At 68.7% G+C, this 40930-nt stretch carries 37 protein-coding genes and 3 tRNA genes (1 of these 40 running past the window's edge); 22 read left to right on the top strand and 18 right to left on the bottom strand.

What is annotated here, in order from left to right:
• Positions 1-37: 37 nt before the first annotated feature.
• Entirely contained in the window at positions 38-568 is a 531-nt protein-coding gene (locus JFB92_RS02030) for a hypothetical protein (RefSeq protein ID WP_199034364.1), read from the bottom strand.
• A 471-nt stretch (positions 569-1039) separates the two neighbouring features.
• Between JFB92_RS02030 and JFB92_RS02025 the strand changes: the two genes are divergently transcribed.
• Both JFB92_RS02025 and JFB92_RS26430 read left to right on the top strand, forming a co-directional pair.
• Positions 1040-1459 carry an NADPH-dependent FMN reductase gene (locus JFB92_RS02025; protein ID WP_233162141.1) on the top strand — a complete coding sequence of 140 codons (420 nt, stop codon included), beginning with the start codon at positions 1040-1042 and terminating at the stop codon, positions 1457-1459.
• Positions 1384-1581, top strand: a complete 198-nt coding sequence (locus JFB92_RS26430) for a response regulator transcription factor (protein WP_199034363.1) — start codon at positions 1384-1386, stop codon at positions 1579-1581. The genes JFB92_RS02025 and JFB92_RS26430 overlap by 76 nt, the downstream gene beginning before the upstream one ends.
• Here JFB92_RS26430 and JFB92_RS02015 read toward each other — a convergent pair.
• Positions 1571-4687 carry an AfsR/SARP family transcriptional regulator gene (locus tag JFB92_RS02015; protein ID WP_199034362.1) on the bottom strand — a complete coding sequence of 1039 codons (3117 nt, stop codon included), beginning with the start codon at positions 4685-4687 and terminating at the stop codon, positions 1571-1573. The two genes, JFB92_RS26430 and JFB92_RS02015, sit on opposite strands and share 11 nt — an antisense overlap.
• 258 nt (positions 4688-4945) lie before the next feature.
• Here JFB92_RS02015 and JFB92_RS25980 point away from each other — a divergent pair, with 258 nt between their 5' ends.
• From JFB92_RS25980 to JFB92_RS02000, 4 genes are all read left to right on the top strand, one after another.
• Positions 4946-5074, top strand: a complete 129-nt coding sequence (locus JFB92_RS25980; protein ID WP_269847742.1) for a hypothetical protein — start codon at positions 4946-4948, stop codon at positions 5072-5074.
• 33 nt (positions 5075-5107) lie between these two features.
• Positions 5108-6007, top strand: coding sequence for a questin oxidase family protein (locus JFB92_RS02010; RefSeq protein WP_199034361.1), 900 nt, complete (start codon positions 5108-5110; stop codon positions 6005-6007).
• 649 nt (positions 6008-6656) lie between these two features.
• Positions 6657-7580, top strand: a complete 924-nt coding sequence (locus JFB92_RS02005) for a hypothetical protein (RefSeq protein ID WP_199034358.1) — start codon at positions 6657-6659, stop codon at positions 7578-7580.
• A gap of 146 nt (positions 7581-7726) precedes the next feature.
• Positions 7727-9379, top strand: a complete 1653-nt coding sequence (locus JFB92_RS02000) for a DUF6119 family protein (RefSeq protein ID WP_199034357.1) — start codon at positions 7727-7729, stop codon at positions 9377-9379.
• A gap of 60 nt (positions 9380-9439) precedes the next feature.
• Here JFB92_RS02000 and JFB92_RS01995 read toward each other — a convergent pair whose 3' ends face one another.
• A complete protein-coding gene (locus tag JFB92_RS01995; protein ID WP_199034356.1) occupies positions 9440-9670 on the bottom strand; it encodes a hypothetical protein in 231 nt (76 codons plus the stop codon).
• 1 nt (position 9671) lies between these two features.
• Positions 9672-10001 carry a hypothetical protein gene (locus JFB92_RS01990; protein ID WP_199034354.1) on the bottom strand — a complete coding sequence of 110 codons (330 nt, stop codon included), beginning with the start codon at positions 9999-10001 and terminating at the stop codon, positions 9672-9674.
• Between the two features lie 243 nt (positions 10002-10244).
• On the opposite strand from JFB92_RS01990, the gene JFB92_RS01985 reads away from it, so the two are divergent.
• A complete protein-coding gene (locus JFB92_RS01985) occupies positions 10245-11051 on the top strand; it encodes a helix-turn-helix domain-containing protein (protein WP_199034352.1) in 807 nt (268 codons plus the stop codon).
• A complete protein-coding gene (locus JFB92_RS01980) occupies positions 11038-11217 on the top strand; it encodes a DUF397 domain-containing protein (protein ID WP_233162140.1) in 180 nt (59 codons plus the stop codon). The genes JFB92_RS01985 and JFB92_RS01980 overlap by 14 nt, the downstream gene beginning before the upstream one ends.
• 115 nt (positions 11218-11332) lie before the next feature.
• Here the strand turns inward: JFB92_RS01980 and JFB92_RS01975 are convergent, their stop codons facing one another.
• The 3 genes from JFB92_RS01975 to JFB92_RS01965 all read right to left on the bottom strand — a co-directional run bounded on the left by JFB92_RS01975 (position 11333) and on the right by JFB92_RS01965 (position 13738).
• On the bottom strand, positions 11333-12013 hold the full coding sequence (locus JFB92_RS01975; protein WP_199034350.1) for a hypothetical protein: 681 nt from the start codon (positions 12011-12013) through the stop codon (positions 11333-11335).
• A 364-nt stretch (positions 12014-12377) separates the two neighbouring features.
• On the bottom strand, positions 12378-13199 hold the full coding sequence (locus JFB92_RS01970; protein WP_199034373.1) for a MerR family transcriptional regulator: 822 nt from the start codon (positions 13197-13199) through the stop codon (positions 12378-12380).
• 47 nt (positions 13200-13246) lie between these two features.
• Entirely contained in the window at positions 13247-13738 is a 492-nt protein-coding gene (locus JFB92_RS01965) for a VOC family protein (protein ID WP_199034348.1), read from the bottom strand.
• Positions 13739-14259: 521 nt separating this feature from the next.
• Here JFB92_RS01965 and JFB92_RS01960 point away from each other — a divergent pair.
• The 3 genes from JFB92_RS01960 to JFB92_RS01950 are packed head-to-tail and all read left to right on the top strand — an operon-like array spanning position 14260 to position 18152.
• Positions 14260-16167, top strand: a complete 1908-nt coding sequence (locus JFB92_RS01960) for a serine hydrolase domain-containing protein (RefSeq protein ID WP_199034346.1) — start codon at positions 14260-14262, stop codon at positions 16165-16167.
• A gap of 36 nt (positions 16168-16203) precedes the next feature.
• Entirely contained in the window at positions 16204-17505 is a 1302-nt protein-coding gene (locus JFB92_RS01955) for a sensor histidine kinase (protein ID WP_199034344.1), read from the top strand.
• Positions 17493-18152, top strand: a complete 660-nt coding sequence (locus JFB92_RS01950; protein WP_199034342.1) for a response regulator transcription factor — start codon at positions 17493-17495, stop codon at positions 18150-18152. The genes JFB92_RS01955 and JFB92_RS01950 overlap by 13 nt, the downstream gene beginning before the upstream one ends.
• 403 nt (positions 18153-18555) lie before the next feature.
• Here the strand turns inward: JFB92_RS01950 and JFB92_RS01945 are convergent, their stop codons facing one another.
• From JFB92_RS01945 to JFB92_RS01935, 3 genes are all read right to left on the bottom strand, one after another.
• A complete protein-coding gene (locus JFB92_RS01945) occupies positions 18556-20301 on the bottom strand; it encodes an ATP-binding protein (RefSeq protein ID WP_199034340.1) in 1746 nt (581 codons plus the stop codon).
• Between the two features lie 610 nt (positions 20302-20911).
• Positions 20912-21001 (bottom strand) — tRNA-Ser (locus tag JFB92_RS01940).
• A gap of 72 nt (positions 21002-21073) precedes the next feature.
• Positions 21074-21853 carry a CPBP family intramembrane glutamic endopeptidase gene (locus JFB92_RS01935; RefSeq protein WP_199034338.1) on the bottom strand — a complete coding sequence of 260 codons (780 nt, stop codon included), beginning with the start codon at positions 21851-21853 and terminating at the stop codon, positions 21074-21076.
• 290 nt (positions 21854-22143) lie between these two features.
• Here JFB92_RS01935 and JFB92_RS01930 point away from each other — a divergent pair, with 290 nt between their 5' ends.
• The 3 genes from JFB92_RS01930 (at position 22144) to mshD (ending at position 24155) form a co-directional block, all read left to right on the top strand.
• Positions 22144-22980, top strand: a complete 837-nt coding sequence (locus JFB92_RS01930) for a (2Fe-2S)-binding protein (RefSeq protein WP_199034336.1) — start codon at positions 22144-22146, stop codon at positions 22978-22980.
• Positions 22981-23019: 39 nt separating this feature from the next.
• A tRNA-Ser gene (locus tag JFB92_RS01925) sits at positions 23020-23112 on the top strand.
• A gap of 101 nt (positions 23113-23213) precedes the next feature.
• On the top strand, positions 23214-24155 hold the full coding sequence (gene mshD, locus JFB92_RS01920; protein ID WP_199034334.1) for a mycothiol synthase: 942 nt from the start codon (positions 23214-23216) through the stop codon (positions 24153-24155).
• Here mshD and JFB92_RS01915 read toward each other — a convergent pair.
• From JFB92_RS01915 to JFB92_RS01895, 5 genes are all read right to left on the bottom strand, one after another.
• Positions 24152-24886, bottom strand: coding sequence for an NUDIX domain-containing protein (locus JFB92_RS01915; RefSeq protein WP_199034332.1), 735 nt, complete (start codon positions 24884-24886; stop codon positions 24152-24154). The two genes, mshD and JFB92_RS01915, sit on opposite strands and share 4 nt — an antisense overlap.
• Positions 24887-24936: 50 nt before the next feature.
• On the bottom strand, positions 24937-25941 hold the full coding sequence (locus JFB92_RS01910; RefSeq protein ID WP_199034330.1) for an inorganic phosphate transporter: 1005 nt from the start codon (positions 25939-25941) through the stop codon (positions 24937-24939).
• 1 nt (position 25942) lies between these two features.
• On the bottom strand, positions 25943-26572 hold the full coding sequence (locus JFB92_RS01905; RefSeq protein ID WP_199034329.1) for a DUF47 domain-containing protein: 630 nt from the start codon (positions 26570-26572) through the stop codon (positions 25943-25945).
• A 194-nt stretch (positions 26573-26766) separates the two neighbouring features.
• Complete coding sequence (locus JFB92_RS01900) at positions 26767-28797, bottom strand: ATP-dependent DNA helicase (protein WP_199034328.1); 2031 nt, start codon at positions 28795-28797, stop codon at positions 26767-26769.
• Positions 28794-30086 (bottom strand): AI-2E family transporter, encoded by a 1293-nt coding sequence (locus JFB92_RS01895; RefSeq protein WP_233162138.1) that lies wholly within the window; start codon positions 30084-30086, stop codon positions 28794-28796. Before JFB92_RS01895 ends, JFB92_RS01900 begins: the two co-directional genes overlap by 4 nt.
• A gap of 193 nt (positions 30087-30279) precedes the next feature.
• Here JFB92_RS01895 and JFB92_RS01890 point away from each other — a divergent pair, with 193 nt between their 5' ends.
• From JFB92_RS01890 to JFB92_RS01880, 3 genes are read left to right on the top strand one after another with little or no spacing between them, the layout of a single operon-like run.
• On the top strand, positions 30280-30618 hold the full coding sequence (locus JFB92_RS01890; protein WP_307788988.1) for a GroES family chaperonin: 339 nt from the start codon (positions 30280-30282) through the stop codon (positions 30616-30618).
• Complete coding sequence (locus tag JFB92_RS01885) at positions 30618-31559, top strand: prephenate dehydrogenase (RefSeq protein ID WP_199034326.1); 942 nt, start codon at positions 30618-30620, stop codon at positions 31557-31559. The genes JFB92_RS01890 and JFB92_RS01885 overlap by 1 nt, the downstream gene beginning before the upstream one ends.
• Positions 31556-33247, top strand: a complete 1692-nt coding sequence (locus JFB92_RS01880) for a DUF885 domain-containing protein (RefSeq protein WP_199034325.1) — start codon at positions 31556-31558, stop codon at positions 33245-33247. Before JFB92_RS01885 ends, JFB92_RS01880 begins: the two co-directional genes overlap by 4 nt.
• A gap of 96 nt (positions 33248-33343) precedes the next feature.
• Here the strand turns inward: JFB92_RS01880 and JFB92_RS01875 are convergent, their stop codons facing one another.
• Entirely contained in the window at positions 33344-34486 is a 1143-nt protein-coding gene (locus JFB92_RS01875) for a winged helix DNA-binding domain-containing protein (protein WP_199034324.1), read from the bottom strand.
• Positions 34487-34579: 93 nt separating this feature from the next.
• Between JFB92_RS01875 and JFB92_RS01870 the strand changes: the two genes are divergently transcribed.
• The 5 genes from JFB92_RS01870 to JFB92_RS01850 all read left to right on the top strand — a co-directional run bounded on the left by JFB92_RS01870 (position 34580) and on the right by JFB92_RS01850 (position 37815).
• Complete coding sequence (locus JFB92_RS01870; RefSeq protein WP_199034323.1) at positions 34580-35269, top strand: hypothetical protein; 690 nt, start codon at positions 34580-34582, stop codon at positions 35267-35269.
• A 92-nt stretch (positions 35270-35361) separates the two neighbouring features.
• A tRNA-Arg gene (locus tag JFB92_RS01865) sits at positions 35362-35437 on the top strand.
• A gap of 110 nt (positions 35438-35547) precedes the next feature.
• Positions 35548-36141, top strand: coding sequence for a 3'-5' exonuclease (locus JFB92_RS01860; RefSeq protein WP_199034322.1), 594 nt, complete (start codon positions 35548-35550; stop codon positions 36139-36141).
• 301 nt (positions 36142-36442) lie between these two features.
• Complete coding sequence (locus JFB92_RS01855) at positions 36443-37318, top strand: DUF4190 domain-containing protein (protein WP_199034321.1); 876 nt, start codon at positions 36443-36445, stop codon at positions 37316-37318.
• A gap of 158 nt (positions 37319-37476) precedes the next feature.
• A complete protein-coding gene (locus JFB92_RS01850) occupies positions 37477-37815 on the top strand; it encodes a DUF952 domain-containing protein (RefSeq protein WP_199034320.1) in 339 nt (112 codons plus the stop codon).
• A gap of 47 nt (positions 37816-37862) precedes the next feature.
• Here JFB92_RS01850 and JFB92_RS01845 read toward each other — a convergent pair whose 3' ends face one another.
• Positions 37863-38300, bottom strand: coding sequence for an Rv3235 family protein (locus tag JFB92_RS01845; RefSeq protein WP_199034318.1), 438 nt, complete (start codon positions 38298-38300; stop codon positions 37863-37865).
• A gap of 534 nt (positions 38301-38834) precedes the next feature.
• Positions 38835-40930: the 3' portion of a helix-turn-helix domain-containing protein gene (locus tag JFB92_RS01840; protein ID WP_199034316.1), read on the bottom strand. Its footprint extends 181 nt past the window's final position; the window shows 2096 of its 2277 coding nt (coding positions 182-2277); its start codon lies off the right edge, out of view; its stop codon occupies positions 38835-38837.

Genomic DNA, 40930 nt, shown 5'->3' with positions numbered 1-40930 from the left:
CCCCCCCCCCCCGCCCCTGTTCGCGTGGGCCGATCGGTCATGCGTAGGGGTCGTCGTCCTCGTTTCCAATTCCCCAGACGTCCTCGTCCTCGGTCAGCCAGGTCTCGCTGCTCTGGTCGTAGTCCGACATCGCCTGCTGCCGGGCCTGTTCGGGGTCCATCCCGCTCGCCACGTACTGCGACGCCCGCTGCTCGACCAGGTTCTCCACGGACTGGGTGAAGTCCTCGGGCAGTCCCAGGTTCTCCCAGCTCTCGCCCTCTCCTCGGTCCTTCGCGCAGTCGCCGCTGGCCCAGGCCGGGCGCACATGGATCTTGGAGTCGTTGATCATGCTGCTGCCGGCTCGCCAGACGTCCGGGGCGGGGAAGGGGACCTCCCCCGAGTCGCCGCCCTGGTCGGCGTAGAGCCGCTCCTCGAGGTACTCGAGCTCGGCTCTCGCGGCGTCGATCTCGTCGAGCGCCTCGATGAGGTTCGACCGCGCGACCTCGACCTGTTCGGCGAAGGCGTCGAAGTCGTCGCCTTCCCAGTGCCGGGAGAGCCGGGCGAGATTGCTCCCCAGTCGCTCTGGCACGTCGATCAGGTGCCCGTCGAGCAGTTCCTGCCATCCGCGTCGGATGTTCTCGATCGAATGGTCGGTGATGCCCTCCGGCCTGAGGGCTCCTCTGATTTCCTTGCGACATGAGAGTCTCCGATATCGGCAGAGCAGTCGGGGACGCCGGATCGGGATCGGGTGTTGGATCCGGCGCCCCCGGCTGCGGTTCGGTGGCCGTCAGGCCGGTGCGACCGCTCGAGCGGCGAAGCGACCGGCCGACGCGGACTTGCGGATTCGTTCTCCCATCGGGTGCTCCTTGCCCAGAGTCGATCTGCCGCAACCAGCCTGGACCAGACCTGCACGTCGATTGCATGTCCGCGGCATCTCCTCTGCACGCCCCGGGCGCGTCGGCGGTCGACCAGTCGCGTGACTGATGACCGGCCGGTCATACGGCCCATAGCGTCGGAACCGTTCACGACCATTCGCCTCGGAACCCTCGCAAGGAGCATCATGTTCGAGAAACTCAATCTCGCGGTCATCATCGGTTCGACCCGCGCGGGCCGGTGGGGGCCCGTTCCCGCGAAGTGGATCGCCGAGCAGGCTGTCGAACACGGCCGCTTCGAGGTCGACCTCATCGACCTGACCGAGCTCGACATGCCGCACTACCTGTCCGAGGACGACCAGTGGGCGACGCCGGGGACGCCGAGCGAAGCCGTCTCCGGACTCGGCGGGCGCCTCCACCACGCCGACGCCTTCGTGATCGTCACTCCCGAGTACAACCACTCGTATCCGGCCTCGCTCAAGCACGCCATCGACTTCTACATGAAGGAGAGGGCGGGGCAGCGGGACCGCTCGTGCGGTCGCTGGCCCATTCGGCCCAGTCCCAGTTCGCTCGCGGGCAGTACGGCGCCGCCGCGGCGGCGGGCCTGACCAACCGGGAGATCGGCGACCAGCTGTATCTGAGTCCGCGCACCGTCGGATACCACCTGTACAAGGCCTATCCGAAGCTCGGGGTGGCCTCCCGCACGGAACTGGGCCGCCTCAGGCTCTGACAGGACGGGCTCGACGTGGTCCCGGCGGCATACGCGCGTCATGCGCCCGGCACGTCGCGCCGTGGGTCCGGTCGATCTCCGCGCACCGCGGCGGCTTCAATCGCGGACGGTGCCCGATCCGGCGAGGTCCGCAGCGTCGGCCGAGTCGGGGGACCCCGATGTCGGTGAAGATGTCCAGCGCCCGTTGGGCGTGGGCACGCGCGGTCTCGGGAGCGCCGAGGGCGGCATGGGCGCGGGCGAGGGCCATCAGGCTCTGCCCGTGGCGCAGGGGGATATGTCGGGCCCCGAAGTTCTGACGGGCGCGTTCGGCGTACTCGACGGCGGCCATTGGAAGTCCGGCGTCCAAACTGATGTCGGCTGCGGCGAGCAAGGTTTCGCCGAGCACTCGGAAGTCCCGCGTTCCGTCGAGTTCGGACAGCAATGCCCTGATGTCCCGCAACGCACGAGCTGTGTCGCCCTCGTCGCCGCGCAAACTGGCCAGATGGCAGCGGGCTTCGAGTTCGTCCGATCGGAGATGGTACTGCCTCGCAAGGTCGAGCGCCTCGGTCAGGTCGGCCCGGGCTCGAGCGGCGTCGCCGGTACGTCGGCGAAGGTCGCCTCGCGCCAGCAGGGCGAGGATCTTCTTGCGGGGTGAGTCGGTGGCCTTCCGCATCGCGACCGCGAGTATCCGGTCGGTCTCGGCGAAGCGACCGGTGTCGAGGAAGACTCGGGCCAGCACGGCGTAGGAGCCGAAGTCCCGCCCTCGCTGCTCGGCCATTTCCGCGGCGCGCACCAGGCATCGTTCGGCCTGGTCGTACTTGCCGAGTTTGCGGCGGATCGCTCCGAGGTTCCCGCTGCGGACGATCACCGCCCTGGTGTCGCCCAGGTCTTCGGCGGCGGAGAGGGCCTCGCGCATGAGCGGCTCGGCGTCGGCCGGCCGGCCCAGATTGCTGAGGAGGGAGCCGTGCGAGGCGCGGATCATGCCGTCCTCGTCCCCGCAGCCGTGGTCTCGAATCAGACCTATCGCGATTTCGCCGTGCCGCACACCGGTTCTGAGATCGCCCATCACCGAAGCTATACCGCTGAGGAAGGTGTGCATGTGCGCGACGCCGGGCATGTCACCGTTGGACTCGGCCACCGACAGGGCACGCTCGGCGAGTTCCCGCAGCAGGACGAGACCGTACCCGGTGTTGAGCTGCGGACGTAGCGCGACGGTCAGCTGCCAGACCCTCGGATGATCCGACCATTGCCGGCAGGCGTCGACGACGTTGTCGAACTCGTCGACCAGTCGGGTGCGGCGGTGCCAGTCGATGAACCGTTCGATCGTGCGTTCGCGCTCCGTATCGGTCAGCAGTTCCTGCTGCCGTTGCCTGGCGTAGAGCCGCACGAGGTCGTGGAACCGGTAGCGACCGGGCCGGTGGTTCGCCAGCAGGTGGCCGTCGACCAGAGCCGACAGCGACCGCTCGTCGTCAGCCTCGGGTCCGGAGCCGATCGCCATCGCCATCTCGGCGGTGAAGTCCTCGCCGGGGAGCACCCCGAGTCGGCACAGCAGCGACTGCGGCCCGCGGTCCAGCGCCGCGAACGATCGGTCGAATGTCGCGGTCACGGCCACATTGGGATCGCCGTCCACCGAGAGCAGCTTGAGACGATCATTGTCCTCTGCCAGTTGCGCGGCGAATTCGGACACCGAATCATGGCTCCGGCTCGCCAGGTTCGCTCCCGCGACGCGCAGCGCCAGCGGATGGCCAGCGCACAGTTCGCCTATTCGCTGTGCCGCTTCAGGATCGGCACGCAGTCGTTCTTCACCCACCACCGATGCCAGCAGTTCGACCGCGTCGCGAGCGCCCAGCGGGTTCAACGTGATCGATCGCGCGCCGTGCATCGCGGTCAGTCCGCGCAGTCGCTCGCGGCTGGTCACGATCGTGACCGTGCCGCGCCCGCCCGGGAGCAGCGGGCTCACCTGCGCGACGGTGCGGGCATTGTCGAGGACCACCAGCACTTCGCGGTCCGCGAGCAGTGAGCGGTAGAGCGCGGCGGCCTCGTCCAGATCGGTGGGGATGGATTCACCGGGGTACCCGAGCGAGCGAAGCATCGATCCCAGTGCCTCGATCGGTGCCAGCGGTTCGGCCGTGTCGTAGCCGCGCAGGTTCACATACAGTTGACCGTCGGGGAAATCGTCGCGATGCCGGTGGCCCCAATGCACCGCCAGGGCCATCTTCCCGCCGCCGCCGACTCCGGTCGGGATCGCCGCCGCGGCCCGGTCCTGCTTGAGCAACATGTCGAGTTCGGCCAGTTCGCCTTCGCGACCGACGAACCCCGAGATATCGGCGGGCAGTTGCGCCGGAGTGGGAAGGTCCGGACGCGGCGGCGGGGGTTCAGCCGTCACCGCGGGGTTCGGCGCCTCGCCGCGAAGGATCTGCCCGTGCAGGCGCTGCAACGAGCCGTCCGGTGCCAGGCCGAGCTCGTCGGCGAGCCTGGCACGCAGATCGGAGTAGATCTGGAGGGATTCCTCGTTGCGTCCGGCGAGGTGCAGCGCCAGCATCAACTGGCCCGCGGTCTTCTGCCGGGAGGGATGGTTCGCGAGCAGGTCGCGGGCCCGCTCGATCGCGCTTCCGAAGCGGCCCAGGGCGAGTTCGGCATCGATGAGGTCCTCGTTCGCCGACAACCGGGCCTCGTCCATGCGGCGCGCGGCCGACTCGATCAGCTTCCCGGAGAGCCCAGCCAGGGCCGGGCCCTCCCACAGGTCCAGGGCCCGAAGCAGCAGTTGCTCGGCCTCGCTAGGCCGCCCCGCTGCGGCGCAGGTCTGGGCGCGAGCCACGTCGTGTTTGAAGTCCAGCCAATCCAGGTCGTCGGTGACCAGCCGGTAGCCGTCGCCGACGCGCTCGATGGGGTCTCCGCCGTTCGCGGCCATCTCCCTGCGCATGGAGGCGACGGCGTTCTGCACCTGCCGTCGGGAGGTCGCGGGCGGGTCCTCGTCCCAGAGAGCCGTGACCATGCGGTGCAGCGGAACCGTGTGGTTCGCCTCGGCCAGCAGCACCGCCAGCGCCTTCGACCGGGTCACACCCGCGATCCGAATCCGGTCGCCCGCGTTCCACACTTCCAGGGCGCCCAAGATCCGAAACCGCATGACCACTCCCTCAGTGCCCGGAATTCCTGCAGCGCACCGTCCATACCATACCGAAATTCCCCACAGGACGCGTACGAGTATGCAGTCCGGGAACGACCATACAAGCATGAGCGACATTGCGACGAAAGGAAACGGGCGACTCACGCGGAGTAGTCGGAGGTGGCGGTGATCGCGCGCGCATGCCCGGGACGTGCCGGAGGAGTGCGGGTCGACCCCAGACTGGCCGAGAAGCACTGCCGGTACCGAAGGGTGACCACGATGACCGATCGCGACCAGTCCCGACTCTACGAGGCGTGGGAACGCCTGCACCGAACCGGACCCGAATTCCAGGGCTGGCTGTCCACCCACGGCCCCATGGCCGTCGAATCCCTGGACAGGCACGGGTGAACCGAGTCGATCACCCCCTGGCTCGACCACTATGTGCGGCGGCTCGAACCGCCCCCGGGCCCCAGCGACCCGATCGACGCCCGGACCTGGTCCGAGGCTCTCGGCGATCCCAGGCGCCTCGGCGACTGGCCCGCCTGGTTTCGCCGCGAACTGGCCGAGGCTCCGTGGAAGTCGGTCCTGGCCGTGTGGTGGCCACGCCTGCTGCCGGGTATCGCTGCAGGCACGACCCACGGGGTCATCCGGGTCGGCCATGCCGTGCGGGTGCTGCGCGAACACGGCCCGAGTCCGATCGCGCTCGAGGAACTCGCGCAGGCGTTCGCCTACTGGGCGGCCCACTGGCAGCCCGTCCACGACCCGCGGCAGCCGATCGGTCAGAGCGGGGCGCTCGAAGCAATGTACGCCGTCTCTCCGATCGGCGACCGCAACCAGGGCATCACCCACCGGCTGGCCCAACTCGAGGGAACGGAGGCGTGGCAGGCCGACCAGCGGCGCGCCCGAGGCCCCAGAACACACGAAGAGGCGGAGCCGTTCCTGCGGGAACTGGTCGCCGCCGCCGTGGAGTACAACCGGACCCACGGAAACGGCAACCCGACGATGCTCGTCCACGCCGCCACCGCCCCGAACGCGGTACTGCGGGCGCTGCCCTCGCTACCGGAGGACATGCGCGTGCCCAGCGCCCAGGCGGCCTGGACGGCCGCGGCGGCACTGGTGTCGATCTACCGTCCAGATCAGGGACTTCCCGAGGACCGGCAACGGGCGTTCGCCGCCGAGACCGACGACATCGCAGAGGCGCAGGAAATGGCGCTGGCGACCGGCGACGAGCACGCCATCAAGTTCGCGGACACCGCCGACGACGTCCTGGCCTGGACCGGCGACGCGACCGCCGTCGCCGCGGTCACCACGACCAGCCGCCAACTCGCCACGGGCCGCTAGGCCGTGTCCGGTGCCTGCTCGTCACGGCGGTCGCGCAACCCGCAGAAACCGAAGCGGCCCCGGCGATCCTGTGCTCTTGCAGGTCGGCGGGGCCCTGTTGGCGGAGGATGGGGGATTCGAACCCCGACCGGGATCAACCGGAACCCGCTTAGGCAGGCGGTTCGATATTGACCGAGACATTGTCTTCTACCAGACCATACGCTGCCGCCGTCATCCATGGACCGAACTTTGGTCCGTATTTGGCACGGAGCGCAGTACACGCGGCGGGAGATGCGGCACGCGTCCAACTCTCACCGGAAGAGGAAGCCTCCGAAGTCACCGGAACCGAGGAGACATCGGATACGGAGTCCGATTCCGAGCCGGCCGAGACCGGAGCCGAGGCGTCCAACGAGGAGGAGAGCGAGACCGACTACTTCGTCTCGGCGTTTCCGAACTTCGACGCGGTCACCGAGTCCGGCTCGGGCGACAGCGTGATCAACCTACCCGCCGAGCAGGGCCTCATCACCGCCTCGCACCCGGGATCCTCGAACTTCGCCCTCACCGTCCTGGACGGCAGCAACGAAATGGCCGAGCTCCCGGTCAACACGATCGGCTCCTACGAGGGCACCACCGCATTCGGGCTTTCGGCCTCAGTGGCGAGTCCGTATCGTTGGAGGTCACCGCCGACGGAGCCTGGGAGATCACCATCACTCCGGTCGCGGACGCTCCCGAGCTCTCCGATCCGCAGGAGTCCACCGGCGACGCCGCCACTTGGGACGTCTCACACGACGGCGAGTCGAACTTCTCGATCGTCCAAGCCGGTGACGGCCTGATGGAATGGAACCTGCTGGTCAACGAGATCGGCGCCTACGAGGGATCAGTCCCCCGCCACCGCCGGACCGGCCATTGTGACCGTGAACGCCGACGGCCCCTGGACCATCGCCACCTCATGACCAAGTTCCGGTCCGACAGGCTTCGGCAGGCCGGATCGGGACACTTCGAAATCTTCCCGCGCTCCGCCGCACCGGAGCGATCCCTTCTCCGGAGGACCACCATGTCGTACCAACCTCACCAATCCGAGCCCTCTCCGATGCCGCCGACCGAACCGCAGGCACCGCCGCCCGAGGCCCCGAAAACCGCACCCCGACGACACACGACCTCCGTGCTCATCGTCGTGAGCGGAGCCTTCGCCGTCCTCTTCTTCTTCATCGGCTTCGCGACCGGCACCGAACTCGGCGGCGGCGATTCGGATTCGGCTTCGGATTCCGATTTGGCTTCCGATTCGCCCCAGTCCGAGTCCCCACTCGTCGAAGCCCAGGAAGCGTGTGCTCCAGGTTCGCCCGACGTCCGGATCGGCGACGACGGCGACACGCTCACCATCGACCGGGCATGGGCCGAAGAATCCCCCGGAGCCACCCAGCAAGACGTGCTGTGCATCTTCGACGAACTCGAAGTGCCGGACTCCGTGGTCTCCCGTATCGAATCCACACGGGCGCTCGACGGCACGCAAGAGGCCGAGTTCGGCGACTTCTCGGCCTTCTGGACGTTCCACCCGGACGACGGCCTGAACATGACCATCACGCTGGAGTCCTGAGACGCCGGTCCGGCCTCAGCTCCGGGGCCGGACCGGCACCACCAGGTGGGGGCTGTCCTTGATCCGACAGTCGATCGGCTTCCATCGATTAGTGATCATTGATTCACTGTTAGTGATCTCGATTTCTCGAGAAGGCGAGTTCCCCCATGATGTTCCGTCCCCCACCGTTAACGCGGCTCTCGACGCTCTACCGGCTCCTCGGCATCGAGCCGAACCTCGACGCGATCATCGACGCCTTCGAGCTGAAGCTGGAGAGGATCGACGCCGAAGGCGGCCACTTCGACGAGTTGGAGATAGCCGGCTGCCCGGCACTGGTGATCTACGGCGGCCAAGGCGGCCCTCCCGGGTGGAAGGCCGAAGCCGAGTCGATCACGCTGCGGAGCTTCGACTTCGTCAACCGGCGATGTTTCCTGCTCCTTGTCCTGGCCCTCGACGAGCACGTCTACGCACTCGGCTTCGGGGACGGCCACCGCTATATTCCGTCGCACTGCAAGGACGCGCGCTTCGGCCTGTCGCTGGCCGTGCGCGTAGCCGACACCGAACGCGTGAGGGACCTGGTACGCCGCAGGCCCGGTCAACGCGGCCGGATCGACTCGACACTGTCCGCGGACGGCCTGCCGTTCTGGATGATCCCGCTCGAGCAGCACCAGGAGATCGTCTCCCGGCTCGGATCGAGGACCGAAGAACTCAACCTCACCGCCGGAAGGAACGGCGAGCGGCGGGTGTTCGTCGACGGCGGGACCGGCCTCAAGACGCGATTCGGGAGCCGGCCCGAGTCCCTGGTGGGCGACATCCGCGAGATCGCGGCGACGCTCAGGGAGAAGGAACCCCTGCCCGGATTGGAGTTCATCGAGCACGTCGCGACCGTGCGGGACCCCGCCCTGATCCGGTCGCTCGAAGACCGGATCGACGAGATCCTGTCCGATCCCGAGGAGGCTCTGGGCCTGGTCGAGCTGGCGGTCCCGAACGAATGCCTCGAGGAATGGGACCGGGCCCGATTCGCCGACATCCGGATCGGCTCGACGACCATGCGCGTCGAGGAGGTGGAGCTCGACCCGATCCTGCGGCGGTCGGCGGTCCAGCCCGCGGGAAGTCGGCTCGAAGCGCTGCGGAAGGGGAAGATCCGCGTCTACAAGGACCACGGGCGGACCGAGGAGCTGGCCCACGCCTCCGCAGTGAAGTGGATCGAGGCCACGGTCTTCCACGGATCGCACCGCTACCACCTGATGGACGGCGTCTGGCTGGAGATCGACGCCGCCTACGCCGACAGCCACAACCCGCTCATCGAGGACCTGATGACCAAGCCGGGCGGCATCGAGCTCCCCGCCTGGAAGCACGGCTGGAAGGAACGCGGGTATCTGGAGTACGTCGCCCCGAGCACGCCGGGCACGGCGCTGCTCGACCAGAAGTTCGTCTTCCCGGACACCGGCGGCAGGCTGGAGCTATGCGACCTGCTCGGCCCCGACGACGAGCTCATCCATGTGAAGCAGGTCAAGGGCTCCGACTCCCTCAGCCACCTGTTCAAGCAGGCGTTGGTATCGGCTCGGGCGCTGCAGACCTCGGCGGAGATCCGAACGAAGTTCGTCGAGGTGGTCGAGCGGGAGTGCCAGGGCAGGACCCTGCCGCAATCTTTCGTGCCGAAGAAGGTGGTGTTCGCGATCAGGCACTACAGCGGCAGGCCGATCTCCGTCGAGTCGCTGTTCCCGTTCTCGAAGATCGCACTCGCCGACACCGCGACTCGACTGCAGGACATGGGCATCGAAGTTCAACTGATCTTCATCGACACCGTCCCCGATTGATCGGGGACCGGGGCCGGCCGCCCCACCGACCGACCGGCCCCTGGACCCGTATCGGAGCCGCTATGCGGCTCCGATGATCTTGCGGGCCTCGGTCTCGATCCAGGAGCACCACTGGTCGCCGTTCCAGGCGCCGTGCCAGTCCGACTTGACGCCGGGGCGATCGGTGAGGAGGCAGACAGGAGACGGCCCGTTGCCGTCATTGCATTCGACCCGGTAGGAGTCGCGGTCGAATAGAAAGACGGAGAAGACGGCCGGACCGCGCCGGAACTCACCGAGATAGGCGTCGAGCATGTCACCCATTGCAGTACCGGACCTGTTCGGGAGCCGGAAAGCTGGTGTCGTGCGCGCCGTAGAAGGCGAGGAATGCCTGGTCTTTGGCCCAGTTCTTCCAGGCGGCGCTGGCGGTGCGCCAGTCGTCGCCCCAGGTGGCGCGGAGGTGGCCGGTGTTGAGGCCGGAGACGACGAGGACGACGTCGGCCTGGTGTCCGTTGGCGAAGACTTGGAACGAGTCCGGGGCGACCGGCCCCGAGGCGCGGACGGTGAAAAAGCGCGGGCCGTCGCTGAAGTGTCCGCGGTCCAGGGAAGTGTCGCTCGGCTGTCGAGTTCGGCTTGGGTTGGTCACGTCGGTCTCCTCCCGAAGTGGAACGTGTACCGCTAGCTGAACACAACATACGGCCTGGTCAAGCCACCCCGAAACGGAAAGTTTCGCACGGTCCGGAGTGTGTGCGACGAAGCGGTGTCCCGCTGAGAGGCATCAAAATCGGGACGGCGGATCGTGACACCGAAAGTGGACTACTCACCTAGCGTGATGGTTTGTGATCATGGAGGAATGCCCACACCTTCACTGGCCCAATGGCGCGTCGGCATGATCCTGCGTGGGCTCCGAGAAGACCGCGGCCTGTCGATCCGCGCGGCGGCGAACATGCTCGGCACCAACAGCACCCGCCTCGACCGCATCGAGAAGGCCGGCAACCAGAAGGTCGATCCGGGCACCGTCACCGGTTGGGCCTTCGTCTACGGCGCTTCCGAGCAAGTCATCAACGAACTCAACGCCCTGGCGATGCGGACGCGAGAGACCGATGCCAACGGCTGGGAGAACGTCTTCACCACCACGCCAAAGTGGTTCCATGCCTTCCTGACCCTCGAGAAGGAAGCGATCGCCATCGACTGCTACGAAGCGGCGTTCATCCCGGGCCTACTCCAGATACAGCCCTACATGGAAGCGCTCTTCGATGCCGAGCCATCGTTGACCACCGCGGCCGCCGCCGAAGCCGTCCGCATGAAACGCATGCGTCAGGACTGGGTCTTCGACCGCCCTCACGGCAAGCTCGCGAGGATGCACTTCGTGCTCGACGAGGCCTGCCTGCTTCGCATCAGGAAGGCTCCGTACTACGAGGAGCAGCTTCATCGTCTCGAGGAGCTCGCCAAACTCGATGCGGTTGAGATCTCCGTACTCCCGATTGACCGGGGCGTGCATCCGTCGATGCCGGGTGCGTTCAAGCTGATGTCGTTCGACGGGCCCTATGCCCCAGAGCTGCTTTACCTGGAGTCGGTCTACGGCGGACGCTACATCGATGAGCGCCAGGGGGTCGCCCGCGCCCGCGAGGTATTCTCGGACACGCTGACCTACGTCATGTGCATCGAGGAGTACCTGAGCAATGTTGAGCCGTGAATGGAAAAAGTCAACTCGAAGCGCTGCCCAGACCGACTGCGTCGAGCTGCGCCAGCACGCCGACACGATTCAGGTGCGGGACTCCAAGCTCGGCGACGCCTCGCCGATCCTCGATTTGGACACGGCCACCTACACCGCCCTGCTCGCGGAACTCAAGCGCCACTAAGCGTCGGCGCTCTCCGCCGTCTCGGCGAACGATCCGGCCTCTTTCGTCCTCATAGCACGAAACCGGGGTTTCGCCACCTCCTGTAGCCCATGGCTAGGAGACATCGAAGTGGCGACTACGGAAGGTCGTCGTATCGGCAGTGACTGACGTTGGATTCCTGCTGCTGCGAGATGAGTTCGACCATCGAAGCATCCGAATCGGCCTCGTCCAGGAGGTACCCGATCGAGAGGATGTCCGTACTCACACGCGGATCCTGCTCGCGAACCGCCAAATCCTGGACCTGTTCGATCCCGGCTTCGTAGTCGCCGGGGTCCAACTCCAAAGCGAGCTCCACCGCCTCCTCGTAGTTCACGCAGAGCGCCGCCCCCTGGGATTCGACGGCCGAGTGGAGATCGTCGATCGAGACGCTGAGACTTTCCATCGGGTTCCCGGGCTCATTCTGCTCGTCCGGGGGAAGAATGGCTTTCAAGCCGGTTCCGATGCAGGTCGCCACTACGCCGAGTAGGAGCGCGGAGAACGTGAACTGCTTGGTGAACCGCCGCAGGACCCAGTGTCCGAGCTTCTTCGCATTCCCCGGCTCGGGCGGCGGAGGCCGCGCATCCGGGTCGTCGTAGACGAGCGGACCGCCGGGGAGCCATCGCCGGGACAGCTCGGGTTCACGGCCGCCATCGGACTCGGCCTCCTCGGCCGGTTCATTTTCGATTTCGGGCGAGTCGTCGTCTGGAGGGCTGCGATCCGGCTGCTGCTCGGTCATGCTCGCTCCCTGGTCCTGGGCCTGCGGATCACCATCAGCCATCGGATCCTCGGACGCGACCGCGACTTCCACCTGGGCGCCGAGATCGAGAACCGGCTGCTCATCCCGCCGTCCAAAACCTTGGTGGAGGTCACGACCGACGAGCGGGTCCCCTACTGGGCGCCCGACACCGTCACCTCGGCCGCGTCACCATCGGATCGAGGGCTGCATGCGTTCGATAGTACGGTTCGGAGGCCAACCGCGGACGACACCGGGGGAGCGGATCCTGATCACCGCGCCTGAGCGGGAAACCGGCAGCTCGCACCGCAGGTCTTCGGAGCAGTCAAGCGCGCAGTGGACACCGATCCGCGCCCCGGCCGGTTCCTCGTGCCCGGCTCGGTCCGACGCTCTCTTCGACCCCCGGCCCTCATTCCCACGTAGCTGTTTCCGGGTCCACCCCGTTGGCCGCGGCGTTGGCCGCGAGAACCTCCCCCAGCCAACGCGCCAGACCGCTCGCGAGGCCGTCGTAGTGGGCCGCGAATCCGGGATCCTCGACGAACATGCGGCCCATGCACACCTGCATCGAACGCGTGCAGTCGAAATACGTCGACATCAGAGCGCGATGACGTTCGGCCAATGCGTTCGCCTCGGCCGAGCCCGGTGCGATCCCCGAACGCTTCGCCGCGGCCAGGTCCGCCTCGAAGTCCGCGGTCTCGGCCGCCACCCGTTCCCAGTCGGTGGGCGTCAGCGCAGCGGCCCGGCGCGAATACTGCGCCCATTGGGCGGTCTCCCCCCAGCGCTGCCGGGCATCGTCCTCCCATTCCGGACGCCAGTCGTTGCCGAATATCTCGACCTGCTGTTCCGGACTGAGTCGGATCCCCGTCTCCGAGGCCGCCAACATCCGCTCCACCGCGCCCACCATCCGCTCCAACCGCTCGATGCGCGCCCGCAGCTCGACCCGCTGCCGGCGCAGTTGGTCGCGCTCCGCCGTCTCAGGGTCGTCGAGGATCTGGCCGATCCGCGTCAGATCGAGCCCCAGTTCCCGGTACACCAGCACTTTGTGGATGCGCGCCACGTCCTCGTGCGAATAGACCCGGTAGCCGGCGCCGGTTCGGCTGCCTGGGCGCACCAGGCCGATCGCGTCCCAATGGTGCAGGGTCCGAACGCTCACCCCGACCAGGGCGGCGGCCCGGCCGACCGTCAGTCCGTCGGCCGGGCCGGACTCGAAGCGCGCCGAGTCACCTTTCATCGTTCCAGTGTCGCCGAGCCGGTCGAGCCTCAGCAGCGGCGCCTCTGTCATGGTTTCGGAATCTGGAACCCCGCCTCGCGGAGCTCGTCGGCGAGCTCGCTTTCCGGGTCGATCGGCCGGGCCGCCGTCATCACCACCTTGGTGCGCTCCGGAGTGACGACGGTCAGCTCGACGGAGTTCCACGGCATCTCGCGGGGCCCTTGGGTGCATCCGGGCACCAGCTCCTCGCAGCGCTGGCGGATCTGCTCGATCTGATCGGGCACACACGCGAAGTTGACGCTCACCGCTGAAGCCTCCTCGGGCTGCTCACCCGGTACGAGGAGCACGTCCTGGAACGCCCACCGGCGCAAATGCGTCACCTGACCGGGAATCGTGAACAGATCGACGAATCCCAGGCCCTCGATCCAGAAGTCGCGTGACGCCTCCAGGTCGGCGGTCGGACTGAGCGTGAACATGGGCATTCCGTAGAACCCCCAGTAGATCTCGGGGGCCTCGGCGTGGAGATCCGGCAGTGGCACTGGGCTGTGGTATTCGGTCATGACCGAATAGTCGCCCCTCACGCCGCGTCAGGGTCAAGTCGAGGATGGCGCACCTCACTTCCACGGCCGCAGTCCGTGCCGGCAAAGGACCCCGACGGCCCTGGCGTTTCGGAGAACTCCGGCACCGGCGACCTCGGCCACACCGCTGACGATCCTGAATGGATCGACTGGGAGCAGATCGAGCCGCTCCCGACCGGGACCGCCGCGACCGACCACGGCTCCTCAAGCATGGGCGGCCCCGACGACATTCCGTACACGAAGTGCGGCTGGTGGTGGGTGCTCGACTGGCCCCTGACCGGCGGCACCGATAGCAGCACGCCTCGAGCCTCGATGTCCGCGCCGAGCCGACCTTCGGCGCGAGAAGCCGTCAGCAACTCGTCGGATATCCGTGGCCCGCAGTGTCCAAGTGCCGCTCGAGTGGGGAAACCTGGAAGGAAAAGACGCCAGCCAGCCCTATTCCTGCCTAGATGTCATATTTCTATCGTGGAAGTGTGCATTCCTCGATTAGGAAGTAGTCCCAGATGTCCAGGAGATTGAAGTTCGGCTTCCCGTTGGCAACCGCCGTCGGCGCGCTGGTCGTGACCGCCGTGGTCCCCGCTCCGGCGGGGGCGCAGGAGCCGGCCGAGGTCGAGCGGACCGTCGGCGAGTTGATGGAGCGGTACGAGATCCCGGGCGGTGCGGTGGCGGTCGTCGACGGCGACGGGGTCGCCGCCTACGGCCTGGGCTCGGCCGATGAGACCAGCGGCGCGGACGTCGATCCGGACCGGACGGTGTTCCCGATCGACTCGGTGACGAAGGCGTTCACCGCGACCGTGGTGATGAGCCTGGTCGACGAGGGCGTGCTCGACCTCGACGCGGACGTCAACGAGTACCTGGACCGGATCGAGGTCGAACAGACCTATCCGGACCGACCGGTCACGCTGCGGCATCTGCTCACGCACACCGCCGGTTTCGAAGAGCAGGTCGTCGGCATCCTCGGCGACGGCTCCGGCTCGGTCGAGGACCTCGAAGACCACCTGGCCGAACACCTCCCCGAACGGGTCCGCCCCCCTGGCGAGGTGTCCGCCTACTCCAACTACGGTCTGGCCCTGGCCGGGCAGGTGGCGGCGGACGCCGCCGACGTGCCATTCGACCGGTTGGCCTCGCAGCGCCTGCTCGAACCGCTCCAGATGCGAGCGACCAGCCTCAGTGCCGATCCGCCCGACGCGCTCGAACAGCAGGCCGCGACCCTCTACGGCTCCGACCTGAAGCCGCTCGAACGCCACGGTGATCTGCTGTACCCGGCCGGCGGAGCGATGTCGACCGCCGCCGACATGGGCCTTTTCATGCGGATGCACCTCGAAGGCGGTGCCCCCGTGCTCTCCGAGGAGGCCACAGGAGAACTCCACAGTGAGCAGTTCAGGTCCGATCCCCGTCTGCCCGGCCTGGCCCTGGCCTTCCACGAGGAGTACCGGGGCGAGACCAGGATGCTGACTCACGGCGGTGACGGGCCCGGATCGCACAGCCTGCTGACACTCGTCCCCGAGCGCGATCTGGGCATCTTCGTCGTCTTCAACGGCGACGGCCGCGACGGCGCGGCGGCCGCAGCCGCAGCGGTCGCCACCGACCGCCTCCTCGACCTGCTGCTCGGCCCCTCCGACTCGGCCGACGGCCCCGCCGGGCAGGCCGCGCCGGCCACCGCCGCCGAAGCGACCCCGGGAACCTACCGCACCACGCGCATGAACTACAGCGACTACACGAGCCTGTTCCTCGCCCTGGGATCGGACGTGGCCGTCACCGTCGGCGAAGACGGCCACGTCACCACCACCGGGATGAGCAACGACCTGGAAGTGACCGAGCAACGCTGGGAGCCGGCCGGCGACGGCCTCTACCGCGAGCAGGGAGGAACCCGCCTGATCGCCTTCGGCGAACATGACGGCCGCCTGATGCTCTACGACGGCGCCACCGCCTACGAACAGGTTCCCTGGTACCGCAATGCCACGCTGCTGCTCGGGGGCGCCGCCGCCGGACTGGTGATCCTGCTGAGCCTGCTCTGGTGGCCGGCGGCCCGGCTGCTGCGTCGCGTCCTCGGGCGCCGCGTTCGCCCCGCCGGTTCGGGCGAGCGCACCGCCTCGGCCAGCGCCGGAACCACCGCCGCCTTGATAGTCGCCTTCGTCGTCGCCATAGCGGCGTCGGCGGCCGACTCCGAGCAGTTCGAACTCGCCGTCCTACAGGGAACGCCGACCGTGGCGCTGGCGGCGATCCCGATCGCCCTGGCAGTGATCGGCACCGCGTCGATGGCCGTGTGCGCGGTGCTCGCGTGGCGGCGCCGGTGGTGGAGCGCCGGACGGCGGCTGCATTACACGCTCGCCGCGGCCGGAGCCGCCGCGTTCGTCGCGGTCGCGCACGCGTACCACTTCACCGTCGCGCCACTGACGCTGTTGGGATGAACCAGAATGAGACGGGATCCGACGAGGAGGAAGCCGATGACTGCCGATCGCGGCCCAGCACCGACCCGCGCCCGGTGGCGTGAGGCCGCGATGGGGCCGCTGCGACCGGTGACCTGGCGGCGGACGCTCCACGCGCTGCTCGATCTGCCGGTCGGACTGGCCGGGTGGCTCTACGCCACGGCATGCGCCTTCGCGGCCGTGCTGGTCCCGGTCGGCGTCGGGCTACCGCTGCTGGCCGCCGGGATCATCGGTGCCCGAGCCTGGGCCGGGCTCGAACGCGGTCGCGCCAGACGGCTTATCGGCGTGCGCGTCGACGGGCCCACGCCGCTGCGGCCCGAACCGCCGGGCCTGTTCGGATGGACCCGCGCCGCGCTCCGGGACGGCCCCGGGTGGCGTTCGCTCGGCTACCTGCTGCTGCTGGGCCTGTGGTCGGTCCCAGCCGCGGCGCTCGGTTTCGCCTGCGCGGTGGTGGGACTGGCGTTGCTGACCTATCCGGCGTGGTTCTGGCTGCTCGGGACGCTCAGTGATCAACCCGGGCTTGCCTTGGGGGGACCCGGCGGGTGGCGGTACCTCGATTCGCCCGCCGAAGTCGCGGCGGCCGCGGTGGTCGGGGCAGCACTGCTCCTGGCGCTGTCGCCGCTGACACGGGCCCTGACCGGCGTCGACCGGGCGCTGGTCCGCGGCCTGCTCGGCCCGGTCACGCTGGCTCAGCGAGCCGACGACCTCGCGGCCGGCCGCAGCAGCGCGGTCGCCTCGGCCGCCGAGGACCGACGCCGCATCGAACGTGACCTCCACGACGGCGCCCAGGCCCGGATGGTGGCCGTCGCCATGGACGTGGGCATGGCCCGCAGCAAACTCGACTCCGATCCAGCGAGCGCGGCCGACCTGCTCGCACTCGCGCACGACGAGTCCAAACGGGCCATCGCCGAACTGCGCGACCTCGCCCGCGGCATCCACCCGCCCGCGCTCACCGACCGCGGACTGGCCGGAGCGCTCCCCGCCCTCGCCTCACTCAGCCGCGTCCCGGTCGACCTCGAGATCGACATCGAACCGCGACCGTCGGCATCGGTGGAGACTGTCGCCTACTACTGCGCGGCCGAGCTGCTCACCAACGCCGGCAAACACGCCGGCGCCGACCGCGTCGTGATCGTCGCCGCTCGAGACGGCGACCGGCTCGCCCTCGAAATCCGCGACGACGGCGACGGCGGCGCCGACCCCCGGGGCCCCGGATTGCGCGGTGTCGCCCACCGGCTGCGTTCAGTCGATGGGACGATGCGCATCGACAGCCCGGCCGGAGGCCCGACGACGATCCGATTGGAGATCCCGTGCGCGTCGTGATCGCCGAAGACGCCGCCGTCATCCGCGAAGGGCTCATCCGCCTGCTCACCGACGCCGGCCACGAAGTGGCGGCCGCGGTCGGCGACGCCCCGACACTCCTCGACGCCGTCGCCGAGCACCGGCCCGAGCTCGCTGTGATCGACGTGCGAATGCCCCCCGACCACACCGATGACGGGCTCCGGGCCGCAGTGCGGCTGCGGCGGGAATACCCGCACACGGCCGTGTTGATCTTCTCTCAATACGTCGAGGAGCACTACGCTTCGGAGCTGCTCACCGCCTCCGGCGGCGTCGGCTATCTGCTCAAGGACCGGGTGGCCGACGTGACCGATTTCCTGGCCGCCGTCGATCGCGTGGCCGCGGGCGGCACCGCGCTCGACGGCGAGGTGGTCGCGCAGATCTTCACTTCTGTACGCCGACGAGCCGCGATCGCAAGTCTCACCGCGCGCGAACGGGAAGTGCTGGCGGCCATGAGCGAAGGCTGCTCGAACGCCGCGATCGCCGAGCGCCTCTCCATCTCCGTCGGCGCCGTCGAGAAGCACGCCTCGAACGTGTTCGACAAACTCGGGCTCCGACCGACACCGGCCGAGAACCGCCGCGTGCTCGCCGTCCTCGCCCACCTCGGCGCCATCCGACCGACCGGCGCCTGACACCGGCCACGCCGACGACCTAACGATCAGTCGTCCATGGTGCCACGGCCTCGTCTCGGTCAGCCGGGACGAGGGACGACGGCAGGCCGTGATCTCCGAGGCCGGACGTCACTACTTCGAGCACAGTGCCCACCCTTTTCTTCGCACGTATCGGCGGATGTTCAAGGGCCAGAAGAACACAAAGCAGTCCCGGCGATCCTGTGTTCATGCAGGTCGGCGGGGCTTTGTTGGCGGAGGATGGGGGATTCGAACCCCCGACCGGGATCAACCGGAACCCGCTTAGGGAGGCGGGTTACAAGTTCCTCGATCGAGACCCGCGTCTACCAGGCAATATACCGGTCGGGATCCGCCCGACGAGTAGAAGCAAGTCAGGGGTTCGGCTCCCTTTAACTCCACCAACACTTCAGCCCTCGAACAGAGGGTTCTGCGAGTTCCTGCGGTATCTGGCGTGCTTGCTCCTCGGGCTCGTGCCGACGAGGTCGACCATTCCTTCTTCGCGCATCCGGCCGAGCCAGTACCGCACCACCGGGTCCGAAAGTCCAGTCGCGGTTGCCAAATCGCTTCGCGACATGGTGCTGTCGCCCAGTGCGGCAAGGATCTCCGGACGACGATCGGCTCGTAGACGCGAAGGCTGTGGGGTCTCTCGTACCTTGTAGCGGGCCCAGCGCCTAGAACCGGTCTGCTCGAGCAGTTCCCGGGCTACCATGTCCTGGAGTTCGGCGGTCGCGATCCTGGAGTCGACGCGGGTAGCTTCGCGGTAGGCGCGGTTGTCGAATCCGGGCTCGTCTCTGAACAACACCAGTGCCAGGCGCTGAGAGTCGCTCAATCCGGTCTGGTTGAGGCTATCCAACCAGGCGATCGCCTCGTCGCTCAGCAGCGAGTGGTTGGGGAAGGTGACCGTGAAGGATGAGACGCGGTCGTCGAAGCGGGGCGGGTTCATGCCTGCCCTCCGCAACGCGTCCAGCATCGAGCGAATGCCCGATCCCCGGTTTTCGCAGACCGTGTGCGTCCGGTCGGGCAAGGTCACGTCCTCCAGCAATTTCAGCAAAGTGGCGTTGCGGGATGAAGAAAGCCCCTCTTCACCAAGCGTGTCGACGGTGACTGGTCCGAACAGTCCACCGGGGTTGCGGATCGCCAACCGGTCGGGGTACATCTCGATCTGCACCTGCGTTCCCAGCGCTGCGGTGGAGTAGTCCCGGTGGGCCAGGGCGTTCGTGATCGCCTCGCGCAGTGCGGTATCGGGATACTCCCAGAGGTCCTCCCTACCGATTCCGGTGATGACCGCTCGTCGCGACATGTTGCGCCGCAACACCGCGAGCGCGTCCTCGACGATGACCGGGATCGGGCCCTCGAAGACCGCGTTGTCGAGGAACCGCGTCCCGTCGCCGACCGGACCGGTGCTCGTGGGGTAGTGCACGAAGCTGACCATCAACTGCGGGAACCGCTCCTGGGGGTACGAGCCGAGGGCCAGCAGGCCCGCCAGGGAGACCTGGTCCTGGTCCACTAGGACTCTCGCCCGTCGCAGAACGTCCTCTTCGTCGAGGTGCGCGAATGCTCGCGGTCGCGCCTGGCGGAGGCGACCGGTCAGGGTCGCCACGCTTGCCGGGTCGAGATCGTCGACAGTAGTGCCCTCTACGGCCCGCTCGTCCTCTTTCGGCTGGCCGCGCGAGGACAGCATCATCTGCACTTCGTAGGAGGTGAGGCGGCGGTCGCCGTCCCCGACCCTAATGAAGCTGCCTTGACTGATCCCGGCCCCACGGTAGAAGCAGGGCCTGAGTGCCTGGTCGAGCGCGGGTATTTCCGCAACCACGACTTGTGCGCCCTCGAATACATGCGGAGTGATGAGGGGACGAAGGGGCGGGTCCATCTCCGTCGAGCACAGGCTCGCCAGGTCGGCGCTCATCTTGGCCGGGTCGGACACTCCGACCGCCCCGAACCCGGTCTTCTCGTCCAACCCGAGGATCAGCACCCCGCCGCGAGTATTCGCGAATGCCGACAAAGTCTCGCGAACCGTCTTCGGAAGTCCGCCGCTGGCGCGCTTCACCTCGATCTCGGCGAGGTCACCGCCGATCGCCCGCAAATTGGCCACGATCTCAGCGAGCTCCTCGTCAAGCACGGCCCGCGCCTCCATCATCATGTCAACTAACATGTTAATTGGCATGATACTGCGATCAACCCGCGGCAGATGCTCGCCCTACCGCGAGCGGAGAGTCAGTCAGCGCGCCTGGGCTCGAAGAGCGCTCCCGACGGATACGAAACTATAGGGTCGGACCGACACGATGTCGAGGTTCGCGGATGTCCCGAACGTCGCAACGATCACGTGAAGGAACAGGTAGATGGAGCGTTCAGGTCCATTGAACGAGCAGCAGCTCGAGACCCTTCGGCTGATCGGGGCCGGTGATGACCTCAGCAGCGAGCAGCATGTCAAGCGGCGGAACACCCCGCGGTACTACATCCACTCACCCACGACCTGCTTCCCATATATCGGGAATCTGGACCCAAAGTTCACTCCTTGGAATGAATCAACCTGAGCCACAGTCAAATTGGCACCGAAGCTTCGGCCGGTATTTGGCCGGAAGCTGGTTGGCGATAGCGGGACGGGACTGGACGCAATTGGCGACGGCAATCCAGGCAAGCGACGTAATCGCAGGTCAGTGGCACAGAACGGCTAGATTTCGCACAAAGTGGCGGATGTTCGAAGATCAGAAAACCAAGCAGCCCCGGCGATCCTGTGTTGTTGCAGGTCAGCGGGGCTCTGTTGGCGGAGGATGGGGGATTCGAACCCCCGACCGGGATCAACCGGAACCCGCTTAGCAGGCGGGCGCACTAGGCCACTATGCGAATCCTCCGTACGTGCTGGCACGTACCGAGAAACGAGCATACCGGCAATCGCTCCCGCCTGCTAAGCGGGTTGCCTCCGGTCAGAGCCAGCTCACGTGCGGGGCGACTACCAGGTAGCCGACGAAGGCGACGATGTCGAGGACGGCGTGGGCCACGACCAGGGGGCCGGTGCGTTTCCAGCGGAGGAAGGCCACGGCGAAGACCGCGCCCATGACGACGTTGCCGATGAAGCCGCCGAGCCCCTGGTAGAGGTGGTAGGTGCCGCGCAGGGCCGCGTGGGCGGTCACGATCGCGGCCGGGCTCCAGGCGAGCTGCTTGAGGCGGGTGATCAGGTAGCCGACGCCGACGATCTCCTCCAGCAGCGCGTTCTTGGCCGCCGAGAGCAGGAGGACCGGGACGGCCCACCAGACGTCGTTGAGGCTCGCCGCGGCGATGTCGACGTTGACGCCGAGTCCGCGGGCGGCGAGGTAGAGGCCCAGGCCGGGGATGCCGATGACCGCGGCCAGGGCCGCGCCCCGGGTCAGGTCGAAGACCGGGCGGCGGGCGTCGAGGCCGATGAGGCCGAACGGCCTGCCGCGGTCGAGCGCCAGCAGGTGCAGTGCCAGCGCGACCGGGGCGAGGGCCAGGGCGAGGCTGATCAGCTGCCGGCTCAGGTCGAGCCAGGGGCGTTCGGCCTCGGCGCGGGCGCTGTTCATGGCCACCGAGGCGTCTGAGAGCCCGCCGGGCTCGGTGAGGACGGCGAGGAAGCTGACCACGGACCAGATCGCCGAGGCGCCCAGCGACAGCGCCAGGACGATGAGGATCTCGCGGCGGATGGTCCGGGCGGGGAACGCGGGCCGGACCTCGGAGTGGTTCGCCATAGCGGTCTAGCCTGCCAGAGGCGGATCGGAAAACGCACCGCCGGTCGCACTTCGTGTGCGACGCTGCGTCGCGATTCGAGCGCAGAATCGATGCAGAGAAGGCGGGGTGCTGTGAAACCCATCCCACTCGGCGACGCTCACCAATCGCGGCACCTCGCTTTTTCACCCACTGTCGCCGCGCCCTGTCTGTCAGCTCCTTGACACTTCGCGATCCGATTCAGGTAAGGTTAGCCCAGCCTAACCTTGGAGGGGTCGCCGATGAGCGTCGCACGAGTGGAGGGCGCCACGTCGTGAGCGCCACCGCCGTCGATCTTCAGCGCCCTGACCTGCGCGCACACCCCGCATCAGCCTCTGATCCGCTCGCGCCGCTGCGGCGCGCGGCCGCCCGCATCGAGCGCGTCCACGGCCCGCACCCGCTGCGGGGCCTGCGCCACTGGCTCACCGGAGCGCCCTCCCCCGAGGGCATCCGTCTGCGCGGCTCGGAACTGGCCGACGGCTCCCGCACCGGCGAGCTCCTGGCCGACTCGGCGCAGCTGTGGGGCGGCTCCGAGCACGCCTCGTCCGCGCTGGCGTGGAAGACGTACTGCTATTGGGCGATCGTCCCGGCCGTGCTCGGCTACGTCGCGGCGCGGCGCGTCCCGGTCCTGGAGGCCGAGGACTTCCAGTTCACCATCGCCGCCGAGGGCGAGCCGATGTTCTCCGGCCGCGGGCTGCGGCCGCGCTTCCTGGTGCTGGGAGACGACCCCCTGGCCGGTTCCCCGGGCTTCGAGACGGTGCCCGGCGAGGCCGCGATGCTGGAGCGGACGCGCGAGTCGCTGTTCGACCGGCACCTGGACGGCGTCCTGGAGGCAGTGCGCGGCCGGGCCCGGGTGGGCCGCCGCACCCTGCTGGGATCGCTGGCCTCGGGGATCGCCTACGCGGTCGCCACCTGCTCGTGCGCGGGCCGCGACGCGCCAGAGGCCACCGCCAAGACCCTGCTGGAGGCGTTCGACGTCGCCGATCTGGTGGACGTCTCCACCGACGAGGACGGCCGCCTGGTCTACCGGCGGCACACCTGCTGTCTGGCGTTCACCATAGACGGATGCGGAACCTGCGCCACGTGCTGCGTGCAGAGCGCGCAGCACTGAGTGTCCGTTTGGTAGATTTGCTGTTGCCCTGCGGGGCACGGAGGGGTCGCATAGTGGACTAGTGCAGCGGTCTTGAAAACCGCCAGGCCGGTAGCCCCGGTCTCGTGGGTTCGAATCCCACCCTCTCCGCCACTTCGACCACCGGGAGTGGGGCGCGTCTGCGGCGCCCGCCCGGGAACGTAAAAGGACTCAGCACCCCGGCACGGTGCTGAGTCCAGGTATAGGTTAGCTGAATGTCGCAACATGCTTCACTTCCGGGTCGGGAAGTTCACAAAATCGTTACGCTGGCTCATCGATGCGCCGAGGCCGACGGCATCGGTCCGTTCAACGAGCAGACGACTCTCGCCCTCTCCAGACCCCCCGCCCCGGGAAGAACTCATTTCGTTGCGCGGCAAGAAGACAGCGACATGGACGTGGTCGGCTACGCCCAAGTGGAGGTGTCCGGTTCGACCGCTTCCGCGGAGTTGGCGGTCGACCCGGAGCACCGGCGGCGCGGTCTCGGCACCGGCCTGGTCCGCTCGGTGGTCGACTCGCTCGGGCCCAAGGTGTCCCGGCTTCTGGTCTGGGCGCACGGGGACCTGGACGCGGCCGCGGCACTGGCCGGGGCCGAGGGTTTCGAGCGCGACCGGGTGCTCTTCCAACTGAGCCGGGGCCTGGAGGGATTCGAATGGCCCCGGGCCTGGCCGGACGGTTTGCCGGGGAACTGGCCGACCGGGGACGGGCCGGCGGTGCGGCTGCCCGAAGGTGTCTCGTTGCGGCCCTTCGAGGTCGGGCGCGACGAGGACGAGTGGCTGCGGGTCAACTCCGCGGCCTTCGCCGACCACCCCGAGCAGGGCCGCTGGACCCTCGAGGACCTGGGGGACCGCATCGCCGAGCGGTGGTTCGACCCCGAGGGGCTGCTGGTCGCCCGCGACGAGGCGGGCATGCTCGGCTTCCACTGGACGAAGGTCGAAGGCGGCGTCGGGGAGGTCTACGTACTCGGCGTCGACCCGCGCGCCCAGGGGACCGGGCTCGGCAAGGCGCTCACGCTCGTCGGGCTGGCGCACATGGCCGCGCACGGCATCCGGCAGGTGGACCTGTACGCCGACGAGTCGAACGCCCGCGCGGTGGGCCTGTACCGATCACAGGGCTTCGAGATCGTCCGCTCCGACGTCCAGTGGGGCAAGCCGCTCTAGACGCGTTCGAGGGCCGCCGGCGGGTAGCCCTCCTCGTCCGGCAGCACCAGGCGGTCCCGCCCGCCGACCGAGACCAGCCGCGGCAGGATCGGGGTCATGTCGCGCTGCTCGGCGGCGGCGAAGACCTCCCCGACCGTGGAGTAGCGCGCCAGTTCGGCCAGGGTCGTAGCCTCCGGCACCGACATCTGGCCGCCGTACTGGCAGACGGCCTGCTCGGGACCGACCCAGGTGGCGTACTCCGGTTCGCGGACGCGGATGCGCGGCTGGAAGCCCTCGGCGAGGGTGGCCACGTAGACCCACGAGTCGAAGCGGACCGGCTCGTACTCGGGCGTGACCCAGCGGGACCAGGCCCGCTGGAGCGCCACCATCGCGCCGGTCTCCTCCTCGACCTCCCGCACGGCGGTCATCGCGACGTCGGGGTCGTCGGGCTTGTGCCGCCCGCCAGGGAAGCCGTACCGGCTCGGCCGGCCCTTCCGATCGGCCTCCGGCTCGGCGCCGGTCCAGTGCTCGGCGAGGCCGGGCGCCGGGCCGCCGTCCCCGACCCCGAAGGGCTCCTTGGCGGTGTGGCGCAGCAGGAACACCCGCAGCGGCGCCTCCCGCAGCAGGACCACGGCGGCGGCCCGCTCGGGCTCGGCGGGCGCGCCCTGGACCTTGAGCCGGGCGCGCGCCCGAGCGGCCGTGTCGTGGTCGACCGCCCGGAAGTCCCACTTCCCGTAGCGCTGGATGGACATAGTCCCACGCTATCCGAATCGCGAGGCCAGGCCCAGGGCAACGCGTGAATCTAGAAGATCCAGGTGATCGGGAAGTACAGGATCGCGCCCGCCAGCGCGGCGGTCGGGAAGGTCAGGATCCAGGCCATGACGATGTTCCGGGCCACGCCCCAGCGGACGGCCCGCTTCCCGCCGGTCGAGCCGACGCCCATGATCGCGGAGGTGATGATGTGCGTGGTCGAGATCGGCGCGCCGATGATGGTGTTGCCGAACAGCACCGCACTGGCCACGGTCTCGGCCGCGAAGCCCTGGGGCGGATGCAGGTCGATGATCCTGCGGCCCAGGGTCTTGATGATGCGCCAGCCGCCCTGGTAGGTGCCGAGGGCGAGCGCGAGGGCCGCGACGATGTAGACCCACCAGTCGATGTGCGTGGCCTCTTCCTGGTAGCCGCCGACGTAGAGGGCCAGCACGATGATGCCGATGGTCTTGGCCGCGTCCTGCATGCCGTGGCCGACGGCCATGGCCGCGGCCGAGACGGACTGGGCGTGGCGGAAGCCGCGGTTGAGCTTGTCGGGGCGTCCCTTGCGGAAGACCCAGTAGACGCCGAGCATCACCAGGAACCCGATGCCGAAGCCCACGAGCGGGGAGACGACGGTGGGGAGGGCGACCTTGGTGAGCAGGCCGGACCAGATGACGCCCGCGCTTCCGACACCGGCGAGGGTGGCGCCGACGACGCCGCCCAGGAGGGAGTGGGAGGCCGAGATGGGCCAGCCGAAGTACCAGGCGAGGTAGTTCCAGCCGATGGAACCCAGGACGCCGGCGAGCACCATGATGAGGCCGTCCTGGCTGACGGGGAGGTCGACCAGGCCCTTGGCGACCGTCGAGGCGACCTCGCCGCCGAGGTAGGCGCCGACGAAGTTGCCGATCGCGGCCATGGCCAGGGCGGTGCGGGGTTTGAGGGCCCGGGTGGAGATGGAGGTGGCGATCGCGTTCGCCGAGTCGTGGAACCCGTTGGTGAAGGCGAACAGCAGTGCCGCCGCGATCACCCCGATCGCGGCTATGAGGTTGGCGTCCACGTCAGGATTCCTTGACGTACACGGATTCGATGACGTTGCTGACGTGTTCGAAGGAGTCGCAGGCGGCCTCGAGCTCGTCGGCGACCTCCTTGAGCTTCATGACGGTGAGGGTCTCGTATTCGCCCGAGTAGAGGCGCACCAGGAGCATCCGGTAGGCGCGGTCGCCGTCGTTCTCGAGGCGGTTGCACTCGATCCAGAATTCCCGCATCTCGGCGTTGAGGCCCTGGAGCTTGGGCATGTACCGGTCCAGCAGCTCGGACTGGGACTGGAGCACGGTGATCTGCTCGATCATCTCGCGGGGGATGGCCGGCAGCTCGGAGAGGCCGTAGAGGTAGACGAGGTTGGCGGCGGCCTCGACGTGGTCGAGGACGTCGTCGAGTTTGCCTGCCAGCTCGTGCATGTCGCTGCGGTCCATCGGGGTGACGAAAGTGGAGTTGATCTTGTTGAACAGGCTGTGGGTCAGCTGGTCGTTGTCGTGCTCGACGTCGACCAGCCGCTCGGAGATCGACTGGAAGTCCGGTTTGTCGTCGCCGAGCTCGGCGAGGATCTCCACGCCGCGCTTGATGTTCCCTGCGGCCTCGGAGAAGAAGGCGTAGAAGGCGCCGTCTTGAGGTTTCAGCGAGAAACGCACTGGGTACCTCGGTCTTTCGGTTGGTCGGGCAGTCCTCACTGTACCGATTCGGGCGCGAGAAGACTGGAAATCGGTCACGCCGAAGGTAACACCCGGGTGAACGAGTCTCAAACCTCGGAAAGCCCCTGTGTGCCGATACACGTATCCGCTCTAAGCTGGGGTTCCGATTGAATTCAATATTTATTCACCTTCCGTTAACCTTCATTCGCCGCCAGACCCGCGAGCCATGAATTGGCGCTCTTGGCGACGTTTGCGAGCCGTAAATTGGCACCCTTGGCGACGCTTGCGAGCCATAAATTGGCAGAGTCGGCGAGCCTGCCGAGCGCCCCCACGGCCGAGTCGGACTTCGTCGTGTACCAGAAGGGCGGCAACGAATCTCGAAGAAAACGCCCGTAGGACCGGCTCGTCTCCAGGCGCGAGTCGAGGATCGCGACCACCCCGCGGTCGTCGACGCGGCGGATGAGCCGCCCGGCCCCCTGAGCGAGCCTGATCGCCGCCGCCGGGACCGAGACCTCGGTGAAGCCCGAGCGGCCGTCGTTGTCGGCCGCCTCGCTTCGGGCGGCCGTCAACGGCTCGGTCGGGCGCGGGAACGGGATGCGGTCGACCACGACCAGGCGGCAGGTGTCGCCGGGCACGTCGACCCCCTGCCACAGGCTCATGACCCCGAGCAGGCAGGTCGAATCCTCCTCCTTGAAGCGCTTGACGAGACTGCCGAGGGTCTCCTCGCCCTGCAGGAGGATGTCGAAGTCGCAGTGCTCGCGCAGCAGGACCGCGGCGGCCTCGGCGGCGCGCTTGGAGGAGAACAGCCCGAGCGTCGCGCCGCGGCTGGCCTCGACCAGGCGCAGCAGCTCCTTGCCGGTCTCCTCCGACAGGCCCGAGGCCGTGGGGCGGGGCAGCGCGGAGGCGACGTAGAGGATGCCCTGCTTGCGGTAGTCGAACGGCGAGCCGACATCTAGAGATTCCCAGTCGGCTTGGTCGTCGCCGAGCCCGATGCCGCGGGCGACGGTGTCGAACTTGCCGCCGAGCGTCAGCGTCGCCGAAGTCGCGATGACGGTGCGCTCGTCGTAGAGCCGCTCGGCGAGCATGTCGCCGACCGACAGCGGCGCCGCCACCAGCTGCGGGCCGTTCGGCTCGGCCCAGATCACGTCGTCAGGAGAGGGGGCCGCGCAGCGCCCGGCGGTCGCCTGGGTCTCGCTGATCCCGGCCTTGAGCTGCTGAGTGCTCAGCTGCTTCTTGGTCTCGTCGTCGAGGTTCTGGATCGGGGCGGTGGCCTTGGCGCACGCCGCGTTGATCAGGTGCAGCGCCTCGGTGAGCGGCGCCGGGAGCTCGTCGGGGAAGCGGCGCTCCCCGGCCATGCCGAGCGCGTTCTCGAGCGAGTCGGCGGCCTCGCGGAGCTCGTCGGCCACGTCGGCGTCGATCAGGCGGCGGCCGCGCTGAGCCAGCCAGCGCAGGCGCGCCGGGCTCAGCTCGTCGCGCGCGGCCGAGGTGACCCGGTCGACCAGTTCGTGGGCCTCGTCGACGATCAGCACCTCGTGCTCGGGCAGGACGGTGCGGCCGTGCATCATGTCGATCGACAGCAGCGCGTGGTTGGTGACGACGATGTCGGCCTCGCGGGCGCGGGCCCGCGCCAGTTCGGCGAAGCAGTCCGAGCCCTGCGCGCAGTTGTTCGCGCCGACGCACTCGGTGGCCGAGGTCGAACCCTGCCGCCAGGCCCGGTCGGACACCCCCGGGTCGAGGTCGTCGCGGTCGCCGGTGTCGGTCTCATTGGCCCAGGCGAAGAGCCGCTGCACCTGCCCCGCGTACGACTTCTGCTGTCCGGCCCACTTGAGCTCCTCGGTCCCGTCGAGGGCGCCGTCCTCTTCTTCCTCCTCGCCGGAGAGCTTGCGCTTGCAGATGTAGTTGTGGCGGCCCTTGAACAGCGCGAAGGTCGGCCTGCGGCCCAGGACGGGCTCGACGGACTCGACCAGGCGCGGCAGGTCGACCGCCACGAGCTGGTGCTGGAGGGCCAGGGTGGCGGTGGAGACCACCACGGTCTTGCCGGCCGCCAGGGCCGCGCACAGGTAGGCCAGCGACTTTCCCGTGCCGGTGCCGGCCTGGACCAGCAGGTGGCGGCCCTCGTCGATGGCCTCCTCGACCGCTTCGCACATCCGGCGCTGGCCCTCTCGGGCCTGGCCCCCGGGAGTGGCCCCCACCGCCGCGTCGAGGATCTCCAATGCACCGGTCATGTGGTCTGGATCGACTCCTCACCGAGGTCGGTGGGGTCTTCGTGCTCCCGGCCGGACGCGGCCTCGCGCTCGTCGGCCTCGCGTCTGGCCTCACGGTAGCGGTTGAGGGCGCGGACGGTGCCGTTGACGATCGCCAGCAGCGGCACGGCGATGAGCGCACCGACGATGCCGAAGACGAAGCCGCCGCCGGTGACGGCCAGGATGATGGCCAGGGGGTGGAGCTTGACCGCGCGGCTCATCAGGATCGGCTGGAGCAGGTTCGACTCCAGCTGCTGGACCAGCAGCACGATGCCTAGGACCAGCAGGGCGTTGACCAGGCCGTTGTCGGTGCCGACCAGGGCCACGATCACCGCGAACGCACCCGAGATGGTGGCTCCGACGATCGGGATGAAGGCGCCGAGGAAGATCAGCGTGGTCAGCGGCAGCGCGAGGGGGATGTTGAGCAGCCACAGCCCCAGGCCGATGAAGATGGCGTCGACGGCCGCCACGACGATGACCATGCGCATGTACTGGACCAGGGTGGTCCAGCCCGCGCCGCCGGCGTAGCGGACCGGCTCCTTGGCGGCCTTCGGGAGCATCCCGGTCAGGAAGTTCCAGATGCCGCGGCCGTCGCGCATGAAGAAGTAGGTGGTGAACAGGACCAGGAACAGGCCGGTGAAGAAGTAGCCGAGGCCGGTCGCGGTGGAACCGGCGATCGACAGGCCGTTGTCGATGAGCGTCTGCTGGTTGTCGCCGAGCCAGTCGGTGATGTTCGCCTGAGCGTTGTTCAGGATCTCGGCCATCTGGTCGCCGTCGAGGCCGTAGGGCCCGGACTCCAGCCAGTCCTGCAGGTCGGTCAGCCCGCCCTCGATCTGCTCCCAGAACTCGGGGATGCCGTCGATGAACTGCTGCACGACGAACGTCAGCACCAGGCCCACCACACCGAGCCCGGCGATGAGCACCAGGATGGAGGCCAGGGACTTGTTCCAGCCGTGCTTGATGAGGACACCGGCGACCGGCTGGAGCATGGCCGCCAGCAGGAAGGAGATCGCCAACGGGATCATCACGACGGTGACCTGGTTCATCAGCCAGAACACCACGGCGATGGCGGCGCCGATGATGAGCATCCGCCACGACCAGGCGGCGGCGATCGCCAGCCCCGTGGGAACGTAGCGCCGCTCCGGCGATTCACCGTTGCCGTCGCCGGCCTCATCGGAGATCTCTTCGGTCTCGGCCGGTGGCGCGGGCAGCGCGGCCGGGTCCTCGGCCTCGCCGCGGGCGGCCGAGAACCGTTCGACAGACGGACTCATGCGCATGCCGATCCACAGTCTCTTCGCTCTGTCTGCGGTGCGGCGGAATCGGCTCACGGTGTCTCCAAACGACGTAAGAGTGACGTCAACACGTACGGTACCGGTCGCGTGCGACCGACGACCGGCTGGTGGAGCGTGAGAAGCGACGCTCGCTTTGGATCGCCGCAGGCCCCGAGCGGTAGGCTCGGGCGCTGTGACCGATACACCGTTGGAATCCGACACCGGGCTGCCGATCCGCCTGCTCCACGACCGCCTGCTGGTGCGCGAGGACCCCGAGGCCGAGCGACGCTCCTCCGGGGGGATCGTGATACCGGCCACCGCCACGATGGGCAAGCGGCTGCGCTGGGCCGAGGCGGTCGCGGTCGGCCCGCTGGTCCGCTCGGTGCAGGCCGGCGACCACGTCCTGTTCGACCCCGAGGAGCGCTCCGAGGTCGAGCTGCAGGGCCGCTCCTACATCCTCCTGCGCGAGCGCGACGTCCACGCGGTCGCGGCCAAGCGCGTCGACTCCGACGGCACCGGGCTGTACCTCTGATGCGCGTCGCTGTCATGGGGCTGGGCCTCATCGGCGGCTCCGTGGCACTGGCTCTGGCCGAGGCCGGGCACGACGTGGTCGGCTACGACACCGATCCGGCGACCCGGAGCGCCGCCGCGGAGCGCTTCGCGGTGGCCGAGGACCCGCGGGCGCTGCGCGAGAGCGACCTCGCCGTGGTCGCGGTGCCGCTCCGGCTGACCGGACGGTCCGTGCGGGAGACGTTCGCGCCGGGCGAGTACTCCGGGATCGTCACCGACGTGGCGTCGGTGAAGCAGGAGGTCCTGCGCCAGTCCGGCGCCCACCCGCGGTTCGTGGCCGGACACCCCATGGCGGGAAAGGAGACGGCCGGCTTCGCCGCCGCCGAGGCCGGACTGTTCGCCGGCCGGACCTGGGTGCTGTGCCTGGAGGAGGACACCGACCTGGACGCCTGGGCGACGACGGCGCGGCTGTGGACCTCGCTGGGAGCCAGGGTGGTGCCGACGACCGCGGCGGCCCATGACGCGGCGGTCGCGCGGGTCTCCCACGTCGAGCACCTCGTGGCCGCGGCGCTGACGCTGAACGCCGCCGACCCCCTCGCCAGGACTCTGGGGTCCGGTTCGTTCCGGGACGGCACCCGCGTGGCCGCGAGCCCCGCCTCGCTCGTCGAGGGCATGGCCGAGGGCAACCGGGACGGGATCATCGCCGCGCTCGAGGGTCTCGCGCGGGAGCTGGAGGCGGCGTTCGAGGCCGTCGCCGACGGGCCCGGCGCGGGCCTCGGCGAGTGGTGGGAGCGGGCCCGAGAACTGCGCTCGACCTGGCCCGACGAACCCGCCGAGCGGGAATCAATTCAGTTGAACCGCGAGAACCTGCTGGACCTGGGCGCGGCCGGCGGATGGGTGGAGTCCATGGAGGTCAATGAGGTCGCCACGGTCTGTCGCCCTCGCGTAAAGTCCACTCCATGAGAGAAATCGATCGGATAGCGGACAAGTACGTCGAGGACGTGCTGGCGCACAGCCCCATGACCGCCACCTACATGGGCGTCCCGGGATCGGACCATCTGCTCGACGACCTCTCCCCCGCGGGCATCGCGGCAGAGGTCGAGCTGGCACGGAACGCGATCGCCGCGGCCGAGGCCGCCGAGCCGGCCGACGAGCGGGAGCGCGTCGCCAAGGAGGCGATGCTCGAGCGCCTCAAGCTCGCGGTCGAGCGCTACGACGCGGGCGACACCTTCCTGGGCCTCAACGTCATCACCTCCGGTGTCCACGACGTGCGGCAGATTTTCGACCTGATGCCGCACGAGGGCCGGGAGGCGGCCGAGAACGTCGCCGCCCGCCTGGCGGCGGTCCCTGACGCGTTCAAGCAGTACACCGAGACGCTGCGGGCTGAGGCCGCGGCCGGACGGGTGGCCTCCGAGCGGCAGGTCCTCGAGGTGGCCCGGCACTGCGACAACTGGAACGGCGCCAATGGCGACGACTTCTGGGCCGGTCTGATCGGGCGCATCACGGTCGACGGCGAGCCGATCACCAGCGGGAAACTGAAGATCGGCCTCGGCAACGGCGCCGCCTGGGCGCGGGCGGCGACGACGAAGTTCGCGAACTTCCTGCGCGACGAGCTGGCGCCGCAGGCGCCTACGACGGACGCGGTCGGGCGGGACCGCTACTCCCGGGCGTCGCGGTACTTCATCGGGGCCGAGATCGACCTCGAGGAGACCTACCAGTGGGGCTGGAACGAGCTGGCGCGGATCAAGGCCGACATGGAGGCGACGGCCGGGAAGATCAAGCCGGGCGCGACGCTGGCCGAGACGGTCGAGGCGCTCGACTCCGACCCCGACCAGAACATGACCGACAAGGACGCGTTCCGCGACTGGATGCAGGCGCTGGCCGACGAGACCGTCGCGGACCTGGCCGGCACCCACTTCGACATCCCCGACCAGGTCCGGCGCATCGACTGCAAGATCGCCCCCACCGAGGACGGGGCCATCTACTACACCGGTCCCAGCGAGGACTTCACCCGGCCGGGCGCGATGTGGTGGTCGGTCCCCGGCGACCAGACCAGCTTCTCCAAGTGGCGCGAGAAGTCCACTGTCTACCATGAGGGCGTGCCGGGCCACCACCTCCAGATCGGGCAGGCCGCGACCCGCTCCGAACTGCTCAACCGCTTCCAGCGGAACCTGCTCATGTCCTCCGGGCACGCCGAGGGCTGGGCGCTCTACTCCGAGCGGCTCATGGACGAACTGGGCTACTACGACGACGACCCGGCCGGACGCCTGGGCATGCTCGACGCGCAGGCCATGCGGGCCGCCCGCGTCGTGGTCGACATCGGCCTGCACTGCGAGTTCGAGATCCCGGCCGACAACCCGTTCGGGTGGCGCCCGGGCGAGCAGTGGGACGGCGAGAAGATGTGGGAGTTCATGCGCGCCCACATCTACACTGTCGAGGACGCCATGCTCACCTTCGAACGCAACCGCTACCTCGGCTGGCCGGGCCAGGCGCCGTCCTACAAGGTCGGCGAGCGCCTGTGGATGCAGGCCCGCGAGGACTACCGCGAACGCAAGGGCGCCGGCTTCAGCCTCAAGGACTTCCACACCGACGCGCTGAACCTCGGCCCGATGGGCCTGGGTCCATTCGCCGACGCGCTCGAGCGCCTGTAGCACCGCGAAACTGCCGGGGCGGCGGGGACTCCCGCCGCCCCTTTCCGTCCCCACGGCCGCCGGAATCCCGGTCGACGTCGCGGGCCGGACCCGGCCTCAGGCGTGGTCGAGGCCGAGGTCCATCTCCTCGCGCTGGTACCAGGCCCGCAGGCGGTCGGCTCCGCGGCGCATGGCGGCGATCTCGGCGGCGGTGAAGCCGCGCAGCCGATAGGTCGCGATCTCGACCCTCTGCTTGGTCAGCGTCGCCTTCCAGTGCCCGATCAGCTGGCCGTCGAGCAGGATCGCCGAGTTGAAGCGCGGCCGGTCCGGGAAGTCGGCGCGCGGGACCGAGGGATGCAGGACCCAGTCCTTGGAGTCGGTGTAGGAGCACAGCATCTCGTCCCAGCCCTGCACGAAGTCGACCCGCGGGCCGCCCTCGCGCGGCCCGGGCGGCTCGGACTCGAAGTAGCAGACCCGCCCGTCGATCAGCGCCGCCCGCAGGTCCAGGTCGGCGATGGCCTTCTTGGCGTCGGCGACCTTCAGGCTCCCCCAGCGGGTGAAATCCTTGAGCGTCGCCGGGCCGCGCGAGACGAAGAAGCGGCGGGCCAGCTCGCGGAGGGCGTCTTCGCGCTCGATGTTCCCGGCCGGGACGCGCTCGTCGAAGTTCGCGTACGTCTGCTGCCTGCCCCGCGGGGTCCCCGAGCAGATCGCCGCCTCCAGTTCGGCGTGCATGAGGATGTAGATCATCTGCTGGTTGGACGGCGCGGGCACCCCGGCCTCGACCAGGGCCTCCACCGCCTCCTCACGAGCGAGGTGGCGTCCGCCGGCGGTGGCCTCGGCCAGGATCTGGTCGCACCGGGCGAGCAGGTCCTCGGAGAGGCCCCCGTTGCGGGTCATCGACGCGAGCACCTGGTGCACGCGGTCGGCGGTGGCCGCCAGCATCATCCGCAGGTCGCCGACCGGAACGGTGTGCCAGGTCGTCCGCAGCACGTGCGTGCGCACCACCGAGCCGTTCTCGATGAGCTCGTCCACGGCCTCGACCGGCGCGAACGCCCCGTCGGGCCCGGGGGCGGCGCGCACGGCGGGGGTGAGCTTCGAGGAGTAGACCTCCTGGGACTGGACGGCCCCCAGGTGCTCGAACGCTTCCATCGGGGTGGCCCGGGGCTCTCCCCACAGCCCTTGGGTCCGGGCCCGCCAGGCGGCGATTTCGCCGGGTTCGAGCGTGAGCTCTGATGGAGTTGGTGTGGTGGGAGTCGCCATTGGCACATGCTAACGGCGGGGTGCGACGTGAAGCATCGTCATCTGTGGGCGAACGGGTGGACAAAGGTTGCAAAGAGCGGCCACACTTAGTGCATGTCGCTGCCCCGAGCGGTCCTCAGACTCTCCAACGACGTCCTCGCCGAAATGAACGACGACGATCGTCTGGCCTTCGCTTACGCGCACGGCCCGGCCCTGACCGGCTTCGGTGACGACGCGGAACTGGTCTGCGTCTGGGAGGCCGAATCAGTCCCCTCGGAGGTCCACGGCGAGGCGGTGCATCTCACCGTCGCGCGCTTCGAGTCGCTCTTGGAGCAGCTCGCGCGCGGCGAAGGCTGGCGCGAACCCGGCGACGAGGCGCTGCGCCTCATCGCGGCCTTCGCCGAGGGCTCCCTTCTGGCCGACGACTCCGAACTCGGCTCGCGGGCGCGAGCTGAGCTGACCGAGTTCCCGCAGGCCCTGGCCGACGCCTCCCGCGAAGCGGTCGAGCTCGAGGCCGAGGAGATCGCCAAGCGCCTCGGTGACGCCGAGGACCCCTGGGACCTCGCCGAGGCCCTCACCGGCGGCCTCCACCGCGCCTACGTGGCCCTGTTCGCCGCCGCCGGCCACCTCTTCCCGGGCCGCGACCACCGCCGCGAATACGTCGAGCGCTACCTGCTGGGCAACGAGGTCCCCGCAGCCGAAGCGGCCCTGTGGGAAGCCGCGGCCGCGCCCCAGCCCGACCGCGCCCAGAACCTCCCGGCGGCCTGGAGGACCCTGGTCCGGACGGTCCTGGACAACTGCTGACAGATGACTCAGAGCACACCTCCGAACCCGGTTGCAGCCCCGATCGCGTCCCGGGTAAGCTGGTGCGCGGCCTGGTCGAACAGATCAGATATGCGCCCCTAGCTCAACGGATAGAGCATCTGACTACGGATCAGAAGGTTGGGGGTTCGAATCCCTCGGGGCGCGCCAACCAAGCGAGTGAAAGCCGGATTTCAGGGTTCTGAGTCCGGCTTTTCCCGTATCCGCCTCCTCGGTCCGTTCCCGGTCGGGGTGGTCCGCCGGGCTATGGAGGTTGCATCTTGGACGCGTGGGTGGCGCTGGACTTCGAGACCGCCAACGGCAGCCGGGCCAGTGCCTGCTCGGTCGCGCTGGTGCGGGTGGAGGGCGGCGAGGTCGCCGAAACGTTCTCGACGCTCATCCGGCCGCCGGAGGGCCACGACGAGTTCTGGTCCCGCAACACCGCGATCCACGGCATCCGTTCGGTCGACGTCGCCGGCGCCCCGGGCTGGCGGCAGGTGTGGAAGCAGATGGACGACTTCATCGCGGGAGCGCCGGTCGTCGCCCACAACGCCGCGTTCGACCTGTCGGTGATCCGCGCGGCCAACGCCGCCACCGGCGTCCCCTGGCCGACCCTGCGCTACGCGTGCACGGTCGTCCTCGCCCGCCGAACCTGGCCGGGCCTGCCCAACTACCGGCTGCCGCGAGTCGCCCAGGCGGCCGGGGTCCGCTTCACCGACCACCACCGAGCCGAAGCCGACGCACTGGCCGCCGCCCAAATCCTCCTCGCCCAACAGCGGCACCACGCCACCACCACCATCGACGACCTCGTCACCGCCACCAGAGTCCGCTGGGGCCGACTCGACCCCACCGGCTACACCACCTGCAAGCACTGAGCCCTCGCGGCACAGGTTCGAATCGGTCAAGGCTCCCGCCGACGAGTGACGCGATCATGGCAGAGGATCGCCACTCGGTTACGCTGGAAACTCTTCAATTCTGTAAGAGACAGTGAGTCCCCTGATGAACGACCCCTCTTCGGAACAGCCGAGCCCGCCCCGATACGACCCCTACGCCTACTCCCAGGAATCGACCGATTCAACCCGGCCACCCGGCGCTCCGGAGTTCCCTCCCGGATACCCGCCGATCCAGCCTCCGGTGGGCGGCGTCCGGCCCCCGGGGTCCGGCCCGTCGAACGGTATGGGCACAACCGCCCTGGTCCTGGGGATATGCGGCCTGGCCTCGGGCTGGATCCCCGTCCTCGGATGCCTCGGATGGGTGGCATGCGTTCTGGCGATCGTGTTCGGAGCCATCGGCCTCGCCAAAGCCAATGGCGGGCAGGCCACGAACAAGGGGTCCGCCACGGCGGGTCTGATCCTCGGTATCGCCGGCCTCGTCGTCGGAGTACTCCTGACTGTCACCCTGTGGAGCGTCGCAGATACCAGCGGACCCACGACCTCGACGGTCGAGGAGGACGCAGTTGCCTCCGAAACCGAAGGCGTCGACCAGCAGGAATCGACGAGCGACGAAGATACGGCGGAAGAGGAGGAAGCGGAGCCCGCCGGCATCGGCGACGGCATCTGGGAGATCGGGACCGAGATCGCCCCGGGAACCTACGTCGCCACCGCTCCCGGTGACAGTGTGTTCGACAGCTGCTATGTGGCGCGACTGTCGGGGTTCAGCGGTGAATTCGAGGACATCATCGCCAACGACAACATCGACGGTGGAGCTCGCGGTCGAGTCACGATTTCAGAGGACGATGAGGGCATCGAGCTCTCCGGCGGCTGTGAGTGGCAGGCGGCCTCGGAGGCCAACGCGGTCGAACTCGGAGACAGCGCGGGCGATGGCACCTGGGAGGTCGGCACCGAGATCCAGCCCGGAACCTACGTGACGCAGCCCGAAGGAGAAGGAGTCTTCGACAGCTGTTACGTTGCCCGGCTCTCGGGCTTCGGCATGGACTTCGAGGACATCATCGCCAACGACAACATCGACGGTGGGGCCCAAGGTCGGATCACCATCGAGGACTCGGATGCGGGAGTGAAGTTCTCGGGCGGCTGCACTTGGGAGAAGGAGTGACTCGGTCGTAGGAGACCATTCCGGGAAGCGGTCGGGTTCGTGGTGATCGGATGCGGTCGCGCTCATTCCGCATCGCGTCCCGGGTCGCCTCCGATCCAGTGGAGGTACCACGCTGCTAATGGCTGGCGCGGTGGTTTCGGCGTCGGTACCGTGCTCCCATGACCGAACTGCTGCATCTGACCGAGCGGCCCCGGTGGGAGGCCGCGCTGGCTTCGGGCCGGTACGAGGGTTCGACCCGGGGGGTGAGCCTGGCCGAGCAGGGTTTCATTCACTGTTCGCTGGCCCATCAGCTTCCGGCGGTGGCCGAGTTCGTCTACGGTGACCACCCGCGGCCTGAGGAACTGGTGGTGCTGGTGATCGACGACGGTCGCGTGGACGTCCCGATCCGCTACGAAGCGATGGAAGAGGGCGGCGAGGAGTACCCGCACATTTACGGACCGCTCAAGGTCGAAGCCGTCTCCGAAGTGCGGCCCTGGTCGAGCGATCGGCGGTCTTGACGGCCGCTTGCGGCGAGGGCCGGGCCTTTCGGCCCGGCCCTCGATTATCAGCTGTGGCGGGTCGAGCGGGCCGGTTGGATCACCTCGCAGTCGTGCAGGCGCCAGCCCTCCCCGGTCAGGTGGAAGGTGAACGTCATCGCGCGGTGGGTGCGGCCGTCGCCCAGCATCGCTATCAGTTCGGCGGTGCGGGCGTTCGGGCAGCGCATGCGGCGCAGCCGGGTCTGGTGGAGCCTGGTCGGGAGCTGGCGGCGGGCGCGGCCGAAGGCCGCCCAGCCCTGCGGTGTGGCGTAGCGTTCGACCGCGGCCGCCGGGCAGCGACCGGCCAGCACGTTCAGGAAGTAGCAGGAGAAGCCGGCCGCTTGGCGCGGCGTGGTCCGAATGGCGGTGTTCGGGCGCCGGCCTCGGCCGCTCGGTGCGCGCTTCAGGCCGTCGGTGGAGACCCGGTGCTGGTCGCGGGCGCTGGAGGACTGGTTCCATTGGCGCAAGATTGCGCTCCTTTCGCGATGGTCAACCTGTAGGGCACTGTCCCTACAGGTCGGTAACTTAGCCGTCGCCCTGCGTGTCCGCAATCACCTGCGCCCACGAGCGGCTTCGCGGAAGTACCAAAGTCTGTAGACATCGATGCATCGAGACGTCCCGGAGCGAACGACTCACGCGGGGAGGAACCGGGGTTCGTTGTAGGTTCTCTACAAAGTTTGGACGCACCTTGTCACGCCGTGGCTTGCATTCATGTGCTCTACGAATACCGCTCCGGTATCGGGCACTCCAAGTCCCGATGCTTCGGTGCCGACTCGTACCGTCGAGCGGTGGGGTTCCGCTTGGCGGGCAGGGGAAACGCCAATCTGAAGGCCAGGAAGCCGGAGCATCTGGAGGTGAATGACCAGCCCTGTAGCGCATCCGGGGCGATTTTCAGTCGGCAGACGCGGAGGATGACTGCGCCACGTCCGGCGGCGCGGCGCCAGGCCGTGGGGTAGGCCATACATGGCCGGTGGGGTTGACCGGGGAGAACGGTCCTGGGTTCACCGGTCGGTGCGGTCGACGTCGGCGAGGTGGTCCTGGAGCCGCTCGTGGCGGAACTGGTAGACCACTCCGGCGCGGCGGAGCACGCCGCGGTCGTAGGCGTCTTCGAGGAAGGCGGGGACCGCCCAGGGCAGGCGTCCGGTCAGCGGGAGCCACACGCGGGCGAACACCAGCCATTGTCCCCACGCGGTCATGCCGAGCGCGTAGACCATCCCGCCTCCGATGCCGCCGATCAGGCCGAACGACAGCCCGTAGTTGGGGTCCCAGTCGAGATAGACACCGGATAGGGACGGGAACTGCCGCAGGAGCTCGCCGGCGGACCAGACGGCGGATGGAAGGGCGATCCCGAAAGAGGCCGCGAACAGGGACACCTGGACGATGACGGCCGTTCGGTTGGTTCGTATCAGGTCCTCCGGACTACCGACGGACTCGATGTCGAGAGGTTCCTCGCACAGGCCGATCAGTCCGAACGCGAACCCGCTCGCAAACGCGAAGATGCTTCCGAATACGGCCGCGCCGAAGAACGCGTTCACGAGACTCTGCCCGGGATCGATGCCGTGCACGACCACGTCCAGCATTCCATTGAGGATGCCGTATCCGATCCCTCCCACGAGGCCGGAGATGAGACCGGTCCGGAACCGGTGAGCGGCATTCCGCCGCCTGCTCGGACTTCGGTCGCGGATCCGCATCTGGATCCGCGACGGCTCGAGGAATCGCTGCCTCGAGCCGACCGCGAACTCCTGCACGAGGCTGATGATCGTTCCGATCATGAGGCCGAACACCACCCCGTACACGACCAGCAGCGCCCTCATCTCGCCGGCGAAGATCGCTTCCACGACCGTGTCGGCCAGCCCGAAGACCAGTCCGACGGCGAGAACCATGATGGGCATGCGGGCCCGGCGGCGCATCGAGGTGCCGAACTGCCACCAGGCGAGGTCATGGGTGTCGAGCCGCTTCAGATGGCGGGCGAGGTAGCCGAGCCAGCGCCGGGCCTGTTCGGGTTCGTACCGCCGCCCGCCCGGCCGGGACCGGTAGACGGTGGGGACGAAATTGCCGAGGAGATGCCTCTCTATGGCGTCCGCATCGCCGAAGCGGTCGGTCTCGAGCAGCTCGGACGGGTCCTCGTCGTGCGTGTCGCTGTAGACGGTTCGAGCCATGGAGGCCATCAACGGCGTGGACAGCGCCGCGGCGATGTTCGCACCGGCCGTACCCGGTTCACCGCGGAGTCCGGCCAGCACCGGATCCCACAGTGGAGCGCCCTTGCCGGTCCGCCGCGTGGTCGTGCGTCGCAGGTAGTGGACCAGGTCGGACGGGTCCAGGTCGGTCAGGTGAACGCCGGCGGCCGCTTTCAGCACGTGGTTGTCGCCGACTGCGGTTCGGTACTCGTCCGGGCGGCTGGTCATCAGCAGCGGCATGTCGGTGGCGGCGTTGAGCGCGTTCAGCGCGTCATGGCGCAATCCCTTCGCGATCTCGTCGAAGCCGTCCAGGACGGGCAGGATCAGGTCGTGATTGACGAGCGCGGCGGCCAAGGTCGATCCGCCGTGGGCGGGGGCACCCAGGCCCGGGTGGTCTCGCAGCAGTTGCGCGGCCATCCAGTCCCGCAGTTTCGTGGTGCCGGGGTTCCACGATTCGAGCCTGAAGATCACCGGTACGGGGTCGGTCGGCCTGCGGTCGCCGCTGAGGCGGTCCAGCGCGAACCGCAGGGCGAGGATCGACTTCCCGGTCCCGGCCCGGCCGAGCACGACCAGCCTTCCGGACGGGACCTGCCGGTAAATGTCGGCGATCCGGCCCAGCCGACCGGTCAGATCCATCGGCTCGGCCGCTTCCCCGGGCGGCGAGCGGCGGATGTTCGCCCAGAGATCGAGCTGTTCCGGGGCCATCGGCCGCCACCGCACGGGCAGCGGGAACGGGTCCCGGAGCTGCCGGTGCTCCTCTTCCTCCCGCCAGCGGAGACGGAGCTCCTGTGCGAGGCTTGCGGCGGCCTCGGCGAGTTCGTCGGGGATGCGCGACTCCTCCTCGCCCGGTGGCTCGGGCTCGGTGGATGGCCGCGGCGCGCCTCGACCGGCGGCGGCGATGAACTCCTCGAGCTCGTTCC

The organism is Glycomyces salinus, assembly GCF_016428645.1.
GTDB lineage: Bacteria > Actinomycetota > Actinomycetes > Mycobacteriales > Micromonosporaceae > Glycomyces > Glycomyces salinus.
The sequence above is the reverse complement of the archived record's forward strand: the minus strand, read 5'-3'. Positions and strand labels throughout refer to the sequence as shown.

Bases quoted from the DNA above. Each gene is read 5' to 3' on its own strand.
- JFB92_RS02015 (WP_199034362.1), bottom strand. From the start codon at position 4,687: ATGCGGTTTCGGATCTTGGGCGCCCTGGAAGTGTGGAACGCGGGCGAC.
- JFB92_RS01980 (WP_233162140.1), top strand. From the start codon at position 11,038: ATGTTGAGCCGTGAATGGAAAAAGTCAACTCGAAGCGCTGCCCAGACC.
- JFB92_RS01895 (WP_233162138.1), bottom strand. From the start codon at position 30,086: ATGAGTCCGTCTGTCGAACGGTTCTCGGCCGCCCGCGGCGAGGCCGAG.
- JFB92_RS01955 (WP_199034344.1), top strand. From the start codon at position 16,204: ATGACTGCCGATCGCGGCCCAGCACCGACCCGCGCCCGGTGGCGTGAG.
- JFB92_RS01970 (WP_199034373.1), bottom strand. From the start codon at position 13,199: ATGAAAGGTGACTCGGCGCGCTTCGAGTCCGGCCCGGCCGACGGACTG.
- JFB92_RS01915 (WP_199034332.1), bottom strand. From the start codon at position 24,886: ATGTCCATCCAGCGCTACGGGAAGTGGGACTTCCGGGCGGTCGACCAC.
- JFB92_RS01880 (WP_199034325.1), top strand. From the start codon at position 31,556: ATGAGAGAAATCGATCGGATAGCGGACAAGTACGTCGAGGACGTGCTG.
- JFB92_RS25980 (WP_269847742.1), top strand. From the start codon at position 4,946: ATGACCGATCGCGACCAGTCCCGACTCTACGAGGCGTGGGAACGCCTG.
- mshD (WP_199034334.1), top strand. From the start codon at position 23,214: ATGTCGCAACATGCTTCACTTCCGGGTCGGGAAGTTCACAAAATCGTT.
- JFB92_RS02000 (WP_199034357.1), top strand. From the start codon at position 7,727: ATGATGTTCCGTCCCCCACCGTTAACGCGGCTCTCGACGCTCTACCGG.
- JFB92_RS01985 (WP_199034352.1), top strand. From the start codon at position 10,245: ATGATCCTGCGTGGGCTCCGAGAAGACCGCGGCCTGTCGATCCGCGCG.
- JFB92_RS01945 (WP_199034340.1), bottom strand. From the start codon at position 20,301: ATGTTAGTTGACATGATGATGGAGGCGCGGGCCGTGCTTGACGAGGAG.
- JFB92_RS01870 (WP_199034323.1), top strand. From the start codon at position 34,580: ATGTCGCTGCCCCGAGCGGTCCTCAGACTCTCCAACGACGTCCTCGCC.
- JFB92_RS01935 (WP_199034338.1), bottom strand. From the start codon at position 21,853: ATGGCGAACCACTCCGAGGTCCGGCCCGCGTTCCCCGCCCGGACCATC.
- JFB92_RS01975 (WP_199034350.1), bottom strand. From the start codon at position 12,013: ATGGCTGATGGTGATCCGCAGGCCCAGGACCAGGGAGCGAGCATGACC.
- JFB92_RS01855 (WP_199034321.1), top strand. From the start codon at position 36,443: ATGGGCACAACCGCCCTGGTCCTGGGGATATGCGGCCTGGCCTCGGGC.
- JFB92_RS02025 (WP_233162141.1), top strand. From the start codon at position 1,040: ATGTTCGAGAAACTCAATCTCGCGGTCATCATCGGTTCGACCCGCGCG.
- JFB92_RS01965 (WP_199034348.1), bottom strand. From the start codon at position 13,738: ATGACCGAATACCACAGCCCAGTGCCACTGCCGGATCTCCACGCCGAG.
- JFB92_RS01900 (WP_199034328.1), bottom strand. From the start codon at position 28,797: ATGACCGGTGCATTGGAGATCCTCGACGCGGCGGTGGGGGCCACTCCC.
- JFB92_RS01995 (WP_199034356.1), bottom strand. From the start codon at position 9,670: ATGCTCGACGCCTATCTCGGTGAGTTCCGGCGCGGTCCGGCCGTCTTC.
- JFB92_RS01875 (WP_199034324.1), bottom strand. From the start codon at position 34,486: ATGGCGACTCCCACCACACCAACTCCATCAGAGCTCACGCTCGAACCC.
- JFB92_RS01960 (WP_199034346.1), top strand. From the start codon at position 14,260: ATGTCCAGGAGATTGAAGTTCGGCTTCCCGTTGGCAACCGCCGTCGGC.
- JFB92_RS01885 (WP_199034326.1), top strand. From the start codon at position 30,618: ATGCGCGTCGCTGTCATGGGGCTGGGCCTCATCGGCGGCTCCGTGGCA.
- JFB92_RS01850 (WP_199034320.1), top strand. From the start codon at position 37,477: ATGACCGAACTGCTGCATCTGACCGAGCGGCCCCGGTGGGAGGCCGCG.